Below are 53,439 nucleotides of genomic sequence, written 5' to 3' on the forward strand. Positions count from 1 at the left end.
AAACGCGCACTCTCGGCGTGGAGTTCGGGCGATCCGCTGCGGCTCGCCTCCGCACGCAGCAGCCGAGCGAGCGGGCCGGCGATGCGTAATCGCAGCATGGCAGACCAGCCGTACAGCTCGGTGGCGACCTCGGATCGGGTCGCTTGCCGCTCGGGTGCGCGGGCCGCACGCTTGGCCGCGGCCGTGGCTCGTGCCGCGGGAATGGACGCTTCGACCAGGGTCCGGAAGGGATTGGTCCGGCTCAGCAGGTCGCCCGTCCGCGCGAGCACATCGGTTGCGGTGTCGGCGATTTCCTGGGCTGATGCCGCGCACGCATCATTCAATTCGGCCACGGACATCTCGGAGGCGGTGTGGTCGGCCAGGCGTGGGTTGGTCCATAGCGGCAATTCGCTGACCAGGTAGGCGCCACCGTACTGTCTGGCGTAGTGGCCGCTGCTGCCACCGGACAGGGCCCGCGGATCCTCACCACCGGCCTCGATCGCGCCACACATCCGTTCGAAGCTCGGCATCCGAAAGATACCCTCGGCCAGCGACTCCGCACCGGGGGCATCGGGTTCGCCGCGGTACAACGGCAATCCGTTGCCGGTGATGTGCCCGGTGAGCGCGCCCCAGTAGTCACCGTCGCCGCCGGTGACGTAGGCGAATCCGCCGCTGAATTCCGCGTTGTGCAGCGAAGCCACCAGCGCGGGGCGAGTGATGTCGATCAGTGTCATCAGTGCCTGGGTCTCCGGCAACGGCCGGCCGATCGCGGTGCCCCGCGTCGGATCAGGCTGCGGACGGTGATGATCGTGTCCGCGAGGTCGAAGAAGGCGTCGATCACGACGGCGCGGCGCTCGTAGCAGCGGGAGAGGCGGCTGAAGGCGTTCTGCCAGGCGTGGGTGCGCTCGACGTGCCAGCGCCGGCTTGCCGGGATCGGAGCTTTCTCGCCCTTGTGCGCTATCCGGCCGTGCAGCCCGCGTTCGTCGAGGAAGGCGCGGGTCTTGTTCGAGTCGTAGCCAGCGTCCAGGGCACCGTAATGTCATCGGGCAGCGGCCCGAGGTCCGTGAGGCGGTCCAGGGTCGGGGCCAGCAGCGGAGAGTCGTGGCAGTTCGCCCCCGCCAGAACACGGCCGAGCGGGATTCCGTAGCCGTCAGTCATGCCGGAGCGATTCAGGCCCTGTTTTCCCCGGTCGACCGGAGAGCGCCCGGCAACCTCGCCGCCGCCGGGTGCCTTGGTGATCGAGCCATCGATGGCGATCTGATCCAGCATCAGGCCGACGACGCGGTCGTAGGAGTCGAGTGCGATCTGCTTCAACTGGCTGAAGATGCCCAGGCGGATCCACTCGTCGCGACGACTGCGGATGGTGCTGGCCGAGCAGTTGGTGTCAGCGATCGCCTCGTAGGAGCAGCCGAACCGTAGCAACTGCAGGAGCTTGTCGAACACGATCCGGTCACTGATGCGCGGACGGTGACAGCGCAGAGGATGGTCCGGGTGGTAGAGCGGCCGTTCGGGCAGCAACGCCGAGAACTGGCCCCACAGTGGTTCGGTCAGCCATGACGGAAGAACAGGCACAGGTCCTCCCCGGTGATTCGCAGAGCGTCGCGCTGGGGCTGGCAGCGGCGATCGTCTCGACGGCCTGCGTCGACTGAGGCCCTTCCTGAACGTCGCCGCATCATGGTCGCACTCCAGAGTTGACCATCCCACCCCAGCATTGTCATCATTGATGACAGCACTGATGATTTCGAGCGTGGGGCGGACATGGTTGTGAGCAAGGGCCGGGCGGTGCGGTTGTCGCCGGAGCTGATCGTGGAGGCCGCCGTGCGGATCGCGGCGCGGGCGGAACCGGACGGGCTGACCGGACGGGCTCTCGGCGAAGAACTGGGCGTGGATCGGTCGGCAGTGTGGCGGCATTTCGCGGACCGGGACGCGCTGCTGCTGGCTGTGGGTGACCGGCTGCTGGCCATGGCCGTGGAGCGAGTGCCCGACGCTCTCGGGCCGCGAGAGGTGCTGCAGGGGCTGGCACGCTCCCTCGTGGAGGTCTTCGAGGTCCACCCTTACGTTGGTGCGGCCGTCGCGTGCCGGACCACCCGCGGTCCGGGGGAGTTCGCCGCGATGGAGACGATGCTCGGGGCGCTGAAGGAGATCGGTCTGGACGAGGGCAATGTGGCCCGGTACCAACGGATGCTCGCCGACACCGTGCTGGCGTACGCGGGCATGCGTGCCGGGTACGCCGCGCTCCCGCAGGAGGTGCGCGCCGCCGACGAGCATGCCTGGGCCGGGGCGTACGCCACTATCTCCCCCGAGCGCTATCCCGCCATCGCCACACACCTGCCCCACCTGGCCGCGCAGGACGATGAGGCCGTCTTCCAGACACTGATGGAAGCATTCTGGCTGGCCGTCGACGCAACCGCCCGCAGCACCTCCAAGGACGACGCCGGTGCCTGACCACCACCCCACCGAGGAAGCCGCCGACGCGGCTGTCGACACAGGCCAGAAGGCCCCGCAGGGCAACGTCACCGAGCCGTCGGCAGCGAACCACCGGCCCGCACCCGCCGCCGATCCGACCACCCGGGCAGCCGCGCCGACCGACCACACCCCGGCCGCCTCGCGGTCTGCGACACCGCGGGCACGGCGCGCGCTACGGCGCACCCTCATCGCGCTGCCGGTGGCGCTTGGCCTGATGGTGGCCGGCTCCTACACGGCCACCGCGCTGCTCGACATCCCCTCCCCGCCCACGCTGGTCCAACTGCTGACCACCGAGCCCTCGCGGCAGGGCGACCTGTTCGCCACCCGCACGATCCCCGCCTGGGCCACACCGGCGCCCCTGCCAGTCCACGACGAGCCGCTTCCTGCCACCGTGCCATGGAAGGGCGAGCGGGTGCCCGTCGACAAGTTCCTGGCCGCCACCCGCACCAAAGCGTTCCTGGTCCTCAGAGACGGCCGGCTGACCCACGAGTGGTACGGCGACGGGGTGGGCCCCACCACTCGGCTGTCTTCCTGGTCGGCCGCCAAGTCGGTAGTGTCCCTTCTCGCCGGGCAGGCCATCGAGCAGGGCAGACTCCGGGAGGGCGACCAACTGGTCGACATCCTGCCCCAGCTGAAGACCGGCGGGGCCTACGACGCCATTACCGTGCGCGACCTGCTGGACATGACCTCGGGCGTGGACGTCCCGGAGAACTACAACGAGTACTACCCGCTGACCGGCACCGCCCGGATGTACCTCACCCGTGACCTGCCCGCCTTCGCGCAGGACCATCGCGACCTGCAGTTCCCGCCGGGCAGCCAAGGCGCCTACCGAAGCATCAACACCGAACTCCTCGGCCAAGTCCTGACCAAAGTTCAAGGACGATCGCTGGCCGACCTCTTGGCGGACAACATCTGGGCACCGATGGGAGCACAAGACAGCGCCACCTGGAACCTTGACCACGACAACGGCGACGAGAAGGCGTTCTGCTGCATCAACGCCACCCCCCGCGACTACGCCAAGCTCGGCCAGCTCGTCCTGGACAACGGCCGGGCCCAGGGCAAACAGATCATCCCCCTCGCATGGATCAAACGCATCGCCACCCCAGCGCCCCACGAAGTCGACGGCTGGGGCTACTCCGCGCAGTGGTGGCATCCCTTCGGCGGCAACGGCAAGGACTACTCCGCCCTCGGCGTATACGGGCAGTACATCTATGTCGACCCCGTAAGCAGGACCGTCGTGGTGAAACTCAGCGACTACGGAGACCAGCAGGACGAACAAGAGACCTTCGACGCTCTGCGCGCCATCGCCCAGTCCGGTTGACCTGCGCCTGCCTTGCTGCCACGGGTACCCCCACGCCTATCTGCGCGAGTTCTTAATCGCGGAGTCCGGGGTCGCGGAGTTACGGACTAGCACTCCGTTCGGGATGGCGGCAACTTCCACGCAGTTGCCATTGCCGCACGCGCTGGAGCGCCGCCATTGCAAATCAGTCATCATCTCGACCTCTTTCTGATGCTTGTGCTCGTGCCGCCAGTCATTCGGCCGCTTCACCTATCGCTTTCAGGATCAGCGTGCGGGCGTCGTCTCCCGACACCGACTGATCGGTGAGTACCTTGAACGCGCGTTCGTAGAGGACCAGTTCGCGTGGCTGCCGGATGGACAGTTCGGCGCTGATCGTCTCGACTTGGACTAGCTTCGTGTCGTAGAACAGGAAGTTCGTCGTCTCGTAGAAGAATTCGGCCGTGTTGGGAACCACACCGATGCGGAGCTGGGGCAGGCTCATCGCATCCAGGATGTGGTGAAGTTGCGCGCGTCGGATCTCATCGTCACCGATGGACGTGTAGAGCGCTGATTCGCCGATGAGGAAGTGGAATCGGTGTCCGGGTTCGCGGAGGACTCGTTGGCGCTCCATGCGCGCGTCCAGGGCCTCGCTGATGTCGTCGGGGCCGCCCAGGAACCGGATGCATCGGCCGAGTACCGCTTCGGCATAGTCGCGGGTCTGCAGGAGTCCTGGGGGGACCAGACAGTCATAGCCGCGTACGAGTCCGGCCGCTCCCTCGGTCTTGATGTTTTGCCGTTGGCGGCGTGCGTGTCCGGTTGCCGCGATCCGTCGCCATTCCATGTATGCGGCGTTGACGTTGCGTAAGGTGGCTTCCAGATCCGGCAAGGCCAGGTTGTTGTCCGTGAGCCGACACCAGATGGCCAAATCGTCTTCGGACGGCAGTTGCTTGCCGTGCTCGATCTTAGAGACTTTGGACGGCTCCCACCCCGCAGCGGCAGCCAGCCCACGTCCACTCATACGGGCTGACACCCGGAGTTCGCGTAGGCGAACTCCGAGTGCTTGCCGCGCATCGTCAATCTTGGCCACGAAGATAGGTTTCGAACTGAATGCCCAACGGCCACAACCGGTCGCGGACCTCGACGCAGCGTGACACGAACACCGGATCCTCGGTGATCGCGCCGCCCGCCCATTCCCCTTCGGGGGTGAACACCGAGAACGCGAGCACGGTGTCGTCGAACAACCACCAGTCATCGAGGGTGTAGGCGTCGGGGCGCACTTGGTGGCGGGGCAGATATCGGACGTGTTCTCCGGCCGCGACATTGCGGTCGGTGTGGTGCAGCAGGAACCGTGTGTAATCGGTGTGCGGTTCGGTCACCACTCGTAGCCGTTGGATACTGGTGCCTGTGTCAGTCACCTCCTTCACGAACGCATCCCATTGCTGCCAGTCCTCCGGATAGCTGGTCGGCTCACCGTTTACGAAGCGTTGCAATTGCTCGTTCTCGGAGGCCACGCCGTAGGAGTCCTGGACCTCTAGATGAAAGGCTCGCGTGTGGGTGCGGTAGAGGTCATCGAACTTGGGCCGATAGAGCATGCGGGTAGCTCGCTTTCTCGACATCGACTTCGATCGCTGTCTCGTGTGCGGGGATTGCCATGGTGGCCAACACGTCCGGATCGGTGACGGGTCGGCCGATAAGAGTGAAGGTGCCTCGCCCGGTGTCGTGCAACTCCGCTCGCAGGAACGTGCCGAGCTCCAGATAGCCGAGCAGTTGGTGTGGAATCTCGATACGTCCGGGTTCATTGGTGGGCCATCCCTGGATGAGGTCTGAGCCCTGGTCGGTTGCCCATACTCGGGGTGAGCCGTTGCCCCCTGTAGGTCCGCCAAGTAGACGAGTCTGCATGTGAGTTCGTTCCTTGCTTAGTGTAGCTGTCGGACGCACCAATCGTCGCAGGAAATCGGCTATCCCAAAGACGAATTCGAGCAATTTGAAGCAACATCGTTGTGAGCGGAGCTATCTGAGCTCTAGCGTCGGAGTCGGCGCTCAGGCCCTTCAACCGTCTCGCCGTACCGGCCGATCCGGCGGGGCTTGAGCTGCCTTCCATTCAGCACTGACCGGGGCCGATCGACATGGACGACGAGTACGAGGCGACGCGCTGACCTCGGCTCGATGAGCCGATCGCTGGTGAAAGCTGTTCATTAGCAACGCTTTCCGCAGATCGAAAGACAATGGCAGGAGATTCGTTATGAACGACTTATTGCCGCAACGCATTCCAGGTTCGTTATTGCCAGCACACATCGATCTGCTAGGCGACCTCATGAGGACTGTCCCGGCAACGGTGAGGCAGCAGAGGCATGAACTGTACAAGTGTTCAGCCGGTGAGGTCACGGTGCGGCGGGTGTTCGCCCCGCGCCCGGCAACCGCCATACCATTACCACCTTCCGCCCCTGTGTAACACCCAAGCTCAGCGGGGGCAATGCCTCTTTCGCTCATTAGTGCACAGCGGGTGCTCTGGCCGGTGACCGCTGCGGACGGTTGGCCACAGGTGACGGCCCGCACGCGCCGAATGCTCTATCAACTCCCGGCAGCGGGCCGACGTCGATGTCCTCGCTGCCGGGAGGAACCACTCGCCACAAGATTTCGAGGGTTTCGCTCATGGCCGCTATGGCCCCGCCAGCGCCCACGCGCCATGTCACATCGTCTGCCTCGCTGCGATGCCCGGTCAGACAACGATCCGGACCGAGCGGCCTGAACGGACCTGTAGTCGCGCTGTACTCGCCGAAGCTCGAGCAGGAGGCGATAGTGCCGCATCCGACCTCGTCCACGCGCCGAAGCCTCCGGCCTCCCCTGACCGCCGCCAGGAGTGTGTCCTGATGAACCACGATCAACCGGAAACCCAGTGTCCGCTGCGGTACCCGTTCGGGCAGACCCACACGCTGGATCTGGAACCGGACTACCGCGATTGCGGCCCGATCACAGCGATCGAGTTACCCAGCAGCGCGCGAGCATGGTTGGTGACCGACCATGCGTTGGTGCGGCGGGTGCTGGCCGATCCTCTGTTCTCGCGGGAACAGGCGAACGAGCCGCAGGTAGCGCGCCTTTCGACCGAAGTGCTTCCGCCGTCGGCGATTTTGGCAACGGATCCACCCCAGCACACCGAACTGCGCGTCCGGATCGCGGGCATGTTCGCCCCACGCCAGGTCGCGTCGATGGCTCCGGCCGTTACCGCGCTGGCGGCCGACCTAATCGATGAGCTGGAGACGGCCGGGGAACCGGCCGATATCGTCTCTGGCTTCACTGAGCCGTTCGCGGCTGCGGTGGTATGCGAAATGTTTGGTGTACCAATGCGTTTTCGTGATGAGGTGTTCGCGCTCGGTGATGCGCTCACCGCGCGTGACGCCACCACCGAAACCCTGGCGGCTGCGCGGGGCGAGTGCGAGGCGCTGGCACGCGCGATCGGTGTCGAGAGCCCGAACGGGTTGTTCAGCATGCTCGGACAGTCCGCGCGCAGCGATGATGAAGTGCTGAACCTGATCATCGCCTGCTTGATCGGCGGCCGAGGATCACCCACTGTGTTCTTGTCGAGCGCGCTGTTCGCGTTGCTGCGCGAGCCGCGCCACTATCAGTGGCTCGTCGAACATTCGGACGCGATCTCAGCGGCAGTAGAGGAGTTGCTGCGGTTCGTGCCGGTCGGGGTAGGCGGCGGCTTCACTCGGGTCGCGACCGCCGATGTGCAGCTGGGGCCGGTGCTGGTGCGGGCCGGGGACGCGGTAATTCCGGCGATGCACGCCGCCGGGCGCGACCCGAAGGTGTTCGAGCACCCGGACGACCTCATGCTCGATCGCGGCCCGAAGACCGCGCATCTGGCGTTCGGGCACGGCACCCATTACTGCGTCGGCGCGGGCCTGGCCCGTCTGGAAGCCCGCGCCGCCCTGGAAATCCTCACCACCCGGCTGCCGGGGCTGCGCCTGGCCGATCCCGCCGACGGCGGGATCTGGCGGCAGGGGCGCGTGGGGCGTTCCCTCGAACGATTGGACGTGGCATGGACGCGAGACTGATCATCGACCGCGACCGCTGTGCGGGTACCGGAGTGTGCTTGCCGATCGCCAGCCCTCATCTACAGCTCGCTGATGGCGCCGCCCGCGTCGTCGATGGCACCACGATAGGGATCGAACAGGCGCGTGCGGTTGCTGCGTGCTGCCCGAACGAGGCAATCACGGTGTGCGAGCAGCCACCAGCGGTGTTTCGTGTGGATGCACCGATCGTCACGTTGGGTCCTTCTGGCACCGATGCTCAAGCCGAGGCCGACAAGCACACCGGACAGGTGCGCTTGGTCGATTCCTTCCCCGATGCGATGCGCGCCGCTGCCGAGAACCCGGGGCTGCGGGCGCTGGTCGCGGCGGGATATCTGGCACTGGATGCGGAGGTCCGCACGGTGGATTCGTGGGTGGACCAAGATCGCGCTCTATACCGCGATGAACGTCCAGATCAGTTACGACCATCAACGGCAAATCGCCAGAGTGTCAGCCAACCCGTGTGTGGTTAGCACTGGTGTCCGGAGGGGGACTTGACCACTACGCACACGCCCTTCACCAGCAGAAGTTGCTGGTCCTGGACTGATGACAGGCCGGCATCGCGACCTATCGTTCGCCTCGCGGCACGGTTCCAAACCTCGGAAGGGGTTCGGTTGGTCGGGGTTCGCCTGGGCGAGTTCCGGATGAGCGTGTGCATGATGCGGTCGGCGAATGGAGTGGAATTTCGGGCAGCAGCACCCGGTTATGTCGATAGTCTGATCGGCGTGACCGCTCCAGGGAGTTCGATGCGCTCGAATTCGCACGCGCTCAGCTACATTTGGCTGCGCGTGACCTGGAAGGAAGCGATATCGTGCCCGAACTGCGATATACGACTGCTCCAACGGAGCGGTCTGCTACCACTTCATCGGGAATCTGCGAGGCAACCAGGTGAACAACCTGAGCTGGTTCAACTAGCCGTGAGCCAGGGGTCCCGGACTGACCGGGCCCCCTGGTGCGGCCGGTCGCCAGCAGGCACCTGCGGCCGTATCCACGGCGCGTGGGGTCCACGTCCGCTGGATCCGGCGGTAAGACGCCACCGCAGATAGTTTCCCGAGTCGGTACCACCTGCCGGGTGCATATGCGCAGATCGCTGTTCGAGTTACCGCACATAGCTGCGGCTATATGCGGTAACTCCTTCTCGTCAATGTTCCCGGACCCCCAGGTCCGTCACGACGCTGGAGTGTTGAGAAGCGTTCGGTTTTCGAACACCCCGCCACCCTGGGGCGGTGTGTGTGACTCGCAGCCGTAGGTGGCGGTGTTTTCGCAGTGTCAGGTGGCGCCGATGACGAGGGTGCTGCGGGCGGTTTCGACGACGTCGGCGGTGATGCGATGACGCCGTGGATCTGGGCGACCAGTCGTCGCAGGAGGCAGCAGTTGCCGCCGGTGGTGTCCGGGTTCTGGGTTGCCCGGCCAGGGCCTCGTGGTTCACCAGGTCGGACGGGCTCGGAGGAGGAGTGAATCCCTGAGGCCACACGGTATTCGCGTTGTAGAAGATGTCGTCCAGTTTGACGTCGGTGAGGTCGGCGGCGGTGAGGTTCGCGTCTGCGAGATTTGCCCCGGACATGTTTGCACCCTGGAGCAGGGCATGACCGAGATTCGCGTAGTCGAAATTGGCGTTCAGCAATATCGCCCTACGCATGGTGGCAGCAGACAGGTTCGCGTATTGGAAGTTGGCTCGGGAAGCGATCACCCCTGACAAATTGGCAACAGAAAGCCATGCCCCGGAGAGATTGCTGCCCGCGACCGTGGCGAGCTCCAGCACCGCACCCTGCATCGACGCTCCAGCGACACTCGGTTACGCCGTCCAGCTTCGCGATTCGTGCGACGGATGCTTCGAAGAAGTGCCCACTGCCGAATGCGATGTAGCCAACTTGCCTGCAACGTCCGGCAAGCAATGTGCGGATGGTTTCGAAGGTGTCGCTGTTCTCGATCACCAGAATGATGCCGCCGTCCCCCAGACGTTCGTGGGCCAGTGGTGGCGGGATCCGCTCGGCGAACAGCATGTCGAGGGTCAACCGGCCGGGTGCGAAGAGAGTGGTGGCGGTGAGGACGAGGGACGTTTCTTCAACGCGGAGGTCGTGGGGCTGTCCGGAGGCGGGGTTGGGCGGCCAACGCTGGGCTCATGACCAAGAGGCCGCAGGTTCAAATCCTGTCCCCGTTACTAACCGGCGGACCTGGCCGGTAGGTTCCAGGGCCGCCCTCAATCTTTTGTCGAAGTCTTCGGCGACGATTCGACACTTTCCCGATTCCGTCGTCGAAAACGGTGGTCAGGGCAGTGACTTGAACAGGGTGGCGCCGACTCGGTTCGCGTCGGCGCAGGGGTCTCCCACGTCGGTCTGGACGCGCGTGTTGTGCACCAGGAACTCGATGCTGCCGAACGCGGCCGCTGTTCCGACATAGCAGCCCTGCTTGTGGGTGTCCTGCGCGGCTCGATACTGGACCACTGCGCGGCCGTAGTATTGGGTCCTGCGGATATCCTGGTATCGCGCGGGTTCGAGCTCGACTTCCAGCGGCCTGTCGTAGGAAGTGATGAACAATTCGTAAGTTCGGTCGGCGGATTGCCACTTGCAACCGCGCCACGCTGGAAACGTGGCATTGGAGATACGCTCGCGGGTCGCCGTGTCCAGTTCGGCCGCGGAGAGCGCGGATTCCGACAGCGAGCACGCGTCCCAAACCGCGACGGTCGTGGAAACCGAAGTAGTAGGGGTATTTTCAGCTGTGCCGGGAGCAGGCGCGCGCGTTTCTCGTGCGGTGGTCGTGGGTGTCGTGGCGGCACCGTCACCCGGAACCTGTTGAGGCGCAGTCGATGCCCCACCGGTGCGGGTCGTGGTGGTCCCGCAGCCCGCGAGCAGCACGGCCGCACCACACGCCAAGGCGGCGAACTGGTTCCCGCTGAGCTTGTTTCTCATCTCGGATTCCTTCACTGTCAGAGGTTTCGGCGCCCTGGCCCAACCGGGGACTACCTGGCCGGGACTTGAAGCGGGGAACGATTTTCAGAGGCTGCGCTGCGAATGCCGCGCAGGAGCAGGATGGCGGCGGCCACTACCAGCGGTGCCGGGGTCGGCTCGACGCTGACGGCGCACACGATGCTCCATGCGAGAACCGTCCAGGCGAGGAACTCCGGCGGAACGATGTCCCGCCGATTCATCCATACCGCGAGCACGCCGACGAGCACGAGGGGCAGGCCGAAACCGGCCGGGTTCGCCCAGAAAGCGTTGGCCGCCTTGGTGTCTTCCCACCAGTGACCCCAGAGCCGCAATGACACCCAGTCCCCGAAGTACGCCGAACTCAGCAGGAGCCCGACGGCGAGGTGTCCGGCACCGATGACCGCGATGATGCCGCTCGCCCAGGTGATCATTCGATTGCCGTGTTGTTGTTCCATGTCAACCCTCCAAGGGGAGTTGTACGGTACCGTACAACTCGAAGTCTAGGCTCGGATATACGCCTCCGTATAGACGCTGGAGGTGTGGCAAACGGCACCTTGGCGGCGTATCAAGTTGCCTGTGCCGCTAGGGCTTTGGGTGGCCAGCCGGTCGTGGGCGGACCGCCGACCACCGTCGACCGGGTCCGGTGTCAGGCCGGGTGTCGCGCTGCGGCGAGGGTGAGGGCGATGTCCACGAGCATGTCCTCCTGGCCGCCGACCAGTCCCCGTCGACCGGCTTCCATGAGCAGGGTGCGCGCGTCGATGCCGTATCGCGCGCTGGCGGCTTCGGCGTGCCGCAGGAAGCTCGAGTACACGCCCGCGTAGCCGAGGGTCAGTGTTTCGCGGTCGACGCGGACCGGCCGGTCCTGGAGCGGGCGGACGAGGTCGTCGGCCGCGTCCTGGAGAGCGAAGACATCGCAGCCGTGCCGCCATTCCAGCAGGTTCGCGACGGCGATGAATGCCTCGATCGGCGTGTTTCCGGCACCGGCGCCGTGTCCGGCGAGCGAGGCGTCGACGCGTATGGCGCCGTGCTCGACGGCGGTGACGGAGTTGGCCACCGACAGTGAAAGGTTCTCGTGGGCGTGAATGCCGATCTCGGTGTCGGGGTCGAGAACGTCACGGTAGGCCCGAATGCGTGCGCCCACATCGTCCATAGTGAGCCGACCGCCGGAATCGGTGACGTAGACGCAGTGCGCGCCATAGCTTTCCATGAGTTTGGCTTGTGCGGCCAGCTGCGGGGCGGGCGCCAGGTGGCTCATCATCAGGAAGCCCGCGACGTCCATGCCCATGGCGCGCGCCGTCGAAATGTGCTGGGCGGCAACGTCAGCCTCGGTGCAATGGGTGGCGACGCGCACCGACCGGACGCCCAGATCGTAGGCGCGGCGCAGGTCGTCGACCGTGCCGACGCCGGGCAGCAGCAGCGTGGTCAGGCGGGCGCGCCCGATGTTGGCGGCCGCCGCCTCGAGCCAGGACCGGTCCCTGTGGGAACCGGGACCGTAGTTGACCGAGCCGCCCGCGAGACCATCCCCGTGCGCGACCTCGATGGCATCCACACCCGCGGCGTCGAGCGCGGCCACGATCCGGCCGACGTCCGCCGGGGCGATCCGATGGCGGACCGCGTGCATGCCGTCGCGCAGGGTGACGTCCTGAATGTAGAGGCTCGTCCGGCTCATCGGGCATGCTCCTTCTGCGACTGCGCGATTCGCTCCGCGACCTGGACGGCCGCCGAGGTCATGATGTCGAGGTTCCCGGCGTAGGCGGGCAGGTAGTCCGCGGCGCCCTCGACCTCGAGGAAGACCGAGACCCGGTGTGTTGGCACGCGGCGCTCGCCGTCGGCCAGCAGGGTGTGCACCGGTTCGTCGGCGGGGATCGGGTCGATCTGGATCCGGTGTTTGAGGCGGTAGCCGGGCACGTAGGCCGCGACCTCGCCGACCATCTTCTCGATCGACTCCCGGATCCGCTTCTGACCGCCGATGTCCGCGGCCTCCACCAGGCAGTAGACCGTATCGCGCATGATCAGCGGCGGCTCGGCGGGATTGAGAATGATCACCGCCTTGCCGCGTTCGGCGCCGCCCACCATTTCGATTGCATGCGAAGTGGTTTCGGTGAACTCATCGATATTGGCCCGCGTTCCCGGCCCCGCGGACAGGGACGCGATCGAGGCGACGATCTCGGCGTAGGCGACACGCGTCACGCGCGAGACGGCGGCCACGATCGGAATGGTGGCCTGGCCACCACAGGTCACCATGTTCACATTCGGGGCGTCGAGGTGATGGCCGAGGTTGACCGCGGGCACGACGAACGGCCCGATCGCGGCCGGAGTCAGATCGATCAGGCGTTTGCCCAGCGGTGCGAGCCGCGCGTGGTTGTGCTCGTGCGCCTTCGCCGACGTCGCGTCGAAGACGATGTCGATCTCGTCGAAGCCCGGCATGTGCAGCAGTCCTTCGACGCCTTTGTGTGTCGTCGGAACACCCAGGGCCGCAGCGTGTTTGAGTCCGTCGGACTGTGGATCGATGCCGACCATGGCGGCGAGTTCGAGGTGCCGGGAGCGCCGCAGCAGTTTCAACATCAGATCGGTGCCGATGTTCCCGGACCCGATGATCGCGACTTTGGTGCGAACAGTGTTGTCGCTCAAGGGATTGCCTTTCATGAGAAGGATGCCGACACCGAGCCGAGTCCGTGGATCCGCACGTCGACGACCGCGCCCGGATGGACGGGACGCATCGGACCCAGTGCGCCCGACAGAATCACCTGCCCGGCCCGCAGCGGATCGCCGAAGTCGCGCGCTGTCAGTGCCAGCCACGACAGTGCGTGCAAAGGGTCGCCAAGGCAGGCCGCCCCGGTGCCGGTCGATACCACCTCGCCGTCGATCTCCATGCGCATGGTCACCGCGGCCGGTTCCAGTTCCTCGAGACTGCGGTGCTCGGTGCCGAGGACGAACACGCCGCTGGACGCGTTGTCGGCGACGGTGTCGGCGAACGAGATGTCCCAGTCGGTGATTCGGCTGTCGACGATCTCCAGTGCGGCGACCGCCGCACCGACGGCCCGGCGGCACTGGGCATTGTCGAGCGGCCCATCGGCGAGGTCGTCGGCGAGCAGGAAGGCGATCTCGGCCTCCGCGCGCGGCTGCAGTAGTCGCGCGGTCGGGATCTCGTCGCGATGTCCGAAGGTCATGTCGGAGAACAGGACTCCGAAATCGGGCTTATCGACGCCGAGTTGCCGCTGTACCGCCTCGGAGGTCGCGCCGATCTTGCGCCCGACCACCGTCGCGCCGGTGGCGATGCGCACGGCGTTGAATCGCTCCTGGATTCGATAGGCGGTGTGCACGTCGTCCGGGTCGATGAGATCGCGCAGCGGTGCGCACGGGCGGCGGGTGGCCGCGGCCTCCGCCAGGCGTTGCGCCGCGCGGGCCACGGTCGCCTCGTCGGCAGATGACATGACAACCTCCTTTCTGTCGTACTGTGAAGGCGCGATCAGTCCACCTCGGCCCTCGGGGCCCGCGCAGTAAATCCGGTCCGGTGAGTGGACCGGTGGCAGGAAATGAGGCTCTCCCATGACTTCCGGCTTGGATTCGCGCTCGGTATTGGGACGGATCGTGTTGATCCTGGACGCATTCGCGGTCGACGATCAGGCGGTCGGCCTGTCGGAGCTGGCCCGGCGCACCGGGCTTCCGAAGGCGACCGTGCACCGAATGTGTCAGGACCTGGTCTCCGCGCGCTTGCTCAGCCCGTCTCCGGCGGGCTACCGCCTGGGGCGGGGATTGTTCGAGCTGGGTCTGCGCGCGTCCGTCGAGCGCACGCTGTTGGAGGTCGCGGTTCCCTTCATGCAGGACCTGTATGCCCGCACCCGCGAGACCGTCCACCTCGGTGTGCTCGACGGTGACGAGGTCGTCTACATCAGCAAGATCGGCGGCCACCGGCAGGTGTCCGCGCCCTCCCGGGTCGGTGGTCGAATGCCGCTGTACTGCACGGCAATCGGGAGGGTGCTGCTCGCGCATTGTGACGCGGCGACCGTCGACCGCATCCTGTCGGGCCGTCTGATTCGGCGCACTCCGCGCACGATTGTGGGACCGGGCCTGCTGCGCGCGCAGTTGGACCGGGTGCGCGACGGGGGAGTCGCCTTCGAATATGAGGAATCCTCGGCCGGAATTGCCTGCGTTGCCGCCCCCATCCTCGGCGCCGACGGCCGCCCCCTCGCCGCGATCTCGGTCACCGGTCCGACCTCGCGTTTTCGCCCCGTCGACCACGTCGTTGCGGTGCGCGCCGCAGCGATCGGCACGGAATCCATCCTCGCTCGCCGGTCGCGGTCGAACTCCCGCTAACCCCCTTCCGCCCCTTGACTCCCGGCGACGGCTGGTCTTATCGTTCGATCAATCAATTGATCAATTGATTGATCGAACGTCTGGAAGGGGTTGCGTCCATGTCGCACAGCGTTACCGACCTCGAGGGCACGCGGACGCGTGTCGTCGAGGCCGGAGGAATTCCGACCAAGGTGCTGATCGCGGGATCGGGTCGGCCGATCGTGCTGCTGCACGGTTCCGCTCCGGGGGTCTCCGCGGAGGCGAACTGGTCCGGCGTGATCGCGGAACTTGCCCGGGACTTCCTGGTCATCGCACCCGATATCGCGGGTTTCGGAGGTTCGGTCGGGCCCGCGGGCACCGAGTACGGGATCAAGCTGTGGGTGCGGCAGCTCATCGAGCTGCTCGACGCGCTCGGGCTGGCGTCGGCGACCTTACTGGGCAACAGTTTCGGCGGGGGCCTCGCGCTCGCCGCCACGCTCAAACATCCCGAACGGGTCGACGGACTCGTCCTGCTCGGCACACCGGTGGGCACTTTCGAGATGACCGAGGGGCTGCGGTCGGGCTGGCATTACGAGCCGGATGAGGCGGAAATGCGCCGGATCCTGGAGACATTCGCCTACGACCCGGCCCTGGTGACAGACGAGATGGTCCGTGAGCGGTACGAGGCCAGCGCCCGTCCCGGCGCGCAGGACGCCTACCGGCGGCTCATTCCCGAGCCGGGTCCGGCGGGTACACCGATCAAGGGCGTGCCGGAGGAGTCGCTTCGCACGATCACTCAGCCGACGCTCATTCTGCACGGCAGAGAAGACAGCGTCATCCCGGCCGAGCTGGCCTGGCGGGCCGCGCATCACATCCCGAACGCCGATCTGAAGCTGTTCGCGCGGTGCGGCCACTGGGTGCAGTTGGAGCGCACCGGCGAATTCCTTTGTGAGGTACGGGAGTTCCTGGCCAGGTTGCGATGAGCCGATCGGGATTGGACAAGGCGCTCTACGACATCGTCGCGGGCAAGCAGGCGCGCGACGGCTTCGTCTCGGACACGGCCGGATTCCTCGCTCGCTATCGGCTCGACGCGGACGAACGCGCGGCCGTCGGCGGCATCGACCTGCCGGCGCTGCGGGATCGGGGTGCGAATCCCATGTTGCTGTGGGGGCTGTGGATGACCTTCGGCGATCGCAGCCTGCCCGGCTATCTGGCCGAACTCCAAGGCGGCCGTACCCTCTCGATCCGGAAGGACCCCAACAATGGCTGAGCTCGTGGGCGGTTTCCTGATGCCGCACGACCCCATGGTCCTCACCGATCCGCAGGCGCCTTCGGAGGCGATCCGGGAGCGGATCGGCGATGCATACGCCGAAGTGGCGAGGCGGGTGGCCGAACTCGACGCCACTACGTTGATCATTATCGGCACCGACCACTATCTGTTGTTCGGGCCCGGTTGCCTGCCGCAGGCGCTGATCGGCAGCGGGGATGTCGACGGGCCGCTGGAGCGTCTGCCCGGTATGCGCAGACGGCCGTTCCCTGACAACAAGGCGCTGGCACGGCACCTGGTGAGCCACGGGCATCACACCGGAATCGATTGGGCGGTAGCCGATTCCTTGACGGTCGACCATTCGATCGCCATTCCATACTTCCGGGTAGGGGTCGACGCGAACATTCCGGTGATTCCGATCTACTTGGCCTGCGGCGTCGAACCCCTGCTGCCGTTGCGGCGGGCCGCGCAGATCGGCCGGAACCTGAAGGCGGCCGTGGAGAGCTGGGACGGCGACGAGCGGGTGGTCGTCATCGGCAGCGGGGGCATCAGCCACTGGGTCGGCACCGACGACATGGGCCGCGTGAACGAGCAATTCGATCGCAGGGTGCTGGATCTCGTGACCGCCGGGGATGTGGAGAAACTCGCCTCGTTCTCCGATGACTACATTCTCGCCAACGGCGGCAACGGCGGTCTGGAGATCCGGAACTTCGTCGCCGCCATGTCGGCGATCGGTCCATGCACCGGCAATGTCATCGCGTATGAGCCGGTGCCGGAATGGATTACCGGCCTCGGTTTCGCCGAGCTCATTCCGAACCGGGTGACGGAAGCGATCCCGTCATGACCACTGAAACCTCGCAGAGCTGTCATCTCGGGCCGATGGGTGTTCTCGATGGTCGGGACATGGTGCGCATGACGCCGGATGGATGGCCGCCGCTGCTGATCTACCGCGTCGACGGCCAGATCTACGCGACCGCCGACATCTGCACCCACGCGACCGCCTCGTTGTCGGAAGGCGAACTGGAAGGCCACACGATCGTGTGCCCGGTGCACTGGGCCGAATTCGATATCCGCACAGGCCATCCGCTGTGCTTCCCCGCGACGCGCGCCCTGGAGACCTTCGCGGTGACAGTCGTTGGCGACCAGATCTACGTCCATCGAAAAAGCGGTAATGGAGACAAGGATTATGAGTGAATCGGCATCGGCGGTCATCGACCCCGGTCTGCTGGACCAGGGCCGGTTACCGCGCGAGATCTTCTGGTCGGAGCGGATCTATCAGCTCGAGCTGGAGCGGATCTTCGCCCGCGCCTGGGTGTTCATCGCGCACGAAAGTCAACTCCCGCAGGCGGGTTCGTTCCTGACCACCCGCATCGGTGAGGACGAGGTGATCGTGGTCCGCAACCGCGACGGCCGGGTGGGGGCGTTCCTGAACAGCTGCCCGCACCGCGGCAACCGGGTCTGCTCGGCCGAGGTCGGCCACGCACGCGGATTCGTCTGCAACTACCACGGCTGGTCGTTCGGTCTGGACGGGTCGCTGCGCGGGATGCACGAATCCGGTTCCTACGACCGCGAACCCGGCTTCGACCGGTCCGCGCTGGGACTGACCCCGGTCGCCCAGCTCGACGGCTACAAGGGCCTGCTGTTCGCGACGTTCGACCCGAGCGCGCCGCCGCTCACCGAATTCCTCGGCGACTTCACCTTCTATCTGGATGTCATGCTCGACAACGATCCAGGCGGAACCGAATTCGCGGGCGGCTGCATCTCCTCGATACTGGGCTGCAATTGGAAGATCGCCGCCGAGAACTTCGCCGGTGACGCGCTGCACGCGGGGTGGACGCATGCCTCGGGGGCCGAGGCCATGCTGGGCGGGCCCGTGGCCTCGCTCGGCGATGAAGCCAACGAGAGCTACCACGTCAATATCAACGGCCACTGCTGGGAATTCAACCTCGACGGTCTCGGCAACGCGGCCACGCTCGGCGACAAACGCATCCTGAACTATCTGCGCGAGCAGCGCGGCGCGTTCGAGGCCCGCCTGGGAGCGACCCGGGCGAAGATGGTGGGGTCGGTGAGTTCGGCCAATGTCTTCCCCAACTTTTCGTTCCTGCCCGGGCAGAACACCTTCCGCACGTGGCAGCCGCTGGGCCCGCACAAAACCGAGCTGCGCACCTGGGTCCTGGTGAATCGCAATGCGCCGCAAGAGGTCAAGGACGCCTGGCGCAAGGGCGCGATGCTGACCTTCTCCCCGTCGGGTGTGTTCGAAATGGACGACGGCGAGAACTGGGAAGGGTCCACGCACAGCAATCGCGGATTCGTGACCAGGCAGCAGCCGCTGCACTACGGCCTCGGCCTGGACAGCCGGATCGAGCACCCCGAACTGCCCGGCAACGTCTATCGCGGGCAGATCAACGACGCCAATCAACGCGCGTTCTACCGCCAATGGTCGAAGATGATGAACTCGACCGGCTGGGACGGCATCCTGGATCGGGAGGGGTCGCGATGACACCGACCACCGATCCGCGCACGGCCGAAACCGTGGACACGGCAGTGCATCTCGAGGTCGACACGGCAGTGCATCTCGAGGTTATGGCCTTCGCGGCGCGGGAAGCGCGGCTGCTCGACGAGGAACGCTATCCCGAATGGCTGGCGCTGTTCACCGAGGACGCGACCTACTGGGTGCCCGGCATCGAGAACCGCGGCCGCCACGACCCTTCCGGCACCCACGCACCACACCGCATGGCGTACTTCGACGACACCATCGCCGATCTGCGGCACCGGGTGGACCGCTTCACCGCGCCGACCGCCTGGGCGGAAGATCCCGCGACCCGGCATCTGCATGTCATCTCCAATATCGAAGTCGAATCCTGCGACGTCCCAGGCGAACTGACGGTGCGCTCGGTCTTCGTGAACTACCGCGGCCAAGGCAGCAACGACTCGGCGGTCCTCTACGGGCGGCGGATCGACCGTTTGCGTCGCGTGGACGGCCACTTGCGCATCGCGGCACGCAAGGTCGTGCTCGGCCACGCCACCTTGCCCGCCAAGAACATCAACACCTTCTTCTGAGGACGCATCCGAATGGGACGAATGCAAGGACAGGTCGCCCTCGTCACCGGCGGCGGCGACGGCATCGGTCGCGCCGTGGTCGGGCGGTACGTGCGCGAAGGCGCGAAAGTCATTGTACTGGAACGAGACAAGCGGCTCGCCGAAGAGGTCGAGGAGCGCTACCCGGAACGGGTCGCCGCCGTGATCGGCGACGCCCGTGACCCGGCCACGCACGTCGCGGCCACCGAATGCGCGCTCACGGTGTTCGGACGGCTGGACACCTATGTCGGAAACGTCGGCGTGTACGACTACGGCGCAAAGCTCGACGATCTCGAACTCGCCGAGCTGCCGGGCAATTTCCACGAGCTCTTCGCCACCAACGTGCTCGGCTATCTGTTGGGGGTGCGGGCGGCGAGCTCGGCGCTGCGCGCCAACCGGGGCTCGGTCATCCTCACCGGCTCCTCGAGCGGATCGTACGCGGGCGGTGGCGGTGCATTGTATGTGGCGTCCAAGCACGCGGTGGTCGGGCTGGTCCGCCAACTCGCCTACGAATTCGCACCGGACGTGCGCGTCAACGGCATCGCGCCCGGGGCCACCCGCACCGGTCTGACCGGGGTGGCCGCCCTCGGCGGCGACCGCCGCCTGCGCGAGGAGACCGGGCTGCTCGACGGCATCGCCAAGACGATCCCGCTCGGATTCGTCAGCGAGCCCGAACACCACACCGGTCTCTACGTCGCACTGGCCTGCCCCGCCGACACCGGATTCGTCACCGGCGCGGTCCTGCCCAGCGACGGCGGGCTGGAAGTGCGCGGGCGGCGGGCCGCGCGCCCGACCGCCCTGGAGCAGCCGTGATGACGCGCCCGGACCGCGTGGTCGTGGTGGGTGGCGGCCTGGCCGGGCACACCGCGGCGGTGACCTTGCGCTCGTACGGCTTCCAGGGACGGCTCACGGTGATCACACAGGAGCCGACCGGCCCCTACGATCGTCCGCCGCTGTCGAAGGAGCTGCTGGCGGGACGGCCGATTCAGCCCGCACTGAGCCCCGGCCTCCGCGATCTCGACATCGAACTGCACACCGAGACCGTGGCGGTCGGCATCTGCCCGGGCGAAATCCTCACCACCGCAGGCGGATTCCCCTTCGACGCCGCCGTGCTCGCCCCCGGGCTCCGGCCGCGCCGACTGCCGAGCGGACCCGGCGCGCCATCGGCTCGCGTCCTGCGGAACGTCGAAGACGCCGTGGGGCTGCGTGCCGAACTGGTCGCGGGCCGCAGGGTGCTGATCGTCGGCGCGGGGCTGATCGGGGCCGAGGTGGCCACGGCCGCCGCGACCGCAGGCTGCCGGGTCTCGGTGATCGGCCCCGACCTCGGCCCGGCCCTGGCCGGAGTACCCGATTCGGCGCTCGATGAGATCCGAGGCTGGTACGACGAGTGCGGTATCCGGCTCACCACCGGGGTCACGGTCCTCGAAACCACCCCCGCCGGAGTGCTACTCGGCGATTCCAGCCGTCGCGCCGCTGACCTGGTGGTCGCCGCGATCGGCGGAGCACCGGCGACGGCATGGCTGGACCGGTCACCGATCGGCCTGGATCCGGCGGGGTTCATCACCGCGGACGAACGGCTGCGCACCGGCCTGCACGGCGTCTACGCGGCGGGCGACGCGATCGCCTGGCCCTCGGCCCGCTACGGCTGCGTGATGCGTCTCGAACACTGGCACCACGCGGCCGACTCCGCGCAGATCGCCGCCCGAAACATACTCGGCGCCAACGAATCCTACGATCCGCTGCCCTACTTCTGGTCGCATCAGCTCGGCCACAGCCTGCACTACATCGGCCGCCACGGCCCGGCGGACAAGGCCGAGATCCGTCCGGACCCGCGCTCCGGCCGGGCGGTGACGTGGACCCGCGGCGGGCGGCCGGTGGCCGTTCTGGCCCTCGACGCGCCGCATGTGGTGCGACGCGCCCGCAAGGCGCTGGACCTGGCGGATCGACCGGAAATCGGTGTGGCGCAATGACGAATCGAAAGCGGGAGATTGAATCCGGTAATCGTCGTTTCGCCGACCTCGTCGAGTCGCTGCGCATCCCGGTGCTGGCGGCCCCGATGTTTCTGGTGTCGGGCACCGAGATGGTCACCGCCGCGGCGCGTTCCGGCGTCATCGGCACCTTCCCTGTCGCCAACGCACGCACCCTCGGGGATCTGGGCGGCATGGTCGCGGACATCACCGCGGGCGTCGGCGGGGGAGCGTGGGGTGTCAATCTCATCGTGCACCGCACCTATGACCGGCTCGACGCCGAGCTGGCCCTGTTGCACGAGGCCGCGCCGACGCTGGTGATCACCGCGCTCGGAACTCCCCGGCGCGCCCTCGAAGCCGTACATCGCTGGGGTGGAATGGTTTTCGCCGACATCAGCACTCCGGAGCAGGCTCGCCGAGCCATCGCCGCGGGCGCCGACGGCCTGTCCGCCGTGTGCTCGGGAGCCGGGGGCCATACCGGAAAATACAGCCCCTTCTCCCTGATCGCCGCCATCCGAGAATTCTGGGACGGACCGTTGCTCGCCGGCGGCGCGGTGTCCTCCGGCGCGGGCGTGCTGGCCATGCGCGTGCTCGGCGCCGACATCGTCACCGTCGGCACCCGGCTGCTCGCGACCGCGGAAAGCCTTGCCGCCGAGGGGCATCGGCGCATGGTGATCGACGCGACGATCGCCGACATCACCACCTCCGACAGCGTGACCGGGGTACCCGCGAACTGGCTCGCCGCGAGCCTGGACCGGCATCGGGCGGTGTCCGGCGGCCCGACCGGCATCGACTTCTCCGGGGCGATCGCCGATTCCAAGGCCTGGCGGGATGTGTGGTCGGCGGGGCAAGGAGTCGGCGCGGTCCGGCGCCGGGAATCGGTCGCCGAGGTCGTCTCCGCACTCAGCGCCGAATACGACGCGGCGCTGGCGGGCTTGCGAGCGGACTTCGCGTCTTCCACCGCTCCCATCGTCCATTGATCGACCCGCAAGAACTCGACAAGATCTATCTTTGCTCTACTGGAGGTTGTGGTGGCCGCTGTGACTACCGAGGAGATGACGGCTCGCCCGGAACGCGCGCCGTCCGCCAGCGTGGTCGAATGCCTGCGCCGGGCAATGACCGAGGCGCCCGATCGCACCGCGATCGTCTGCGGTGACCGGACGCTGACCTACTCCGAACTGGGCCGCTCGGCGGTGGGTCTGGCGCGGCGGCTGTCCGGCTCCGTGGTGGCCGGACGCCCCATAGCGGTCATCATGCCCAACGGGCCCGAGCTGTCGGCGGCGGTCTTCGCCGCCTGGCTGGCGGGCGCCCAGGTGGCCCTGATGAACCCCGGCTTCACCGATCGGGAACTGCGCCTGCTGCTCGAACGATCCGGGGCGAGTGCGGTGCTCACCGCGCCCGGCGTCGCCGATCAGGTTTCCCGTGCCGCGCGGTCGCTCGGGCTCGGGCTCATGGTGGTCGGCCTCGGCGAGCTGGCCCTCGAATCCTGGTACGGGGACGAGACTCTCCTCATTGCCGATGACCAGCTGCCCCCACCCGATCGGTTGGCGACCATGATGTTCACCGGCGGCACCACCGGAGTGCCCAAGGGCGTCGATCACACCCACCGCACCCTGATGCTCACCGTTCTCGGCATGGAGGATTGCTGGCCGACTCGGCCCGGCGCCGAGGTCTGGCTGAATGTGGCGCCCTCGTTTCATATTTGGGGGTTGCTGATGGGCGTCCTCAACCCGGTCTTCGGTCGGGCCACGGTGGTGATCTGCCAGGGATTCAAACCTGATGTGGTGGCCACCGCCATCCGTGATCACCGAGTCACCGTATTCGGCGGCGGCCCCGCCGAGATCTACGCCGGTCTATTGTCGAGCGAGCACACCAATCGCGAGAATCTGTCCACCGTGCGTGTCTGCCCGGGCGGCGGGTCACGGTTCTCGGCCGCCCTGCACGATCGCTGGCTGCGCCGCACCGGTGTGCAGATCCGCGAGGCCTACGGCATGACCGAACTCGCGCCGATCACCTGCAATCGCTCGGACACGCCCGTGCGGCCGGGTTCGGTCGGTCGGTCCGCCGCCGCGGTCGAGATTCGGGTGACGGATCCGGATGCGCCGGATCGGTTCAGGAATGCCCGGGAAGTCGGTGAGTTACAGGTCCGGGCACCGCATATGACCATCGGCTACCACGATCCGGCACACAATGACGGTGCTTTCACCGGTGGCTGGCTCAATACCGGGGATATCGGGTATCTCGACGAGGACGGCTTCCTGTTCATCGTCGACCGTAAGAAGGACATGCTCATAGTCGGCGGGTTCAACGTCTACCCGCGCGAGATCGACGAAACCCTCTGCGATTTCCCGGGGATCCTCGACGCCGCCACCGTGGGCGTTGCTGACGAGCGGCGTGGCGAGCGTCCCATCTCGTTCGTCGTCGTCGACAGCGGCGTGGTAATCGACCGAACGGAGCTGGCCGACTTCTGCGCGGCGAATCTGGCGCACTACAAACAACCCCGCGAGATCCGCATGCTGGGGCAGTTGCCGAAAACGGCTGCGAACAAGATAGATCGGGTCGCGTTGCGCAGGATGGCGTCGGAGATGTGAGGGTCGGCCGTCGCCCGTCGGGCCCTCGGCGCGCTTTCCGGATCGTTGTGCGGGCTAAGCTGACTGTTCGACTTCGAAGGAACTACTGGTGGGAGGCCCGCGCGTGGCTGCGTCAACGCCGGTCGAAGGGGAATCGGCCTGGGAGGACAAACGGCGGCGCATTCTCGACGGCGCCGCCGCCGTCTTCTCCGCGCGTGGGTACAGCAAGGGCACCACCAGGGAGATCGCTGCCCAGCTCGACCTGAGCCAGCCATCCATCTATCACTACGTCGGATCGAAGGCTGACCTGTTGCGCGAGATCGCGTTACAGGTCGATCGGGATATGACGACCGCGCTGCGCGACGGCCTGTCGGCGGGCAGCGATCCGGTCATCCAGCTGCGTGCGATCATCACCCGATTCACCTCCGCGGTGATCACCAACCATCTGACCTTCGCCGTCTACCGCAGCGAGCAGCGCTGGCTGGAGCCGACGGTGGCCGAGCAGGTGCAGCGCGATGAGCGCGAATTCGTCGCCACCGTCCGCGGTGTCGTCGAAAAGGTGCAGGCGCTGGGGCAGCTTCCGGACGCACCGTCCTCGGTGATCACCTTCGCGATTCTCAATATGGTCAGCGAAAGCCATCGCTGGTATCACCAGGATGGCTCGCTGGATCCCGCATCGATCGCCGACGCCTACTGCAAACTCATCGGGCTGCCGCCGCAGGAGTAACGGCAGCCCTACGCGACGGCGAACGCATCGAATTCGGCTGCACCGCAACCGGTTACTGTCAGTTGCTGTCCAGCTCGGTGAGTTCCCGTTCGATGGCTCGAACCGTACCCTGCGCCGTCGCGCACAGCACCGGTCCGCCCTCGGCGGGTACCGCGAAGATCCGGCATTCGCACACCGCCTGATGGCGGGTGGCATCGATCACGCGGGCGACCGCGCGCAGGCGGACGCCGTCGGCGGGGCGGAGCTAGGTGATGGAGAACCCGCCGGTCAGCACATTCGGGCCCAGGGCGGCACCGGGATAGGTGATGGTGTTGTCGGCGAGATAGGCCAGCACCCCGCCGTGGACGTAGCCGAACTGCTGGCGCAGATCATCGCGGAGGGGGATCTCCAAGGTGGCGCCGCCGGGCGTCGAAGGCGGTCAGTTCCGCGCCGAGCAGCGCGCTGAACGGCTGGACGGCCAGCACGGTGCGAGCCGACTCGGGGAGGGGACGGTGGTGGTCATGGGGCGGCTCCGGATGTGTCGGTGTGGTTGGGGCGCAGGGGGTTTGCCGGGGCAATCACTGGTGCACTTTGCTCTTGCGGACCTGGTCGCTGTGGATTCGCGCGCGAAGGAAGCGGACGTAGCGGCTGTGCTGGCTGCGGGGCGTGGTGCCCGGAACCAGTGCGGTCTCGGCGCGGTCGAGGGAGTCCTCGAGTGCGGCGTCATGCAGCCAGCGCCAGGCGAGGGCCCAGGTGAATCGATCCTTACCGTGGGTTCGCATGATCAACTCGTGTGTCAGGCGGGTGTGCCCGGAATCCAGCTCCTCCACGATGAATCCGTGCGTCCCGTCGAAACCGGCCGGGCGGTGGAAGCGGAACTTCACCTCGCGCCCGGGCACGTATTTGACACAGGTGTAGCGGATCGGTCCGTGACCGCCGGCGGCGTCGACTCCCAACGGTCGATCGAATCGCATCGCGGGCCAATGCTGGATCGGCCACAGCCGGTCGTCGTCGCTGGACAGGGTGTCGAGCAGGCGACCCACCGCCTCGGCATCGGCTGCGATCACCCGGCTGTGGATATTGCTCACCATCATCAGGACCTTTCATTTAGCGATTGCTCTCTAATTTCAATTAGAGGGTAATCTCCAATAGGTGTCAAGGAAACCCACGCACACCCTGGACTCGCTGCTGGACGCCGCCGCCGATCTGGCCGCCGCCCACGGCGCCGCGGCGGTCACCATGAGCGCGGTCGCGGCCGCGGTGGGCGCGCCCAGCGGCTCGGTCTACTACCGCTTTCCCGACCGGGCGGCGCTGCTGGCGGGTCTGTGGCTGCGCACGATCGACCGATTTCAGAACGGGTTTCTCGAGGCCCTGCGTATCGATCCCCCGCGGGAGGCCGCGATCAGGGCCGCCCATCACGTGATCGACTGGTCGCGCCGCCATCCGGCGGAGGTCGCGGTCCTGCTCTCGGGCCCGGAAGCTTTCGGGTTCGGGCAGTGGAACGCGGAATCCCGGGACGCGGCCGCCGCGCAGCAGGCTCGAATCGACGACGCGGTAGAAGAACTCGGCGATCGGCTGGGTTATCGCAGTCGCGCCGATCGGGAACGGTTGGCGCTGTTGATCATCGAGCTGCCCTATGCCGCCGTGCGGCGCTGCGCGCGCAAGTCCGACGCCGACCCGGCCGCGGCCGCGGTGGCCGTCGACCGGATCGTGCGTGACGCGCTCGGCGGCGAGATCTCGGATGTCGTCGTGGAGTCCGCGCACTTGCGCTGACGAGGTCGTCGAGCATCCGGTCGTGGCCGCTCCGGCAGGGGCGGGCCGTCAGCGACGGCTGTCGAAACCCCCTGCGGGGTCCAGGTATCGGGCGTCGTCCACCTGGTACAGCAGTTCGGTCATCGCGCGCAGGGCCAGGCCCAGGGTTTCGATCGCGGTGTTCTCGGCATGGTCAGGGGACCAGGTCGTCGGCTCGGTCATGGTCGGCTCCGAATCGGTGTCAGCGGATGGTGGGGGCGGCCAGGTGGTGGGTGGTGCGGCGCTGGTAGGCGTCGCCGGCGCGCAGCACGGTCGCCTCGTCGAAGTGCTTGCCGCTGATCGACATCGACAGCGGCACGCCGTCCGCCGACAGCCCGATCGGCAGGGCGAGGGTGGGGTTGCCGAGCGGGTTCCAGTAGGGGGTGTGCAGGGAGGCCAGCACATTCAGCGGCTGCAATTGGTCGATGGCGTCGAGTCGCGGTGCGCCGAGATGTCCGGTCGGAGTGGCGATGAGATCCACGTCGCCGAGCAGTTCGCTCATCCGCGCCGCCGCGATTCGCCGGACACGTTGTGCCTGTAGGTAATCCGAGGCGGAGACGGCCGATCCGGACGCCAGGATGACGCGGGTGGCCTGTCCGTAGTCCGCCCAACGGTCCCGCAGGGCCGAACGATGGTAGGTATGGGCCTCGGCCAGCATGACGACCACATCGACGGCCACCACCTCGGGATACATCGGCACGTCGACCGGGACGATGCGCGCTCCGGCTGCGGCGAGGACGTCCAGGGCGGCGGTGAACCGTTCCGGTTGGGCCGGATCGATGCCCGCGTTCGCGTAGCGGTCGAGGTTGTCGACTCCGATGGTGAGGCCGTCGAGATCGCCGGTGAGCGCGCCCAGGTAATCGTCGACCGAGGCGGTCGCGCTGTAGGAATCGGCGGGGTCGTGTCCAGCGATGACCGACAGCAGCAGGGCGCAATCGGCCGCGCTGCGGGCCATCGGCCCCACATGGTCCAGGGTGTAGCCCAGCGGCACCACGCCGGACTTGGGCACCCGGCCGAAAGTCGGCTTGAGACCGGTGATTGCGTTGAACGCGGCCGGGATTCGAATGCTCCCGGCGGTGTCGGTGCCGATCGCGGCCAGGAACATGCCGGTCGCGACGCCGCTGGCCGAACCGGAACTCGACCCGCCCGCCCAGCGCCGGGTGTCCCAGGCGTTGCGCGGGATCGGGAAGGGCTTGTCCGGATCCGGCACGCCCACGGCGAATTCCATGGTCGTGGTCTTCCCGGTGATGATCGCACCGGCGCGCTCGAGACGTCGCACCACCTCGGCATCGCCCGCGGCCGCGCCCCAGGCGGGGTCGAGCACCAGGCTCTGGGCGGTGGTCGATCCGTGTGCGCTGGCGAGAATGTCCTTGATGCCCAACGGTATTCCGTCCAGCGACGCCAGCGGCTGCCCGGCCGCGAGTTTGGCGTCGACGCGGGCGGCGCGGTCGCGGGCGTGATCATCGAATCGGGCCAGATACACGCCGACGCGGTCGTCGAGGGCGTCGGCGGCGGCCAGGCACTGTTCGAGGAGTTCGCCAGCGCTGATCTCGCCGCGGCGCAGTGCCGCCGCGGCCTTGGTGAGGGTGGCTATTCGGGTGGTCGTGGTCATGGGCGTCCTCCTCGGCGGGGGTTACGGGGTCAGGGATCGGGTCAGATCGATGCGGGGAATGTCACTGAACTTCATGACGACGTCACCCCGGAGAGCGCCGAGGGCATAGTCGACCGCCTGACCGTCCGAATTGCGAATCATCTGTTCCCACAGCAGGATCGGCTCGCCGCGCGCAGCGTCCAGCAGGGTGGCGGTGTACCCGTCCGCCGCGGCGGCCTGCACGGACAGATCGAAGCCCGCGACGGCCACATCGCCCGCGTGCAGCAGTGAGTAGAAGTCGGTCTCGAAGCGCAGCTGATCGACTCTCGACGCCTCGGGGGACCGCAGGTAGTTGGTGAAGACCGCCATCGGCCGGTCATCGACGAGCAACACGTAATCGATGCACAGGCAGTCGTCCTCGACCGCGACGCCGTCGAGGTGAGCGGCGACCGCGGTCGGCGCGGGCATCCAGGCCCAACGCAAGACACGCGGCGTGATGTGACCGTCCGCCAGATAGCTCTCGAACGGATTGCCCTGCGGCGGTACGACACCCGGCACCACGTACTCCTCGCGGACGGTCATGGTGCCGACGCCTCGCCGTCGTTCCACGAGGCCGTCACCGCGCAACAGGTCGAGCGCTTCGCGCACCACCTCCCGCGGCACCCGGTAGTGCGCCATCAGCTCGGGTTCGGCCGGGAGCCGACCGTCGGCGAAGGCGCCGCGGCGCATCTCGGCCCGCAGCAGGTCGCGCACCCGCCGCGCCGCCAATGGTGTGGCCCCGGACGTCATCCGGTCGGCGCGGTGACGCGGGGCCGATCGACCGGACCGGTCGCCCAGACCCGCGCCGTGCGCTCGATGCTGTCGATGATCGTGCATGAGGCCAGGCTGCGTGCTCGCGCCGTTACGCGGCGAATTATTGAGTTAACGCTGAGTTACGCCGGGATCTCCGCTGTGCGCGCTACTGATTATCTGCGGAAATGCCTGTCCGGCAACGATGTTTCGCCGACGGCTCCGCGGTCGCGTCGAGTACTCACCGCCACCGCGAAGACGGCGTCCGCGCGATTTCCAGAGGGTTCGACGACTTGCCGCCGAACCCTTTCGCAACGGCGATTACACGGCTTCGACGGTGTCCGGAACCCGGGCGGCTCGTCGGCTGCCCGCGATCAGCAAGCCAGTTGCGACCGCCATGATCGGCCACGGTGTGAGCAGCAGGACTACCGCGCCGAAGAGAGTCCACAGTCCGAGCGTCCACACGATGAACCGGGGGTGGGGTGATGCCGCGACGGTCCAGCCACAGCACGGTCATTCCGACCAGGACGAGCGGGACGCCGAAGCTGTCCAGCGACAACCACAGTGCGCTGTTGGCGGCGCTCATCGCGGCCAGGTCGTCGTGCCACAGCGCGCCCCTGAACCAGTCCCCGGCGTACCGCGCGGCCCGCATCAAGGTCAAGGCCAGAATCGTGTGCGCGGCGCCGAAGATGACGATCAACCGGCCCGCCCACGCGATCATCGGACGCCCCCGGTGACGTGCACGGCGCCGAGGCGTCCGGCCGAATCACGATGGCGCCATGCGCGATTCCAGCGCCGCAGCATCGCGGGGTAGACGATCAGGAGCCGGAACGGTTCGATACCCGCCAGGTACAGGCGGCCGAAGAGCCCATTCGGTTCGACCAGGACCGTCATGCGCAGCTCGTATCCGTCGGAGGTCGGCACCCAGCCGAAATGCGCCACACCGTGCACGGTTTCGTTCGCCAGTTCCAGCGCTGCCTCATCGTGGAGCTCGTACAACCGGGTGAACGGGCCGTCGTTCGACACGGTGGACCCCGTCGAATCCTGGAGATCGTCAGGCAGCCGCTCCCGTAACGACCGGACCCGGCCTCCGAGTCCCGCGCCGGGCCGGTCCCAGCCCAGCAGTGCCCCGAGCCGCCATCGCACCGCGAACAGGAACCGGCTCGCCGTGGAACCCGCCGATGGGCCGTCGCCCCCGCGCAGGGTGGCGAGGGCGAGCGGGAAATCATCCGGTCCGGCGCCCGGCGCGCGAAAGGTCCAGACGTCCTGCACGTGGAAGTCGGCCGCGATTTGATGGATCCGCCAAGGCATTTCGGTATATGCCGTGCGGGGGAGTCGATTGGACATGACACGGTCCTCCCGTGGGTTATACGGTTGCGTATAATCGAAGGCTAGATCTGTTATACGGTTCCGTACAACGCTGGAGTGAGGTGGATCACGGCATGGGCGCACTGCGCACGCCACGCGAAACATGGATCGACGCAGGGCTTTCGGCGTTGGCGTCCGGAGGCGTCGACGCCGTGCGCGTCGAAACCCTCGCCAAGGCCCTCGGTGTCACCAAGGGTGGGTTCTACGGCTACTTCGCCGACCGCGACGCGCTGCTGACGGCGATGCTCGACACCTGGGAGCGCGAAGCCGTCGACAATGTGCTCGACGAGATCGCGAGATCCGACGGCAGCGTGCTCGACAAGGCTCGGCTGGCGGGCCATCTCACCTTCTCCGGTGACCGGCTGCTACCCATCGATTTGGCCATCCGTGACTGGGCGCGCCGTGACGCCGCCGTCGCCGAACGCCTGCGCCGGGTGGACAACCGGCGCATGGACCTGCTGCGCGACGCGATCGGCACCATCTGCTCGGACCCCGACGAGGTCGAGGCCCGCAGCATGCTCGCCTTCTGCGCGGCTATCGGCAGCCATTTCCTGGCCGCTGATCACCCCGACCGTACCCGGGAAGAGGTCATCGCGCGAGCGGGCGACCTGATCCTGAATCGTCCGGCGGGTGCGTGAGATGGCCGGCGGTGGCACGACATCCGGCAAAAGCGTTGAGGTACACGGGATCTTCCAGAAGATCGCGGGCTACTACGACCTGATGAACCGACTCATGACCCTTGGCCGTCATCGCCGGTGGTGTCGTGAGGTTGCCGAGCGCGCGGTCCCGCCCGAGAACGGGCAGGTGCTCGATCTCGCCACCGGTACGGGTGCGATCGCGTTGGAGGTGGCCCGTAGGTATCCCGCGGCGACCGTCGTCGGCGCCGACTTCTCCGAGCGAATGCTGGCGCACGCGAAGGTGAAACCGGGAGCCGACGCCATCCAGTGGCGACACGCCGACGCCGCCGACCTGCCGTTCGGCGACGAATCCTTCGATGCGATCACCGAGGGGTACCTGCTGCGCAATGTCGACGACCTCGAAGGGGTGCTGCGCGAACAACATCGGGTGCTCCGGCCCGGGGCCCGCCTCGTCGTTCTCGAGACCTGCCCGCCCAGCGGGCCGGTCCGGCCGATCGTGGAGTGGGGGATGCGCATCATCGTCCCGCTGCTGGGGCAGGTGGTGTCCGGCGACCGCTCGTCCTACGCCTATCTCGAATCCAGCACGCGCGCTTTCGAATCGCCGAGCCAGGTCGCTGATCTGTTGGGCCGCATGGGTTTCCGTGATATCGGCTGGCGCAGGAGGTTCTTCGGGACGAACGTCGTCCTGTGGGCCACCAAGGTGGGGTGAGACAGTCCCGGTCGCGTGATCACTGTGCCCCACCTCACCGGCCGAACCGGTTGTACGCACCCGTATAACTGACCTAACCTAGATGTTATACGCAGCCGTATAACATGTCAGGAGGGCGACTTCACCCTGATCGGGATCTCCAGCATAGCCAGCAGAAATCGCTGCTCATTCCGCTCTACGGTCCGGCCGTCGAAACCGGCAAGCGGAGACCGATCCTGCGTGATCCCAAGGCCGCGGAGATGGTCGAGGCCATCGACTACGACTTTGCCAGGTTAGACGGCGGGCGCAGCCTGTGGTGGCGACGCCCGCGCAGTGAATCCATGTAAATGCATTGTCGGGCTGTGTGTTTGCGCTCGATGCTCCGACGTCCGCGCCTATTGCTGCCGTGCCGCAGCTTCTTGGATGAGGTGCAGCAGGGCTCTAGCAGCGGCCGGCGTGAGGTCGGGGCGATCCTTGGGGACGATGACTTCGAGTTCGGTTGAGCTCACGTTGTCGTGCGATAGGTGCGAGTAGGTCGACTGGGCGGTCTCGATCGAGGAGCCGAGCGGGTAAGCGTTGTACATGAAGCCATCTTCCAATTGGTGTGGCGAGCGGGGCAGTATACAAGGAAGGCCCTTGACGATATCGGTAGGCTGGCACGATATTCGTGATCTGGCGGTCTACGATCCATCGGGCCGACTGCCGGTTCTCAGGATTCTCTCAGCTGAACCCGTATTGAACCCCCACAGGACACCACCTGCGGTTTTGCAATGATTCGGCTCGAAAAAACACCCACGCTCCTGCATAACCGCAGGTAAAGCGGGTGACGTGGTGTAATGGTTGTGTCCGGAGGGGGACTTGAACCCCCACGCCCGATAAAGGGCACTAGCACCTCAAGCTAGCGCGTCTGCCATTCCGCCACCCGGACCGGTGTGCTCAGCAAGGTTATCGGATGTGGCCTCGTTGACCAAATCGCGGGTTTAGCTGGTGATTTCCGGGGCCGTGCGCTCGGGGAGCGCACGGCGCGCGGAGGGGGTCAGGCCAGTTCCTCGACGGTGCGTTCGAAGGCGAGGCGGCCGTGGCCGTCGGCGATCTGGCGGTCGAGCAGGTTCTTGATAGGGGCGATGATGTCGAGGGCGACTCCGGCGTCGCGGCTGGCGCGCACGATGGCGTCGACGGCGGGTTTGTGGAAGTCGAGGGGCTGGAAGGGGGCGGTGTAGTCGCCGGAGTCGATGACGCGGGCGTATTCGGGGATGAGCTGGGCCATGGCGGTGACCCACGGGACCGCCCGTTCGGCGAATGTGGCGGCCGGGACGCCGCTCGTGCGCAACATCGCGGCGCCGTGTAGGAAGCCGGTGAACATGGCGTACATATTCGACAGCAACGCGAAGTCGTACATCGATGCGAGTCCGGCATCGGTGCCGAAATAGTCTGCGGCGGCGAGCAATTCGAGGGTTTCGCGGTGTTCGTCGAAGAGCGCGGCCGAACCGCTGTAAAGGATGGAAGCGCCGGGCCGGCCGATCATGGCGGGAACGGCCATGATGCCGCCGTCGAGGTAGTCGATGTCGTGGGCGGCGGCCCAGGTGGCGAGTTCGCGGGCCTCTTCGGGGGCGGTGCTGGTCAGGTTGATCACCTGGCGGCCGGAGAGTTGGTCGGCGACCGGGTCGAGGGTGGCGTGCACGGAGGCGTGGTCGAGCAGGACGGCGATGATCGGACCGTGCTGGCCGATGGCGTCGGCAACCGTGGCCGCGCCATCGGCCCCTGCGGCGACCAGCGCGGCGTCCTTGCCGGGCGTCCGATTCCACACCGTGGTGGCCCTGCCGCCCTGCACCAGGGTCGCGGCCAGTGCCTGGCCCATCGCGCCGAGTCCGAGCACCGTCACCGGGGTGTGCTGAGTGTCCGACATCGCGGGTGTCATCTCCTTGAGGTTTGAGAACGTGGTGGTCAGCGCGCTGGGACCAAGGTTGCTCTTTGCCCGATATGTCGACAAGTACCTACTATTTGGTCGGGTACTTACCGCCACGTTTGTGAACAGGTAGCGAGGTCAGGCAATGGGCACAAAGAGATCCGGACCATACTTCTGCGGCATCGACGCGGCGATGGATGTGGTCGGCGGCAAGTGGAAGGCGTTGATCCTCTGGGAACTGGAGAACCACGGCGTGCGCCGATTCGGCGAACTGCGCCGCGGTCTGCCGGGAATCTCGGAGAAGATGCTGATCCAGCAGCTGCGCGAACTGGAGGAGGACGGCATCGTGGACCGCGAGATCTATCGCGAGGTGCCCCCGAAGGTCGAATATCGGCTGACCGAGTTGGGCAGCGCGCTCAATGTCGCACTGGAACCGCTGGGCGCGTGGGGTCGCGGCCGCATCGACCGCATCGGCGCCGATCGCGTCCACTTGCCCGCCTGAACGCTCACCCGAGAATCGGCAGCGTCCGTTCCTCGGCCAGCCGCGACAACGCCCGCTGCATGATCGCGGTGACGTAGTCGTAAGCGCGATCCAGATCCAGCTCCGACCCCAGCACTTCGCGCAGGTCGATCGGCGGCAGGAATTCGACAGTAACCTTCGCTGGCAACGGAATGTGCCCAGCGAGGTCGCTGATGTTCAGCCCCCACGGCAACGCCAGCGATATCGGGAAGACCTTCAGCCGCAGTGCCCGATCCAGCCGCAGCAGCCGGGCCAGTCGGTCGCCGCGGGTGAGCATCAGCGCGTTCTGCTGGGCGCCGTAGTTCACGAATGGCACGATCGGCACCCGCTCGTCCCAGGCCAGCCGCAGAAATCCGGTGCGTCCGGCGAAGTCGAGTCTGTCCTCCTCCCAGGTCGGGCGATGCACTTCCCAGTCGCCGCCGGGATACACCAGCACCGCCGCGCCACTGCGCAACGCGGCCTTGGCGCTGTCGGGATCGGCCGCCACCGTGCCGAAGTGGGCCAGGAACGAGCCGAGGACGGGCACGGCCATCACCAGATTGTGGGCGAGTTGGTAGAACGGTCGCTCCGGTCCGAAATAGCGCGCGAATGCGAGGGTGGTCACCAGCGCCTCCGGTGAAACGTTGCCACCGGAGTGGTTGCCTACCAGCAGTATCGGTCCGTCTTCGGGGATCCGCTCCATCCCGCGCACCTCCGCACGGAAATACGCGCGGGCCAGCCGCCACAACGGTCCGACCGTGCGGGCGATGAACGCGGGATCCCGGTTGCTCATATCCGCCTTGGGAATCCGCGCTCGCACCTGCCCGGCGACCCAGTCGGTCGCGAGGTCGATCGGCGGGGACGGCGGGTGCGGGAACTTCATGGGGACGGCTTTCCGATCAGGGTTTGGCCGAGAGATACCCAGCGAAGTCGCGACCACACCGCGTGGGCGATTGCGATCACCGTGAATCGACACGAACCCATGGGCGATTGCGCACCTCGCGACGACCACGAGTGCGTGGCGAGCACAGCCGTGGCGCCGCGCGCGCGGTATCAAGTGGTAGGAAAGGTTACGTGTCTGCAACTGGCGAAGTATCCGGTCCGAACACCACATCTCGTGCCGTGTCCGAGGTGGTCGAGTTGGTCAGTACGCTGATCCGCTTCGACACTTCCAACACCGGGGATCTGGCCACCACCAAGGGCGAGCGCGAATGCGCGCAGTGGGTAGCCGATCAGCTGCATCAGGCCGGTTATACGACCGAGTATGTGGAGTCGGGAGCGCCGGGGCGCGGAAATGTGTTCGCGCGGTTGAAGGGGGCCGATTCGAGTCGCGGTGCGCTGCTGATCCACGGACATCTGGATGTGGTGCCCGCCGAGGCCGCCGACTGGAGTGTGCACCCGTTCTCCGGTGCGGTGCGCGATGGCTACGTGTGGGGGCGCGGCGCGATCGATATGAAGGATATGGTCGGCATGATGCTGGCCATCGCCCGGCAGTTCAAGATCGAGGGCACGGTGCCGCCGCGCGATATCGTCTTCGCCTTCCTCGCCGATGAGGAGAACGGCGGCAAATGGGGGTCGCACTGGCTGGTCGAGAACCGACCCGATCTGTTCGCGGGGATCACCGAGGCGGTGGGGGAGGTCGGCGGCTTCTCGCTGACGGTTCCGCGCCCGGACGGCACCGAACGTCGGCTGTATCTGGTGGAGACCGCCGAGAAGGGGCTGGGCTGGATGCGGTTGCGCGCCAAGGCCCGTGCCGGCCACGGCTCGTTCCTGCACGAGGACAATGCGGTCACGATTCTGGCCGCGGCGGTGGCGCGACTTGGCAAACACACCTTCCCCCTGGTGCTTTCGGATTCGGTGGCCGAATTCCTGGCCTCGGTCGCCGAGGAGACCGGGTTGGAGTTCGACCCGTCCAGCCCCGATATCGAGGGTCAGCTCGCGAAGCTGGGCACCATTTCCCGCATCATCGGCGCCACGCTGCGCGATACCGCGAATCCGACCATGCTGCAGGCGGGTTACAAGGCGAATGTGATTCCGCAGACCGCGGAGGCGGTGGTGGACTGCCGGGTGGTGCCGGGACGGCAGGCCGCGTTCGAACGTGAGGTGGACGAGTTGATCGGCCCCGACGTCGAGCGCGAGTGGATCACCAAACTCGACTCCTACGAAACGACATTCGACGGGCATCTCGTCGATGCGATGAACGAGGCCATCCTCGCCCACGACCCGCAGGGCCGCACCGTGCCCTATATGCTCTCCGGCGGTACCGACGCGAAGGCCTTTGCCCGCTTGGGCATTCGCTGCTTCGGCTTCGCACCGCTGCAGCTGCCACCGGAATTGGACTTCACCGCGCTGTTCCACGGTGTCGACGAACGCGTTCCGGTGCGGGCGCTCGAATTCGGCACCCGGGTGCTGGAACACTTCCTGTTGAACAGCTGACGACCGAAAGGACACCATCGTGCCGGACTACTCCTACAACCCGTACGACGCACTGCCCCAAGTGCCAAGCTTCACGGTGACCTCGGAGGATGTCGCCGATGGCCAAACCTTCGCCAACGATCAGGTCAGCGGCGTCTTCGGCGCGGGCGGCAAGGATATCTCGCCGCAGCTGTCCTGGTCCGGATTCCCCGCGGAGACAAAGAGTTTCGCGATTACCGTCTACGATCCGGACGCGCCCACCGCCGCCGGTTTCTGGCACTGGGCGGTGGCCAATATTCCGGTGGGCACCACCTCGCTGCCGCGCGGCGCGGGTAGCGAGGGCGGTGTGCTGCCCGAGGGTTCGGTCACGCTGCGCAATGACGGCGCGTTCCCGGGATTCGTCGGCGCGGCGCCCCCGGCCGGGCACGGGTACCACCGCTACTTCATCGTCGTGCACGCGGTCGATGTGGAGCGGTTGGAGATCGACGAGAACGGCACGCCCGCCTATCTCGGCTTCAATCTGTTCTTCCACACCCTCGGGCGCGCCACCATCGTCGCCAAGTACGAGGTCGCGTAGAGCACCTGCCGCGCGAAATGATTGTGGCCCTGAGCGAAAAGCTCAGGGCCACAATCATTTCAACAGATTACGAGACGTTCACCACCGACTCGGGCAGCGGCGTGGTGTACAGCGTGCCGATCTCCTCGGCGTACTTGGCCGCGATCGGGTTGCGCTTGAGCTTCATCGTCGGGGTCAGCTCGTCGCCACCGGGCTCCCACGGCTTGCCGACCACGGTGAACCGCTTGATCTGCTCGACCCGCGACAGCTTGCGATTGCCCGCGACGACCGCGGCCAATACCTCGTCGAGGATTTCCTTGCGGGTGGCCAGCACGGCGAGATCGTCGGCGGGTGCGTCGATCTCCTTGGCGCGGATGGCGGCGGTGTCCGGATCGAGCACGATCAGCGCGGAGATGAACGGTTTGGCCTCACCGATCGCGACCACCTGACCGATCAGTGAGGACGCCGCCTTGACCGCGTTCTCGATATTGGTCGGGGAGATGTTCTTACCCGACTCGTTGATGATCAGTTCCTTCTTGCGGTCCACGATGCGCACGTATCCGTCGGCATCGATGGTGGCGACGTCGCCGGTGGCCAGCCAGCCGTCGCCATCGAGGGCCTCCTTGGTCTTCTCGGGCTGTTTGCGGTAGCCCGGCGTGACGATCGCACCGCGCACCAGCAGCTCTCCGTCCTCGCCCAACCGCAGTTCGACGCCCTCGACGGCGCGCCCGACCGAACCCGGTCGCGGCTTGGCCAATTCGGTGTAGGTGGCCACGCCGGTGGTCTCCGACATGCCCCACACCTCGCTGACCGTGAACCCGAGTCCGAGGAAGTATTCGAGGGTTTCCGCCGGAATCGCGGCCGCGCCGGAGGCGGCGACCTTCAGATTGTCCAGACCGAGCGCGGCCCGCAGCTTCGAGAGCACGAGCGCGTCGGCGACCTTGTACTGCGCGGCGAGCACCGGGCCGCGCCCCTTGCCCGCCAGATCGGCGCACGCGGCCGCGATGCCGGTGCCGATGGCCCAGTTCGCGAGCGCCCTCTTCACCGGGCTCGGTTCGGTGGCCAGCTTGCCGTCGATACCCGCCTTGATCTTCTGCCACACCCGCGGCACGCCGAAGAAGATGGTGGGACGCGCGTCCGGCAATGCGGCGGCGATCTCGCGCGGATCCGGCACGCAGGTGATGAGAATGCCGGTTAGCAGGCTGATGGCGTGCCCGGAGATGCGGTCGGCGACGTGCGCGGCGGGCAGGTAGGAGATGGCGCGGTCGTCGAAACCGACCCGCAGCGGGCCGTTGACCAGTGCGATGATCTGGGCCATCACATTGCGGTGGGTGATCTCCACCCCCTTGGACGGGCCGGTGGTGCCCGAGGTGTAGATCAGCGTGGCGAGATCGTCGGGGGTGACCGCCTGCCAGGCCGCGTCGAAATCGAAGTCGGCGGCCGGATCGGCCTCGAGGTCGGCGAGGCTGACCGTATCGGCGGCCGGACCGTCGACCACGACGATGTGCTCGAGCGCGACGCCCGCGCCCTTGATCACATCGAGGAAGGCGCGCTCGGTGATCACCACCTTGTTCTCGGCATTGGTGAACAGGTGGGCGATCTGCTCGGGCGAGCTGGTGTTGTAGACGGAGAACGGGGTGGCCCCCAGATGCAGTGCGGCCGTGTCGATCAGGTTGAATTCGGGCCGGTTGGTGAGCATGATGCCGACGGTGTCGCCGTGGCCGACCCCGAGTCCGGCCAGCCCCGCAGCCAGCGCCTTCACCCGCTCGCCGTACTCGCGCCAGCTGATCTCTGTGGTGCCGCCGACCGTCCGCAACGCGACCTGATCCGGCCGTAGCTTCACGGTCTCCTGGAACGCCTCGGGCACCGTATAAACCGTCTTGCCGGACTCGTGTGCGAAACCGATTTCTGTTGTCGTCATCTTCCCGTTTCCCGATATCTCTGGCGTGAACCGCGCCCAGCGCGCAACCGTGCGGTTCCCACACGGCCCGAGACCCGCTGCTACTGATAGATTGCAGGCGACTCTATCTCATCGTGTCACGCGGTGAGATAGTACCGAGTGGCGCGGCTCACTCATGGTAGCCAGATCCGGCGCGGGTGACGGTTGTTACTGCGGACTCGGCCTGGTGTCGAGATCAGGGCCGGGAATCTCGAATCCCGCCTCGCGTAGCACGACGACATCGGGATCGCGCGGCAGCGCCAAGTGCGGAATCGGCAGCATCTGGGGCGACGGCGGCGCGGCCGGACCCTTCAATTCGGCGGCGGGCATCGGAACCGAACCATCGCCTGCGCGCCAGATGTCTCCCACGCCCACTATCGCGCGCGAAAGCGCATCGTGCTCCACCCTCGAGGTGAGCAGATCCTCCGGGATCGCATGACCACGAAGACGTTTGGCCTCGAGATAGGCGCGCGCTCGAGGGCTACGCGGCGGCACCACGACGGGAACGCACGTCACGACAATGCCCGCACACGCCACATCACGTACCTTGTCCGGGTTGTTGGTGAGCAGCCGCACCCGCGTGAGACCGAGGCCCGCCAGTGCTGTGGCGGCGCTCGCATAGGACCGCAGATCGGCTGGGCGACCGAGATTCTCATAGCTGGTGTACGAATCGGCGCCGGTGCGCTCGCTTTCGCGATACCCCTCGGCCTTGCCGACGAGACCCGCGCCGCGCCCCTCTTGTTCGAGATACAGCAGCACACCCGAGCCCTCGTCTTGCATTCTGTCCATCGATATCTCGAGCTGACCACCACAGTCGCAATCCTCGGATCCCAGTGCGTCGCCATATAGGCACCGAGAATGGATGCGCACCAAGGGATCCTCGACGAGTCGACCCAGCACCAGCAGGTAGCCCTCGGTCCGGCCGCCGGGCAACTCCACGACTTGGACCCGTAGCCTGCCGCCCTTTCGGGTCAGCCAGTGTTGGACCCCGATGTCATTCCGCGATGCCGTGGTCAAGTCGCCTCCAGTGCGGGGGGAGATATTCGAATGCCGTGACGTGACAACCAAACCGCGCCGGTGAAACCGCATACGCCCGCGGTCGCAAGGTACTTCGAGATCAATTGAAGCGATCTCCGCGTGTGCGCGCCACAAATACTCGACACGTCGGACCGCCCCATCGACAGGACTCGCCGACCCGGCAACCGATAGCTGTCCGCAGTCCGCATCTCCCATTTCGCTTGTCCCCGTGAGACTTCAGTGAGTCTGAGGCAGCTAGCTGAGACGAATGCTGCCATGTCATCTATCAGTCAGAAAGTGACTCATGTCACAGTCATTCGCGAGCGCTGATGATTTGCGAATGCCGTTATGCGCCAGCGACGGAAGTCGGATGCGTCGGTGCCCGCAGCAACGCCCGAACACATTTCAGCAGGGGAAAGCGAACATCGACCGCACGTCGACGCGGCCGGTAGCTCGACGTTCGTCCAGCAGACGATGCCGGTGCAGCGACAGAAACGCCGACCGTTAGCGGATCCGGTTGCCGCGCCGCTTCGGAACCCAACGCCACCGGCGCTCACGCACGAGTTGCGCACCGACTGCCCCCACCGCCATCATCGTTTCGATCGGGATCATGTGCCCGCGGCGGATCCGCTTTGCCTCGAGGTACTTTCGCGCGCGCTCACTGCGCGGCAAGGTGTGCAGCGGTTCGACCTCGACCTCGATGTCGGCTTGGCGCAGAGCGCGCACTTTGTCGGGATTGTTGGTGAGCAGGCGAACCGAGGTCAGTCCGAGTTGAGCGAGGGTGTCGGCAGCCCGTTTATACGATCTGGAATCCGGGCTTACGCCAAGTTTCACATAGCTGTCGAAGGTGTCGAGATCGCAGAGCTCGCTGGTCCGTAGTCCGCGCGCCTTGTTGATCAGCCCGGCGCCGCGTCCTTCCTGCTCCAGATAGACCAGGATCCCGGCGCCCTCGGCTTGTATGAGATCCATGGCCCGTTCCAGCTCTGGTCCGCAATCGCAGTCCTCGGACTGCAGCGCATCGCCGTAGAGGCAGCGGGAGTGGATCCGAACCAGGCAGCCGTTGGATACCTCGCCGATGAGCAGAGCGTGCCCGCCGTCGACGTCGTCCGGAATACGCAGCACTCGAACCTGCATTTCGCGCCCCTTGCGGGTCAGCCGATGTCCGGTCTCAGCGAGGCTCGACGCCGCAGTAGTCATGCTCCTCCGATGCATACGATCGACAGCCTTGCAGGTGATGTGACACGGCAACGCGAGAGAGCGAGAAACTGAACTGGGCACCATCGCGCCGGTCGCTCGACAAGATCGTCTCCCGACCCGATGGAACGTGACATTATATCAGTCGAGACAACTTTGCGACTCCTGCGACAAGCTCCGCCAAACATGCTGATGACCTGGTCAGGAACTGCCCCCGGTTGTCCCGTCCAGGGGAAGTTGCACGATGCGATCGACCTCGCTGGCGCGCGGCATCGCGGCCGCGACATCGCGGAACGATTGGGTCGTCGTGGCCGCCGCCGTCGCCCACTCGAAATCGTCCCGATCGGCCTGACGACGCTTGGTCACCACGCGATAGGCCAGCGCCGCGGCGAAGGCGGCCCGCGCACCCGCGGAGTCCTCCAGCATGGCGGCAGGCGGCCGGGGGATATCCAGATCTAGCGCCGCGGAACGGACGCGACATTCGAAACCCTCGACCGCGCATACATTGTGCACACCCAGAGCGCGCAGCCGCGGCGCGATGACCCCGTCGAAGTCCGGTTCGGTCTCGGCCGAATCGTCGACACCAGGGGTCCGGTAGATGTCGGGCACCAACTCGGCCAGTTCCCGCAGGGTTCCGATCAGGTAGTCGGTGATGCGCAGGTATTCGTAGATGTATTGCGGCGTCTTCACCCGCGGGGTGGGCTGAACCAGCAGTTTCGGCCGGTCGGGTGCGGCACGAATCATCGCCATCACCCGCTCGATCACCGCGGGCGGCGGTTCGAAGGTGAGCAGCACCGCCTCGGATCCGGTGATCGCCGTCTGCACCTCTGGTCGGCGCAGATCCTCTTGATTGAGTTTGACCTCGTCATCTTCCTCGCGCCCGATTGTGCATGCCATGCCGCTGGGAGTGGTGATGACGGCGGCGACCGGAGTCGAGGCGTAGGGAACCACCTTCACCAGTTCGGTGTCGACGTTCTCGCGGCGCAAGAACTGGATGATGCGTCGGCCCGCGGCGTCATCGCCGACCGCGGTGACGAAGCGGACTTGCAGGCCGAGCCGAGCCGCTGCGATCGCACGATTGAGTCCCTTGCCGCCGAGGCTCTCTTCGAATCGGCCGCGCGCCGATACACCGGGTCCCGGCATTTGGTCCACACGGTAGGTGTGATCGATCAGGGCATCACCGATGACCGTGATCACACCGGAGCGTGACTGCGAATGCGGCAGCACCACAAGTGGTTTCGATGTCGACATGCCGGCATGGATGGTGCCGGACGGGAGTGCGGAACCAGCGGTCAGATTTTCCGCCAGCGCGGTGAAGGCACGATGTTCGGGGGCGGCTCGCAGTGATCGCACGGTGGGAGCGGGAGGAATCCGGTCGGTCCACAGCGCCTCGTGCAGCGATTGCCAATGCTCTGTCAGATATTCGCGCCGCTCACCGAGATCGGATGCGTAGAAGCTGCCGAGATCCATACCGGTGGGCGGCTTTTCGCGCAACAGCCCCAGCGACAGCGCGGCGTCGACAATGAGCCGATTGGTCGGATCGAGCTGTCGTGCCATATCCCGGACCACGGGCAGCACGGCCTCCTCCGGCGATACCCTGGTGCGGTGCGCGTGTTGCTGCACGATGAGTAGTTCCAGCAGGGGGGAGACGTCGATCTCGGTGGTGCGCAATCGATCCGAGCTCAGGCCCGAGCGCTTGCACAGTCGCATCAGAATGCCGCGTATGGCGACCGTGCGCTCATCTTGCCGCGCCATGGCGAAATCCACCCCTCCGCATGTGTGTTGCCGATTCGTTGTGCCGATGTCGCGATTGCCCGGGTCGGCGGGTTTAGCGAGAGCGAGAACCGGCAATTACCAACGTACATCGGCAATTGACCCGAATGAAGGGCAAATGCCACACTAGGTTTGGCGATTCGACTCGCCCCACCAGATGACTCGGGAGGGCCCTGGTGATGAGAGTGATTCTTCTGATACGACATGCCCGGCGACGCAGACAGCATAGGCCTGGGGAGTCGGATACCGAACTGGAACCGAACTGGGTGACCGTCTAGGCGAACTCCTTCGCGACCAGCAACCGCACACCCGAATGGGCGTGGCGGACGGTGGGCGACGAGGAACCAGCATGGCGGCTGGGCTGGCTGCCCAACCAGCTCGGCCGTGAACAGGCACGGCCCGGGATGGCGTTGCAGGAGTTGCCGACTCACCCGGACCCGGCATCGGCCGATACCGCGCAGGCGCTGGCGGCCGAACTCGGTATCACCGTGACGCAGGCGCTGAGCCTGCTGCATCGACGGATGCTGGACAGGAGGCATTCGTGACCATTCACATCACTCGCTGGTCGATGACCAGCGATATCACCGCCGAATCCGCCCACCGGCTGGCGGAGAGGTGGTCCAAGTCGTGGCGGCTGAGCTGGCTGCCCGACCGCCTGCTCACTCGTGAACAGGCACTCGCGGGTATGGATCTCGCCGAGATCTTCAGCACCCAGGACTTCCGGCACGACGAAACGGTTCGATCCAGAGCCTGCAGCTGCGCCGGCCAACTCGGAATACCCCTCGAGCACATCGGACTCGAACTGTTGCAGCGGAGGCAGCAATGACCATTCACGCCACAGAATGGACGATCATCAGCGATCTATCACCTGAATCGGCGTACCGCGAGATCGGCCCCGGTACCAGGGTCTGGCGGCTGAGCTGGCTGCCCGACCGTCGTTTGACCTGGGAACAAGCCATGGCCGGGATGGAACTCGACGAGATCCTCAGCGACCCGGATGTAGTGCACGACCGCCGCGCCCATGCCGACGCCAGCGCTCGTGCCGACACGTTGGGCATCATCTGGGAGCACGCGGTGATCCTGTTGTCCAAGCGAATGATGGCTCGGCTCGGGCAGCAGGAGGGGAGCTGCTCAGGGCCCATCGGTGATGATCCGGGCGATAGCGTCGACGTCGGAGATGCGCGGCATGGCGCGAGGGACCTCCCCGAACGATTGTGTCGCGACCATCGCAGCACAGGCCCAGGTGTAGTCCTGCGCGTCGGCCGGGCGGCGCGATGACAGCACTCGGGTAACCAGAGCCGCGGCGAATGCCGCGTGTGCGCCAGGGGAGCCCTCGAGCACCACCGGGAACGGCGGTGTCTCGATGTAGACCGGATCCGACCACACACGGCAGCGAAAGTTCTCGACCGCGCACACTGTCCGCACGCCCAGTACCCGCAGCCGCTGGGCGATGTCCTCGGTCGAGTCCGAGCTGTCGGGCATCATCGCACGTAGGTTGATGGTCGAGCCCATCAGATAGTCGACGACTCCGAGACTGTTGTAGAGATATTGCGGCCGAACGAGTTCAGGCGCCGGATGCACGATCAAGAGCGGTTGGTCGCGTAGGCGCCGCAAGGTGGTCAGTACCTGTTCGATGACCGCGACCGGTGGTTCGAAAGTGAGCAGCACGGCGTCGGATTCGACGATGGCGGCATGTACGCGTGGACGACGCAGGTCGTGCGCGGTGAGCCGAATGCGATCGTGCTGGCACCCGATATTGGCCGAGGCGCCGGTGCTCGTGATCATCACCGCGGTCGCCTCGGTCCGGGCCCCCGCAATGACCTTCACCAGATCGATGTCGACGTTTTCGGTGCGCAGATAGTCCAGAATCATTCGGCCGCTGTCGTCGTCACCGACCGCCGAGATCAGCCGGACGGCGAGCCCGAGCCGCGCAGCGGCGACGGCGCGATTGAGTCCCTTCCCGCCCGGATGGCTCTCGAAGACCCCCGGGACGGACTCACCCGGTCCAGGAATGCGCTCCACCCGGTAGATGTGGTCGACAACGGCGGCACCGATGACCGTGACCACTCCCCGCGCGGCTCGCCGATCCGACGCGGCGGCACCGTCATCCGGCGGCATCGAGTGGACCATGCGCCGCCCCCTCTGGGTGCTGCAATTGATTTGTCTTGCCGCACACCAGCTTAGGCCGCGTGGACGCGAAATGGCATGTCCCGCAACATAACATCGGCCGCGCGAAACGACCGGTCGGGATCAGGTGTGTGCGACGTGCTCCGCACCGACCGCCTCGGCGATCGAGTGGTAACCGCCCGCGCGCAGCCGCTGTGCCAGGCCGCGGTGGATGTGGCGCATCCAGAACGGGCCGCCGTAGATGAATCCGGTGTAGCCCTGCAGCAGGGTGGCTCCGGCCAGAATGCGTTCCCAGGCCTGGTCGGCGGTTTCGATGCCGCCGACGGAGATCAGCACCAGGCGATCGCCCACGCGGCGGTAGAGCCGGCGCAGGACCTCGAGGGAGCGCTCGGCCACGGGCGGACCGGACAGACCGCCCGCGCCCATGGCCGCGACCTCGGCGGGATCGGTGCGCAGGCCGTCGCGGCGGATGGTGGTGTTGGTGGCGACGATGCCCGCCAGGCCCAGTTCGACGGCGAGATCGGCAACCGCGTCGACGTCCTCGTCGGACAGATCGGGGGCGATCTTCACCAGCACCGGGACCTCGACGCTGTCGAGCACGGCCTGCAGGACCGGGCGCAGGGATTCCACGGCCTGCAGGTCACGCAGACCGGGGGTGTTGGGGGAGCTGACGTTGACCACGACGAAGTCGGCGAGCGGGCCGAGCAGGGAGGCGCTGACCGCGTAATCGGCCGCGGCGTCGGCGGGTTCGACGATCTTCGTCTTACCGATATTCGCACCGATCGGGACCCCGCCGCGACGGGTGCGCAGCTGTTCGGCCGCTGCGGCGGCGCCGCGGTTGTTGAAGCCCATCCGGTTGATCAGGCCACGGTCGGCGGACAGCCGGAACAGTCGCGGCGCCGGATTGCCGGGCTGGGCCTGTGCGGTGACGGTGCCGATCTCGGCGAAACCGAATCCCAGTGGCGCCCAGGCGTCGACACCGTCGGCGTTCTTGTCGAATCCGGCGGCCAGGCCCAGCGGCGCGGGAAAGTCGATACCGAAGGCGTGGTTGCGCAGGATCGGATCGTCGGTGGTCAAGACCCTCGTCATCGCCCAGCGCGACGGCGCGAACCGGGCGGCCAGCCGCATGGCCGTGAACGCCAGGTGATGGATGCGCTCGGGCGGCAGCAGGAACATCAGGCGCAGCAGCAGTGAATACATGGCCTCACATTCCCGGTTCGGGCTGGGGTAGTAGTGCGGTTTTTCGCCTGCGCAGCAGCACCCGCCGGCTGCCGTCGGTGTAGGCCCGCACCCGCGACAGTTCCCAGCCGCCGAATTCGGCCTGGATGGCCAGTCGCATCGACGCCGTCACCCGGGTCACCTCCGGTGGTAGCCGCAGCGGCACGTATTCGTAGTCGTCGCTGCTGGTTTCCCAGCTCGCCGGTAACGCTGCGCGTGATTGTGGCGCCATCACTGCCCTTCCTTCCGCTGGTCCGCGCGGATCCGTTGCAGACCGTCTCCGGTCGCGGAACCGACGAACAGGTCACCGGTGCGCTCGTCGATGGTCACCGAGTTCGGCTGCCGCACCGTCGGGTAACGGCCCACTTCTTTCGGTATACCCGTCGACAGGTCGAATCCGGCGACTTCATTGCTCTGGGTGCACGTCACCCACACGGTGTCGGACCGCTGATCGTAGGCAAGCGCGTAAGGCGAAGATCCTACCGGGAATCGCTGACGCAGTACGAGCGGTCCGGCCGTGTAGACCAGCAGTTCGTTACCTGCGGTGTCGGTGACGGTGATGCGGCCGAAGGGGTCGGTGATCAAATTGGTGGCGCCCTCGCCCGCGCGCAGCGCCAGGCCGAGGCGGTCTTTGCCGAGGTCGAGCTGGGTCAGTGAGGTCTGGCGGCGGTCCAGGACCGAGACGTGGTCGCCGGTCAGGGCGAGTGCGTCGGCGGAGGCGAGGCCGGAGATGGTTTCGGTGACCTTGCCGTCGGGGGCGAACTCGCGCACCTTGCCGTCGGCGGTGCCGACGAACAACGTGCCGTCGTCGCGGTAGCGCACCGATCTGACGTCGCCGTCGACGGACACCTCGGTGACGACACCGGAGGCGATGTCGACGCGCATGATCCGGTGATCGGCGGGGATCAGCAGTTCACCCGGTTTGCCCTGGGCCAGGCCGACACCGCGCGCGGGGAGCATGAGGGTGCGCACGTCGCGCGCGAGGGTCGCGGGATCGATGACGAACAGCGTGGCGCCCGCGTCGCGGCCGGTATCGAGCGCTACCAACGCTCCGGTGCCCGTCTCCGCGAGCAACCCGCCGATCGGATTCGCCAGGCGCAAGACGTCCCCGGTGGGTGGGGCCGTCTGTGTGGGGGCGACCGCCGCGGTGGCCGCGGGTCGCGTCTGCAGCTTGTCGCTATCGGATTCGGTGGAACATCCGGCGATCAGCACCAGCGCCGCCACGCTCGCCAGCGCTGAGGGGAGCCAGCCACGAGGGCGCATCCACCGAACTCCTTTACTACGACGAATCCTCGGCTACATCACCATCTGACCATGATGGCGCACCTTCCCGACCTACCGGGGTGGTCGCTACCGGTGAATGTCGGTGATCGGGGTTACCGTTGAGTTGAAACAGTTCCAATTCAGGGAGATCCGGTTGAAAGCCGACCATCCATCGGGATTTGCCATCGATGACATAACCGTTGGTCCGTTTGCTCACGGATTCGGCACCACGGCCGATGGCAGGCCCTATGCCTTCCGCACGGTCCGATCCACCGTGGTGCTCGAGATCTATCGCGCCGACCTCGACAATGACGTGCCGGGACCGGAGGATGTCGTCGCTATCGCGCAGGCGCGGGTCACCGATATCGATCTCGACGACGAACGCAGTGTGGTGGCGCTGGTGCGGGACATGATCCCGGATGCCGAACCGGTCGAAACGGCGCCGGATCGTGACGTGACAACCGTGCGGACCCTGCTGGGGCGGATCAGCGCCGTGATTGATGGTATGTAGATGGGGATGCCAACCACACGATTCGCCCGTTCCGTGCTGACCGCGACCGCCCTGGTCGCGGTGGCCGCCGCATGCAGCACGGGACCGGACGAGGCCTCGGTCGACGCCGCGCGGTCCTCGGCCATCGCGTCCCTGTCCTCCTCGATCGCGACCTCCTCCAGCGCCGCACACCGCCCGCTGCCCACGGCCGCCGAACTGGACGCGCAGATCAAGCGCGCGCTGGATCCGGCGCTGCCCGACTCCGAACGCACCGACCTCATCGAGGACGGCGACGCCTTTCGCGACGCCATCCCGGACATGTACCGGGCGCTGCGGGACAATCCGCGCGCCATCTACGGCGTCACCGATCCGGTATTCGACAATCGCGACGGCACCCTGACCGCGACCATGCGGCTGGACAAGGACGGCACCGGCACCGCGGTGCGCACCACCGTCGTGCACTTCGTGTTGATCGACGGCAAGTGGAAGATCTCGCGCACCGACCTGTGCGGCATCCTGCGCTCCGCCGATTACCGCACCCCGGCCTGTGGCTAGATGATCGAATCCGGGTCGCTGCGGTGGGGACGGTTCATCCACCGCCACCGCTACCTCGTGCTGGGCATCGCCGTCGTGGTAGTGCTGCTCTCGGGCTGGTATGGCCGTGACCTCGCGGGCAGGCTCACCCAGGAGGGCTGGTTCGACGAGAGCAGCGAATCGGTCAAGGCGTCCAAGCTCGCCGACGCCACCTTCGGCCGCGATACCGACAGCGACATCATCCTGCTCTACACCGCACCCGACGGGATGACCGTCGACGACCCGAACGTGCGCGGCGCGGTGACCACCGCGTTGAAACAACTGCTGGCCCGCCACCCCGACCGGGTCCAGAAGATCGACAGCTATTGGGACAGCCCCTTCGCCGCGCAGGCCACCGACGCCTCGCACACCCACGCCTTCGCCAGCGTCGGACTGCGTGGAGAGGGCACCGCGACCGTCGAGAACTACACCGCGATCAAGGGTGAGCTCGGCGCCGGACGCGCGGGCGGCGGACCGGGCGGCACCACGGTGCAACTGGCCGGGCTGCAGCCGATCGTCGAGGGCATCAATCAGGGCATGCAGGACGATATCCACCGCGCCGAGATCATCGCGCTGCCGATCGTGGCGATCCTGCTGTACTTCGTCTTCGGCGGGGTGATCGGGGCGCTGCTGCCGGTGCTGATCGGCGCGATGACGGTGCTGGGCACCCAGGGCACCATCCGGGTGCTCACCGAGCACATCGATGTGAACGTATTCGCCAGTGCGGTGGTCACTTTGGTGAGTCTGGGGTTGGCGATCGACTACGGGCTGTTCACGGTGACCCGGTTCCGGGAGGAGCTGGCCGCCGGCCACACGGTGGAGGAAGCGACGGCGCGCACCGTCGCCACCGCCGGGCGCACCGTGCTGTTCTCGGCCGCGATCATCGCGATCAGCCTGGCCGCGTTGTTCATCTTCCCGAACGGGGTGCTGCGGTCGGTGCCCTATGGCGGCATCAGTTCGGTGCTGCTGGCCGCGGTGCTGTCGGTGACGGCGCTGCCCGCGGTGCTGAGCATCGTCGGGCGCCGGATCGACCTGTGGGGCTGGCATCGCTTCTCGCGCACCAAGTCCGAGGCGCAGATCGACGCCGGATTCTTCTCGCGGCTGGCGCAGCGGGCGATGCGGCGGCCGTGGGCGGTGGTGGTGCCGATCGTGCTCGGACTGCTCGCGTTGATCATCCCGATTCGCAATATCGAGTTCGGCGGGATCAGTGAACGGTATCTGTCCAAGGACAATGCGGCGCGGGTCGCGCAGGAACGGTTCGATCAGCTGTTCCCGAGCTTCCGCACCGAACCGATCAAACTCGTCGTGGTGGGCGCGAATCCGCAGCAACTCAGCGATATTCGTTTCGAGGCCAGCCGAGTTCCTGGTCTGACGGGGCGTTTCGAACCGGGCGCGCCGACCAAGGACGGGATCAATGTGCTCAATGCCGGTCTCGCCGATAAGGGGGACGCGGACGCGGTGATCGACGCGCTGCGGGCGATTCCGGAACCGTCCGGGGTCGAGATCATGGTGGCCGGGGTGCCCGCACTAGAGCGCGACAGCATCAACGGCTTGCTGGTGCGGCTTCCGCTGCTGGTCGCGATCCTGGCGGCGGCCGCATTGGGGATGCTGTATCTGGCGTTTCGTTCGATTGTGCTGGCGCTCAAGGCCGTTGTGATGAGCGCGTTGAGCCTCGCCTCCACCCTGGGCGTGCTCACCTGGGTCTTTGTCGAGGGACACGGGGCCGGGATCTTCGACTTCACGCCCGGACCGCTGATGTTCGCGGTGCTGGCGCTCATCGTGACGGTGGTATTCGGGCTGTCCACCGACTATGAGGTATTCCTGCTGTCGCGGATGGCCGAGGCCCGCGCCGACGGCGCGTCCGCGCCGGAGGCCATCCGCTACGGCATCGCCCACACCGGTGCCGTGATCACCTCGGCGGCAGCGATTCTCATCGTGGTGACCGGCGCGTTCGGCTTCTCCGATCTGGTGTTGATGAAGTACATCGCCTACGGGATGATCGCGGCGCTGGTGCTGGACGCGTCGGTGGTCCGCATGCTGTTGACACCCGCGGTGTTGAAGCTGATCTGGCGTTGAGGGCTGCGGCGAGAGGATCGGATGAACGTGGTCAAGGGCGCGAATCTGGCCCTGATGTTTCTGTTGGAGTTGGGGGTGCTCGCCGGAGCGGCGGTCTGGGGCTGCACCCTCGATGCGAACCCGATCGTGCGGGTCATCGCCGGAATCGGTGCACCCGCGGTATTCATCCTGGTGTGGGCACTGTTCGCGGCGGGCGGCGGCAAGAACGCACGGTACCCGCTCGCCGGCCCGTGGCGGGCCTTGCTGGAGATCGCGTGGTTCGGCGGCGCGGCGGTGTTGATCGGCCTGGCCTGCACGGCGGTGGCCGGGATCGTGTTCTTCGCGCTGTGGGCGGCGAACGGCGCGCTGCGATTGCTGTGGCGGCAGGCCTGAGCGAGGTCAGCGGCGGATCGGGAGGACCAGTTGGGCGCCGGTTATCGGGTGGTCGAGGACTTCGACCGGATGTTGGTAGACGCGAGTGAGCAATTCGGTGGTCAGGACCTTGCGGGGCGGGCCGTCGGCGGCGATGCGGCCGGATTCCAGGACGGCGACGCGGTCGGCGTAGGCGGCGGCGATGCCGAGGTCGTGCAGGACCACGACCACGGCCGTGCCCGCGGCCGCGCGGGCGGTGGCCAGGCGCAGGACCGCTTCCTGATGGCCGAGGTCGAGGGCGGCGGTGGGTTCGTCCAGGAGCAGGGTCGCGGTGTCCTGGGCGAGCACGCGGGCCAGTGCGACGCGGGCGCGTTCGCCACCTGAGAGCGTCGGAAACGCCCGGGCGGCAAGGTGTTCCACGTCGGCCGCGGCCATGGCGGCGCTGATCCGCTCGTCGTCGAGCTCGCGCCGCTCGGTGCGCACCCAGGGCGCTCGGCCCATTGCCACCACCTCGCGGGCGGTGAACGGAAACCCGACGGTGTGGCTCTGCGGCAGCACCGCGCGACGACGCGCCATATCCAGATGGGACCAGTGCGCCAGCGTCCGCCCGTCGAGCTCGATCACCCCCTCGCTCGGTTCGAGCTCGCCCGCGAGCGCCGCCAGCAACGTCGACTTGCCGGCACCGTTCGGACCGACCAGCGCCACGATCTCACCAGCCACGACATCGAAATCGACCGCCTCGAGCACCCGCCGCGTATGCGCCCCCGAAGCCCCACGCCGATCCACGCTCACACCGGTCGCGCGCAACGTCACCGCGCCGCGCTGCGGTGGCGCCGGCAATTCATGTGTCCGCGCGAACACCGAACTCAACCCCTGCAGCACCCCGCTCACTCCTCCACCTCGCCACTCTCGGGCTCGGGCGCGCGTCCTCGGCGTTCCACCTGGCGCTGACGCTCCGCGTGTCCTCGGCCGGCCGTGACCGGCGGCGCTTCAGTGGGTCGAGCGCAATTCAGGCTCCATAACGGGTGCGGATCACCGCAAAGGGGGCGGCTGATCGGTCGATCGACACAGGTTCCAGGCGCAACTGCTGCGCAGTCGCGCCCGCACGTGGGGTGTGGATGGAAATCCGTTGTGCCCGAGAGTGATTCGTGCCCCAGTCGCTGGTGCGGGTCCGTCGTCGGTGTGTGTATCAATCCGAACGGCGTGTTCGGACCGTGCGCATCTGCGAGGGCAGCTCTCGTGCGGCCTTGTCCGCGCTCGCGGCATGCGCGACGTGCACGGGAAGCCGTTGCGCCGCAAGCGGATCGGTGGCTCATGCCCAACCTCCGGCGCGGGCGCGGGTGCGGCGCAGGAGCCAGAAGAAGAAGGGGCCGCCGATGAGCGAGGTGAGCATGCCGAGGGGGAGATCGGCGTTGTGGACCAGGGAGCGGGCGGCGACGTCGGCGGCGAGCAGGACGACGGCGCCGACGATGGCGCTCAATGGGATCAGGATGCGGTGGGCGGGGCCGACGAGCATGCGGCCCAGATGCGGCACGATCAGGCCGACGAACAGCACGATGCCGGTGAAGGCCACACCCGCGGTCGCGAGCACGGCGACCACCACGATGACGTTGCGCCGCAACCGTTCCACGTCGACACCCAAGTGGCGGGCGGCGGATTCACCCAGGGCGAGCAGGTCGAGGCGGGGTGCGATGAGCACCGCGGCGAAAATGCCGAGCGCGGTCAGCGGGGCGACGACGCGCACCGCCTCCCAGGTGGCTCCATTCAGACTGCCCAACTGCCAGAACACGATCTGGTCCCGGGCGGCGGGGGAGGCGATGAACAGCAGGAACGCGATCAACCCGCCCGCGAAGGCATTGATCGCGACGCCGGTGAGCACGAGCGTGACCACCTCGGTGCGCCCGTTCGACCGCGACAGCAGATACACCAGCAGTGTCGTCAGCAGCCCCGCAACGAACGCGGCCCCCGCCACCGACCACGCCGCCACGAACGCCCCGCCCACCACGATCACCGTGCCCGCACCGACCGCGGCCCCCGCCGACACACCGATCACTCCCGGTTCGGCGAGCGGATTCGCGAACACCCCCTGCAACAATGCACCCGCTGTCGCCAACGCCGCCCCGACCAGCATCGCGAGCACCACCCGCGGGAATCGCACCTGCCACAGCGTCACCTCACCTGCCGGATGCGCGGGCATCGGCCCCCAATCCAGCCCGATCCGATGCAGCACACTGCCCGCCACCTCGGCAGGCGTCGTCGGCACCTGCCCGATCGCCGCCGACGCCAACGCCAGCACCACCAGAGCGGTCACCGCCACCGCGAACACGATCGTCGTCCGCGATCGTCCCCGCGACTTCGGCGCGACCGGGTGCGGACTGTGCGGCATGGCCGAATCGGTCACCGTTGCCCGCGTCTCGGTCACACCACGCCGTGCTGCGCCGCTCATGCCTGCGCCTCGCTGGCGCTGGGCTCCGGCATGCGCGATGCGCGCTGCCACATGATTCGCTCACTGCGTTCGCTCATGCGGGCTTGGTGCCGTACACGGCCTCGCTGAGGGCGGCGATCACCCGGCCGGTATTCGGGCCGAAGCTCA

The 53,439-nt window shown here is 66.8% G+C and carries 60 protein-coding genes, 2 tRNA genes and 2 pseudogenes (2 of these 64 running past the window's edge); 30 read left to right on the plus strand and 34 right to left on the minus strand.

Features of this window, described 5'->3' with window-relative positions; translation table 11 throughout:
- Positions 1-713: the 5' portion of a hypothetical protein gene (locus tag ACHQ4I_RS20960; RefSeq protein WP_420773493.1), read on the minus strand. Its footprint begins 142 nt before the window's first position; the window shows 713 of its 855 coding nt (coding positions 1-713); the start codon lies at positions 711-713; its stop codon lies off the left edge, out of view.
- Positions 713-1,551: pseudogene (locus tag ACHQ4I_RS20965) on the minus strand (IS5 family transposase). The gene ACHQ4I_RS20960 and the pseudogene ACHQ4I_RS20965 overlap by 1 nt, the downstream one beginning before the upstream one ends.
- Before the next feature lie 186 nt (positions 1,552-1,737).
- Between ACHQ4I_RS20965 and ACHQ4I_RS20970 the strand changes: the two are divergent.
- Both ACHQ4I_RS20970 and ACHQ4I_RS20975 read left to right on the plus strand, forming a co-directional pair.
- Positions 1,738-2,424 (plus strand): TetR/AcrR family transcriptional regulator, encoded by a 687-nt coding sequence (locus tag ACHQ4I_RS20970; protein WP_420773494.1) that lies wholly within the window; start codon positions 1,738-1,740, stop codon positions 2,422-2,424.
- Complete coding sequence (locus ACHQ4I_RS20975; protein WP_420773495.1) at positions 2,417-3,766, plus strand: serine hydrolase domain-containing protein; 1,350 nt, start codon at positions 2,417-2,419, stop codon at positions 3,764-3,766. The genes ACHQ4I_RS20970 and ACHQ4I_RS20975 overlap by 8 nt, the downstream gene beginning before the upstream one ends.
- 36 nt (positions 3,767-3,802) lie before the next feature.
- Here the strand turns inward: ACHQ4I_RS20975 and ACHQ4I_RS20980 are convergent, their stop codons facing one another.
- From ACHQ4I_RS20980 to ACHQ4I_RS20995, 4 genes are read right to left on the minus strand one after another with little or no spacing between them, the layout of a single operon-like run.
- On the minus strand, positions 3,803-3,940 hold the full coding sequence (locus ACHQ4I_RS20980; RefSeq protein WP_420773496.1) for a DUF397 domain-containing protein: 138 nt from the start codon (positions 3,938-3,940) through the stop codon (positions 3,803-3,805).
- A 37-nt stretch (positions 3,941-3,977) separates the two neighbouring features.
- Complete coding sequence (locus tag ACHQ4I_RS20985) at positions 3,978-4,811, minus strand: helix-turn-helix domain-containing protein (RefSeq protein ID WP_420773497.1); 834 nt, start codon at positions 4,809-4,811, stop codon at positions 3,978-3,980.
- Positions 4,798-5,316, minus strand: coding sequence for a DUF6879 family protein (locus tag ACHQ4I_RS20990; RefSeq protein ID WP_420773498.1), 519 nt, complete (start codon positions 5,314-5,316; stop codon positions 4,798-4,800). Before ACHQ4I_RS20990 ends, ACHQ4I_RS20985 begins: the two co-directional genes overlap by 14 nt.
- Positions 5,291-5,623: a hypothetical protein gene (locus ACHQ4I_RS20995; protein WP_420773499.1), complete on the minus strand. Its 333-nt coding sequence runs from the start codon at positions 5,621-5,623 to the stop codon at positions 5,291-5,293. The genes ACHQ4I_RS20990 and ACHQ4I_RS20995 overlap by 26 nt, the downstream gene beginning before the upstream one ends.
- Positions 5,624-6,594: 971 nt before the next feature.
- Here ACHQ4I_RS20995 and ACHQ4I_RS21000 point away from each other — a divergent pair.
- Positions 6,595-7,779, plus strand: coding sequence for a cytochrome P450 (locus ACHQ4I_RS21000; protein ID WP_420773500.1), 1,185 nt, complete (start codon positions 6,595-6,597; stop codon positions 7,777-7,779).
- Positions 7,764-8,267, plus strand: coding sequence for a ferredoxin (locus tag ACHQ4I_RS21005; RefSeq protein WP_420773501.1), 504 nt, complete (start codon positions 7,764-7,766; stop codon positions 8,265-8,267). Before ACHQ4I_RS21000 ends, ACHQ4I_RS21005 begins: the two co-directional genes overlap by 16 nt.
- A 668-nt stretch (positions 8,268-8,935) precedes the next feature.
- Here ACHQ4I_RS21005 and ACHQ4I_RS21010 read toward each other — a convergent pair.
- Entirely contained in the window at positions 8,936-9,568 is a 633-nt protein-coding gene (locus ACHQ4I_RS21010) for a pentapeptide repeat-containing protein (RefSeq protein ID WP_420773502.1), read from the minus strand.
- A gap of 319 nt (positions 9,569-9,887) precedes the next feature.
- On the opposite strand from ACHQ4I_RS21010, the gene ACHQ4I_RS21015 reads away from it, so the two are divergent.
- Positions 9,888-9,955: transfer RNA gene (locus tag ACHQ4I_RS21015), tRNA-Met, on the plus strand.
- 106 nt (positions 9,956-10,061) lie between these two features.
- On the opposite strand, the gene ACHQ4I_RS21020 is transcribed toward ACHQ4I_RS21015, so the two are convergent.
- The 5 genes from ACHQ4I_RS21020 to ACHQ4I_RS21040 form a co-directional block, all read right to left on the minus strand.
- Positions 10,062-10,703 (minus strand): DUF3558 family protein, encoded by a 642-nt coding sequence (locus ACHQ4I_RS21020; RefSeq protein WP_420773503.1) that lies wholly within the window; start codon positions 10,701-10,703, stop codon positions 10,062-10,064.
- Positions 10,704-10,753: 50 nt separating this feature from the next.
- Entirely contained in the window at positions 10,754-11,176 is a 423-nt protein-coding gene (locus tag ACHQ4I_RS21025) for a DUF6463 family protein (protein ID WP_420773504.1), read from the minus strand.
- Between the two features lie 191 nt (positions 11,177-11,367).
- A complete protein-coding gene (dmpG, locus tag ACHQ4I_RS21030; protein ID WP_420773505.1) occupies positions 11,368-12,390 on the minus strand; it encodes a 4-hydroxy-2-oxovalerate aldolase in 1,023 nt (340 codons plus the stop codon).
- Positions 12,387-13,352, minus strand: a complete 966-nt coding sequence (locus tag ACHQ4I_RS21035; protein WP_420773506.1) for an acetaldehyde dehydrogenase (acetylating) — start codon at positions 13,350-13,352, stop codon at positions 12,387-12,389. Before ACHQ4I_RS21035 ends, dmpG begins: the two co-directional genes overlap by 4 nt.
- A gap of 11 nt (positions 13,353-13,363) precedes the next feature.
- Positions 13,364-14,155: a 2-keto-4-pentenoate hydratase gene (locus ACHQ4I_RS21040; protein ID WP_420773507.1), complete on the minus strand. Its 792-nt coding sequence runs from the start codon at positions 14,153-14,155 to the stop codon at positions 13,364-13,366.
- A gap of 115 nt (positions 14,156-14,270) precedes the next feature.
- On the opposite strand from ACHQ4I_RS21040, the gene ACHQ4I_RS21045 reads away from it, so the two are divergent.
- The 12 genes from ACHQ4I_RS21045 (at position 14,271) to ACHQ4I_RS21100 (ending at position 24,605) form a co-directional block, all read left to right on the plus strand.
- Positions 14,271-15,038 carry an IclR family transcriptional regulator gene (locus ACHQ4I_RS21045; protein ID WP_420773508.1) on the plus strand — a complete coding sequence of 256 codons (768 nt, stop codon included), beginning with the start codon at positions 14,271-14,273 and terminating at the stop codon, positions 15,036-15,038.
- 98 nt (positions 15,039-15,136) lie between these two features.
- Positions 15,137-15,979, plus strand: coding sequence for an alpha/beta fold hydrolase (locus tag ACHQ4I_RS21050; protein ID WP_420773509.1), 843 nt, complete (start codon positions 15,137-15,139; stop codon positions 15,977-15,979).
- On the plus strand, positions 15,976-16,266 hold the full coding sequence (locus ACHQ4I_RS21055; RefSeq protein ID WP_420773510.1) for a hypothetical protein: 291 nt from the start codon (positions 15,976-15,978) through the stop codon (positions 16,264-16,266). Before ACHQ4I_RS21050 ends, ACHQ4I_RS21055 begins: the two co-directional genes overlap by 4 nt.
- Entirely contained in the window at positions 16,259-17,107 is an 849-nt protein-coding gene (locus ACHQ4I_RS21060; RefSeq protein WP_420773511.1) for a DODA-type extradiol aromatic ring-opening family dioxygenase, read from the plus strand. The genes ACHQ4I_RS21055 and ACHQ4I_RS21060 overlap by 8 nt, the downstream gene beginning before the upstream one ends.
- 59 nt (positions 17,108-17,166) lie before the next feature.
- Complete coding sequence (locus tag ACHQ4I_RS21065) at positions 17,167-17,457, plus strand: non-heme iron oxygenase ferredoxin subunit (protein WP_420773512.1); 291 nt, start codon at positions 17,167-17,169, stop codon at positions 17,455-17,457.
- Entirely contained in the window at positions 17,450-18,763 is a 1,314-nt protein-coding gene (locus ACHQ4I_RS21070; RefSeq protein WP_420773513.1) for an aromatic ring-hydroxylating oxygenase subunit alpha, read from the plus strand. The genes ACHQ4I_RS21065 and ACHQ4I_RS21070 overlap by 8 nt, the downstream gene beginning before the upstream one ends.
- Positions 18,760-19,323 carry a 3-phenylpropionate/cinnamic acid dioxygenase subunit beta gene (locus ACHQ4I_RS21075; RefSeq protein WP_420773514.1) on the plus strand — a complete coding sequence of 188 codons (564 nt, stop codon included), beginning with the start codon at positions 18,760-18,762 and terminating at the stop codon, positions 19,321-19,323. Before ACHQ4I_RS21070 ends, ACHQ4I_RS21075 begins: the two co-directional genes overlap by 4 nt.
- A gap of 12 nt (positions 19,324-19,335) precedes the next feature.
- Complete coding sequence (locus ACHQ4I_RS21080; protein WP_420773515.1) at positions 19,336-20,154, plus strand: SDR family NAD(P)-dependent oxidoreductase; 819 nt, start codon at positions 19,336-19,338, stop codon at positions 20,152-20,154.
- Entirely contained in the window at positions 20,154-21,311 is a 1,158-nt protein-coding gene (locus tag ACHQ4I_RS21085; RefSeq protein WP_420773516.1) for an NAD(P)/FAD-dependent oxidoreductase, read from the plus strand. The genes ACHQ4I_RS21080 and ACHQ4I_RS21085 overlap by 1 nt, the downstream gene beginning before the upstream one ends.
- Positions 21,308-22,288 (plus strand): NAD(P)H-dependent flavin oxidoreductase, encoded by a 981-nt coding sequence (locus tag ACHQ4I_RS21090; RefSeq protein WP_420773517.1) that lies wholly within the window; start codon positions 21,308-21,310, stop codon positions 22,286-22,288. Before ACHQ4I_RS21085 ends, ACHQ4I_RS21090 begins: the two co-directional genes overlap by 4 nt.
- Before the next feature lie 51 nt (positions 22,289-22,339).
- A complete protein-coding gene (locus ACHQ4I_RS21095) occupies positions 22,340-23,899 on the plus strand; it encodes a class I adenylate-forming enzyme family protein (protein WP_420773518.1) in 1,560 nt (519 codons plus the stop codon).
- A 103-nt stretch (positions 23,900-24,002) separates the two neighbouring features.
- Positions 24,003-24,605 carry a TetR/AcrR family transcriptional regulator gene (locus tag ACHQ4I_RS21100; RefSeq protein ID WP_420773519.1) on the plus strand — a complete coding sequence of 201 codons (603 nt, stop codon included), beginning with the start codon at positions 24,003-24,005 and terminating at the stop codon, positions 24,603-24,605.
- A gap of 58 nt (positions 24,606-24,663) precedes the next feature.
- Here the strand turns inward: ACHQ4I_RS21100 and ACHQ4I_RS21105 are convergent.
- Together ACHQ4I_RS21105 and ACHQ4I_RS21110 are read right to left on the minus strand one after the other, a co-directional pair.
- Positions 24,664-25,069 (minus strand): annotated as a pseudogene (locus ACHQ4I_RS21105) (PaaI family thioesterase).
- 93 nt (positions 25,070-25,162) lie between these two features.
- Positions 25,163-25,678 (minus strand): SRPBCC family protein, encoded by a 516-nt coding sequence (locus ACHQ4I_RS21110; RefSeq protein ID WP_420773520.1) that lies wholly within the window; start codon positions 25,676-25,678, stop codon positions 25,163-25,165.
- 58 nt (positions 25,679-25,736) lie between these two features.
- Between ACHQ4I_RS21110 and ACHQ4I_RS21115 the strand changes: the two genes are divergently transcribed.
- Entirely contained in the window at positions 25,737-26,357 is a 621-nt protein-coding gene (locus ACHQ4I_RS21115) for a TetR/AcrR family transcriptional regulator (RefSeq protein WP_420773521.1), read from the plus strand.
- Positions 26,358-26,405: 48 nt separating this feature from the next.
- On the opposite strand, the gene ACHQ4I_RS21120 is transcribed toward ACHQ4I_RS21115, so the two are convergent.
- The 5 genes from ACHQ4I_RS21120 to ACHQ4I_RS21140 all read right to left on the minus strand — a co-directional run bounded on the left by ACHQ4I_RS21120 (position 26,406) and on the right by ACHQ4I_RS21140 (position 30,102).
- Entirely contained in the window at positions 26,406-26,558 is a 153-nt protein-coding gene (locus ACHQ4I_RS21120) for a hypothetical protein (protein ID WP_420773522.1), read from the minus strand.
- A gap of 19 nt (positions 26,559-26,577) precedes the next feature.
- On the minus strand, positions 26,578-27,987 hold the full coding sequence (locus tag ACHQ4I_RS21125) for an amidase (protein ID WP_420773523.1): 1,410 nt from the start codon (positions 27,985-27,987) through the stop codon (positions 26,578-26,580).
- A gap of 21 nt (positions 27,988-28,008) precedes the next feature.
- Positions 28,009-28,842 (minus strand): GntR family transcriptional regulator, encoded by an 834-nt coding sequence (locus tag ACHQ4I_RS21130; RefSeq protein WP_420773524.1) that lies wholly within the window; start codon positions 28,840-28,842, stop codon positions 28,009-28,011.
- A gap of 154 nt (positions 28,843-28,996) precedes the next feature.
- Entirely contained in the window at positions 28,997-29,476 is a 480-nt protein-coding gene (locus tag ACHQ4I_RS21135; RefSeq protein WP_420773525.1) for a hypothetical protein, read from the minus strand.
- Positions 29,473-30,102, minus strand: a complete 630-nt coding sequence (locus ACHQ4I_RS21140; protein WP_420773526.1) for a DUF2867 domain-containing protein — start codon at positions 30,100-30,102, stop codon at positions 29,473-29,475. The genes ACHQ4I_RS21135 and ACHQ4I_RS21140 overlap by 4 nt, the downstream gene beginning before the upstream one ends.
- A gap of 95 nt (positions 30,103-30,197) precedes the next feature.
- Here ACHQ4I_RS21140 and ACHQ4I_RS21145 point away from each other — a divergent pair, with 95 nt between their 5' ends.
- From ACHQ4I_RS21145 to ACHQ4I_RS21155, 3 genes are all read left to right on the plus strand, one after another.
- Positions 30,198-30,761 (plus strand): TetR/AcrR family transcriptional regulator, encoded by a 564-nt coding sequence (locus ACHQ4I_RS21145; RefSeq protein ID WP_420773527.1) that lies wholly within the window; start codon positions 30,198-30,200, stop codon positions 30,759-30,761.
- A 1-nt stretch (position 30,762) separates the two neighbouring features.
- Complete coding sequence (locus tag ACHQ4I_RS21150; protein ID WP_420774162.1) at positions 30,763-31,470, plus strand: ubiquinone/menaquinone biosynthesis methyltransferase; 708 nt, start codon at positions 30,763-30,765, stop codon at positions 31,468-31,470.
- 104 nt (positions 31,471-31,574) lie between these two features.
- Positions 31,575-31,796 carry a hypothetical protein gene (locus ACHQ4I_RS21155; RefSeq protein ID WP_420773528.1) on the plus strand — a complete coding sequence of 74 codons (222 nt, stop codon included), beginning with the start codon at positions 31,575-31,577 and terminating at the stop codon, positions 31,794-31,796.
- Between the two features lie 48 nt (positions 31,797-31,844).
- Here the strand turns inward: ACHQ4I_RS21155 and ACHQ4I_RS21160 are convergent, their stop codons facing one another.
- From ACHQ4I_RS21160 to ACHQ4I_RS21170, 3 genes are all read right to left on the minus strand, one after another.
- The gene (locus ACHQ4I_RS21160; RefSeq protein ID WP_420773529.1) at positions 31,845-32,033 is read right to left on the minus strand and encodes a hypothetical protein; all 189 of its coding nucleotides are present in this window, start codon (positions 32,031-32,033) and stop codon (positions 31,845-31,847) included.
- A gap of 259 nt (positions 32,034-32,292) precedes the next feature.
- A tRNA-Leu gene (locus ACHQ4I_RS21165) sits at positions 32,293-32,377 on the minus strand.
- 108 nt (positions 32,378-32,485) lie between these two features.
- A complete protein-coding gene (locus tag ACHQ4I_RS21170) occupies positions 32,486-33,355 on the minus strand; it encodes an NAD(P)-dependent oxidoreductase (protein ID WP_420773530.1) in 870 nt (289 codons plus the stop codon).
- A 145-nt stretch (positions 33,356-33,500) separates the two neighbouring features.
- On the opposite strand from ACHQ4I_RS21170, the gene ACHQ4I_RS21175 reads away from it, so the two are divergent.
- Positions 33,501-33,857, plus strand: coding sequence for a winged helix-turn-helix transcriptional regulator (locus tag ACHQ4I_RS21175; RefSeq protein WP_420773531.1), 357 nt, complete (start codon positions 33,501-33,503; stop codon positions 33,855-33,857).
- 4 nt (positions 33,858-33,861) lie between these two features.
- On the opposite strand, the gene ACHQ4I_RS21180 is transcribed toward ACHQ4I_RS21175, so the two are convergent.
- Positions 33,862-34,737, minus strand: a complete 876-nt coding sequence (locus ACHQ4I_RS21180) for a lysophospholipid acyltransferase family protein (RefSeq protein WP_420773532.1) — start codon at positions 34,735-34,737, stop codon at positions 33,862-33,864.
- Between the two features lie 191 nt (positions 34,738-34,928).
- On the opposite strand from ACHQ4I_RS21180, the gene ACHQ4I_RS21185 reads away from it, so the two are divergent.
- Positions 34,929-36,290, plus strand: a complete 1,362-nt coding sequence (locus tag ACHQ4I_RS21185; RefSeq protein ID WP_420773533.1) for a M20/M25/M40 family metallo-hydrolase — start codon at positions 34,929-34,931, stop codon at positions 36,288-36,290.
- 19 nt (positions 36,291-36,309) lie between these two features.
- Positions 36,310-36,846: a YbhB/YbcL family Raf kinase inhibitor-like protein gene (locus ACHQ4I_RS21190; protein WP_420773534.1), complete on the plus strand. Its 537-nt coding sequence runs from the start codon at positions 36,310-36,312 to the stop codon at positions 36,844-36,846.
- A 67-nt stretch (positions 36,847-36,913) separates the two neighbouring features.
- Here ACHQ4I_RS21190 and ACHQ4I_RS21195 read toward each other — a convergent pair whose 3' ends face one another.
- From ACHQ4I_RS21195 to ACHQ4I_RS21210, 4 genes are all read right to left on the minus strand, one after another.
- Positions 36,914-38,746, minus strand: coding sequence for an AMP-dependent synthetase/ligase (locus tag ACHQ4I_RS21195; RefSeq protein ID WP_420773535.1), 1,833 nt, complete (start codon positions 38,744-38,746; stop codon positions 36,914-36,916).
- A 186-nt stretch (positions 38,747-38,932) separates the two neighbouring features.
- The gene (locus ACHQ4I_RS21200; RefSeq protein ID WP_420773536.1) at positions 38,933-39,781 is read right to left on the minus strand and encodes a GTP cyclohydrolase II; all 849 of its coding nucleotides are present in this window, start codon (positions 39,779-39,781) and stop codon (positions 38,933-38,935) included.
- A gap of 504 nt (positions 39,782-40,285) precedes the next feature.
- Complete coding sequence (locus ACHQ4I_RS21205; protein WP_420773537.1) at positions 40,286-40,978, minus strand: GTP cyclohydrolase II; 693 nt, start codon at positions 40,976-40,978, stop codon at positions 40,286-40,288.
- Between the two features lie 198 nt (positions 40,979-41,176).
- Positions 41,177-42,730, minus strand: a complete 1,554-nt coding sequence (locus tag ACHQ4I_RS21210; RefSeq protein WP_420773538.1) for a carbohydrate kinase family protein — start codon at positions 42,728-42,730, stop codon at positions 41,177-41,179.
- Positions 42,731-43,077: 347 nt separating this feature from the next.
- Here ACHQ4I_RS21210 and ACHQ4I_RS21215 point away from each other — a divergent pair, with 347 nt between their 5' ends.
- Together ACHQ4I_RS21215 and ACHQ4I_RS21220 are read left to right on the plus strand one after the other, a co-directional pair.
- The gene (locus ACHQ4I_RS21215) at positions 43,078-43,293 is read left to right on the plus strand and encodes a hypothetical protein (protein WP_420773539.1); all 216 of its coding nucleotides are present in this window, start codon (positions 43,078-43,080) and stop codon (positions 43,291-43,293) included.
- On the plus strand, positions 43,290-43,574 hold the full coding sequence (locus ACHQ4I_RS21220) for a hypothetical protein (protein ID WP_420773540.1): 285 nt from the start codon (positions 43,290-43,292) through the stop codon (positions 43,572-43,574). Before ACHQ4I_RS21215 ends, ACHQ4I_RS21220 begins: the two co-directional genes overlap by 4 nt.
- 305 nt (positions 43,575-43,879) lie before the next feature.
- Here ACHQ4I_RS21220 and ACHQ4I_RS21225 read toward each other — a convergent pair whose 3' ends face one another.
- From ACHQ4I_RS21225 to ACHQ4I_RS21240, 4 genes are all read right to left on the minus strand, one after another.
- On the minus strand, positions 43,880-44,866 hold the full coding sequence (locus ACHQ4I_RS21225; RefSeq protein WP_420773541.1) for a PfkB family carbohydrate kinase: 987 nt from the start codon (positions 44,864-44,866) through the stop codon (positions 43,880-43,882).
- Positions 44,867-44,998: 132 nt separating this feature from the next.
- Entirely contained in the window at positions 44,999-46,075 is a 1,077-nt protein-coding gene (locus ACHQ4I_RS21230) for a quinone-dependent dihydroorotate dehydrogenase (RefSeq protein ID WP_420773542.1), read from the minus strand.
- A 4-nt stretch (positions 46,076-46,079) separates the two neighbouring features.
- Positions 46,080-46,325 (minus strand): DUF5703 family protein, encoded by a 246-nt coding sequence (locus ACHQ4I_RS21235; RefSeq protein ID WP_420773543.1) that lies wholly within the window; start codon positions 46,323-46,325, stop codon positions 46,080-46,082.
- Complete coding sequence (locus tag ACHQ4I_RS21240) at positions 46,325-47,356, minus strand: YncE family protein (RefSeq protein ID WP_420773544.1); 1,032 nt, start codon at positions 47,354-47,356, stop codon at positions 46,325-46,327. The genes ACHQ4I_RS21235 and ACHQ4I_RS21240 overlap by 1 nt, the downstream gene beginning before the upstream one ends.
- A gap of 154 nt (positions 47,357-47,510) precedes the next feature.
- On the opposite strand from ACHQ4I_RS21240, the gene ACHQ4I_RS21245 reads away from it, so the two are divergent.
- From ACHQ4I_RS21245 to ACHQ4I_RS21260, 4 genes are read left to right on the plus strand one after another with little or no spacing between them, the layout of a single operon-like run.
- Positions 47,511-47,867, plus strand: a complete 357-nt coding sequence (locus ACHQ4I_RS21245; protein WP_420773545.1) for a hypothetical protein — start codon at positions 47,511-47,513, stop codon at positions 47,865-47,867.
- The gene (locus tag ACHQ4I_RS21250; RefSeq protein ID WP_420773546.1) at positions 47,868-48,401 is read left to right on the plus strand and encodes a WKL family lipoprotein; all 534 of its coding nucleotides are present in this window, start codon (positions 47,868-47,870) and stop codon (positions 48,399-48,401) included.
- Entirely contained in the window at positions 48,402-50,495 is a 2,094-nt protein-coding gene (locus ACHQ4I_RS21255) for an MMPL family transporter (protein ID WP_420773547.1), read from the plus strand.
- A 21-nt stretch (positions 50,496-50,516) separates the two neighbouring features.
- Entirely contained in the window at positions 50,517-50,867 is a 351-nt protein-coding gene (locus ACHQ4I_RS21260) for a YrdB family protein (RefSeq protein WP_420773548.1), read from the plus strand.
- A gap of 6 nt (positions 50,868-50,873) precedes the next feature.
- Here the strand turns inward: ACHQ4I_RS21260 and ACHQ4I_RS21265 are convergent, their stop codons facing one another.
- The 3 genes from ACHQ4I_RS21265 to ACHQ4I_RS21275 all read right to left on the minus strand — a co-directional run.
- Positions 50,874-51,737, minus strand: a complete 864-nt coding sequence (locus tag ACHQ4I_RS21265; protein WP_420773549.1) for a heme ABC transporter ATP-binding protein — start codon at positions 51,735-51,737, stop codon at positions 50,874-50,876.
- 421 nt (positions 51,738-52,158) lie between these two features.
- A complete protein-coding gene (locus tag ACHQ4I_RS21270) occupies positions 52,159-53,232 on the minus strand; it encodes a FecCD family ABC transporter permease (protein ID WP_420774163.1) in 1,074 nt (357 codons plus the stop codon).
- A gap of 133 nt (positions 53,233-53,365) precedes the next feature.
- Positions 53,366-53,439, minus strand: partial view of a heme/hemin ABC transporter substrate-binding protein gene (locus tag ACHQ4I_RS21275; RefSeq protein WP_420773550.1) — the final stretch only. Its footprint extends 967 nt past the window's final position; only the last 74 of its 1,041 coding nucleotides appear in the window; its start codon lies off the right edge, out of view; the stop codon is at positions 53,366-53,368.

Origin of the sequence: Nocardia nepalensis, assembly GCF_048910785.1 — a bacterium.
Classification (GTDB): domain Bacteria; phylum Actinomycetota; class Actinomycetes; order Mycobacteriales; family Mycobacteriaceae; genus Nocardia; species Nocardia nepalensis.

What these genes read in the sequence shown, in the direction of transcription:
- ACHQ4I_RS20995 (WP_420773499.1), bottom strand. Translation starts at nt 5,623, where the DNA reads ATGCAGACTCGTCTACTTGGCGGACCTACAGGGGGCAACGGCTCACCC.
- ACHQ4I_RS21025 (WP_420773504.1), bottom strand. Translation starts at nt 11,176, where the DNA reads ATGGAACAACAACACGGCAATCGAATGATCACCTGGGCGAGCGGCATC.
- ACHQ4I_RS21090 (WP_420773517.1), top strand. Translation starts at nt 21,308, where the DNA reads ATGACGAATCGAAAGCGGGAGATTGAATCCGGTAATCGTCGTTTCGCC.
- ACHQ4I_RS21210 (WP_420773538.1), bottom strand. Translation starts at nt 42,730, where the DNA reads ATGGCGCGGCAAGATGAGCGCACGGTCGCCATACGCGGCATTCTGATG.
- ACHQ4I_RS21170 (WP_420773530.1), bottom strand. Translation starts at nt 33,355, where the DNA reads ATGTCGGACACTCAGCACACCCCGGTGACGGTGCTCGGACTCGGCGCG.
- ACHQ4I_RS21250 (WP_420773546.1), top strand. Translation starts at nt 47,868, where the DNA reads ATGGGGATGCCAACCACACGATTCGCCCGTTCCGTGCTGACCGCGACC.
- ACHQ4I_RS21075 (WP_420773514.1), top strand. Translation starts at nt 18,760, where the DNA reads ATGACACCGACCACCGATCCGCGCACGGCCGAAACCGTGGACACGGCA.
- ACHQ4I_RS21140 (WP_420773526.1), bottom strand. Translation starts at nt 30,102, where the DNA reads ATGTCCAATCGACTCCCCCGCACGGCATATACCGAAATGCCTTGGCGG.
- ACHQ4I_RS21270 (WP_420774163.1), bottom strand. Translation starts at nt 53,232, where the DNA reads ATGCCGCACAGTCCGCACCCGGTCGCGCCGAAGTCGCGGGGACGATCG.
- ACHQ4I_RS21085 (WP_420773516.1), top strand. Translation starts at nt 20,154, where the DNA reads ATGACGCGCCCGGACCGCGTGGTCGTGGTGGGTGGCGGCCTGGCCGGG.
- ACHQ4I_RS20990 (WP_420773498.1), bottom strand. Translation starts at nt 5,316, where the DNA reads ATGCTCTATCGGCCCAAGTTCGATGACCTCTACCGCACCCACACGCGA.
- dmpG (WP_420773505.1), bottom strand. Translation starts at nt 12,390, where the DNA reads ATGAGCCGGACGAGCCTCTACATTCAGGACGTCACCCTGCGCGACGGC.
- ACHQ4I_RS21195 (WP_420773535.1), bottom strand. Translation starts at nt 38,746, where the DNA reads ATGACGACAACAGAAATCGGTTTCGCACACGAGTCCGGCAAGACGGTT.
- ACHQ4I_RS21055 (WP_420773510.1), top strand. Translation starts at nt 15,976, where the DNA reads ATGAGCCGATCGGGATTGGACAAGGCGCTCTACGACATCGTCGCGGGC.
- ACHQ4I_RS20980 (WP_420773496.1), bottom strand. Translation starts at nt 3,940, where the DNA reads ATGATGACTGATTTGCAATGGCGGCGCTCCAGCGCGTGCGGCAATGGC.
- ACHQ4I_RS21050 (WP_420773509.1), top strand. Translation starts at nt 15,137, where the DNA reads ATGTCGCACAGCGTTACCGACCTCGAGGGCACGCGGACGCGTGTCGTC.
- ACHQ4I_RS21225 (WP_420773541.1), bottom strand. Translation starts at nt 44,866, where the DNA reads ATGCCGCCGGATGACGGTGCCGCCGCGTCGGATCGGCGAGCCGCGCGG.
- ACHQ4I_RS21175 (WP_420773531.1), top strand. Translation starts at nt 33,501, where the DNA reads ATGGGCACAAAGAGATCCGGACCATACTTCTGCGGCATCGACGCGGCG.
- ACHQ4I_RS20970 (WP_420773494.1), top strand. Translation starts at nt 1,738, where the DNA reads ATGGTTGTGAGCAAGGGCCGGGCGGTGCGGTTGTCGCCGGAGCTGATC.
- ACHQ4I_RS21135 (WP_420773525.1), bottom strand. Translation starts at nt 29,476, where the DNA reads ATGATCGCGTGGGCGGGCCGGTTGATCGTCATCTTCGGCGCCGCGCAC.
- ACHQ4I_RS21160 (WP_420773529.1), bottom strand. Translation starts at nt 32,033, where the DNA reads ATGTACAACGCTTACCCGCTCGGCTCCTCGATCGAGACCGCCCAGTCG.
- ACHQ4I_RS21110 (WP_420773520.1), bottom strand. Translation starts at nt 25,678, where the DNA reads ATGATGGTGAGCAATATCCACAGCCGGGTGATCGCAGCCGATGCCGAG.
- ACHQ4I_RS21000 (WP_420773500.1), top strand. Translation starts at nt 6,595, where the DNA reads ATGAACCACGATCAACCGGAAACCCAGTGTCCGCTGCGGTACCCGTTC.
- ACHQ4I_RS21120 (WP_420773522.1), bottom strand. Translation starts at nt 26,558, where the DNA reads ATGACCGAGCCGACGACCTGGTCCCCTGACCATGCCGAGAACACCGCG.
- ACHQ4I_RS21125 (WP_420773523.1), bottom strand. Translation starts at nt 27,987, where the DNA reads ATGACCACGACCACCCGAATAGCCACCCTCACCAAGGCCGCGGCGGCA.
- ACHQ4I_RS21150 (WP_420774162.1), top strand. Translation starts at nt 30,763, where the DNA reads ATGGCCGGCGGTGGCACGACATCCGGCAAAAGCGTTGAGGTACACGGG.
- ACHQ4I_RS21065 (WP_420773512.1), top strand. Translation starts at nt 17,167, where the DNA reads ATGGTGCGCATGACGCCGGATGGATGGCCGCCGCTGCTGATCTACCGC.
- ACHQ4I_RS21045 (WP_420773508.1), top strand. Translation starts at nt 14,271, where the DNA reads ATGACTTCCGGCTTGGATTCGCGCTCGGTATTGGGACGGATCGTGTTG.
- ACHQ4I_RS21145 (WP_420773527.1), top strand. Translation starts at nt 30,198, where the DNA reads ATGGGCGCACTGCGCACGCCACGCGAAACATGGATCGACGCAGGGCTT.
- ACHQ4I_RS21060 (WP_420773511.1), top strand. Translation starts at nt 16,259, where the DNA reads ATGGCTGAGCTCGTGGGCGGTTTCCTGATGCCGCACGACCCCATGGTC.
- ACHQ4I_RS21020 (WP_420773503.1), bottom strand. Translation starts at nt 10,703, where the DNA reads ATGAGAAACAAGCTCAGCGGGAACCAGTTCGCCGCCTTGGCGTGTGGT.
- ACHQ4I_RS21180 (WP_420773532.1), bottom strand. Translation starts at nt 34,737, where the DNA reads ATGAAGTTCCCGCACCCGCCGTCCCCGCCGATCGACCTCGCGACCGAC.
- ACHQ4I_RS21005 (WP_420773501.1), top strand. Translation starts at nt 7,764, where the DNA reads ATGGACGCGAGACTGATCATCGACCGCGACCGCTGTGCGGGTACCGGA.
- ACHQ4I_RS21010 (WP_420773502.1), bottom strand. Translation starts at nt 9,568, where the DNA reads ATGCAGGGTGCGGTGCTGGAGCTCGCCACGGTCGCGGGCAGCAATCTC.
- ACHQ4I_RS21080 (WP_420773515.1), top strand. Translation starts at nt 19,336, where the DNA reads ATGGGACGAATGCAAGGACAGGTCGCCCTCGTCACCGGCGGCGGCGAC.
- ACHQ4I_RS21260 (WP_420773548.1), top strand. Translation starts at nt 50,517, where the DNA reads ATGAACGTGGTCAAGGGCGCGAATCTGGCCCTGATGTTTCTGTTGGAG.
- ACHQ4I_RS21240 (WP_420773544.1), bottom strand. Translation starts at nt 47,356, where the DNA reads ATGCGCCCTCGTGGCTGGCTCCCCTCAGCGCTGGCGAGCGTGGCGGCG.
- ACHQ4I_RS21040 (WP_420773507.1), bottom strand. Translation starts at nt 14,155, where the DNA reads ATGTCATCTGCCGACGAGGCGACCGTGGCCCGCGCGGCGCAACGCCTG.
- ACHQ4I_RS21130 (WP_420773524.1), bottom strand. Translation starts at nt 28,842, where the DNA reads ATGCACGATCATCGACAGCATCGAGCGCACGGCGCGGGTCTGGGCGAC.
- ACHQ4I_RS21205 (WP_420773537.1), bottom strand. Translation starts at nt 40,978, where the DNA reads ATGACTACTGCGGCGTCGAGCCTCGCTGAGACCGGACATCGGCTGACC.
- ACHQ4I_RS21235 (WP_420773543.1), bottom strand. Translation starts at nt 46,325, where the DNA reads ATGGCGCCACAATCACGCGCAGCGTTACCGGCGAGCTGGGAAACCAGC.
- ACHQ4I_RS21070 (WP_420773513.1), top strand. Translation starts at nt 17,450, where the DNA reads ATGAGTGAATCGGCATCGGCGGTCATCGACCCCGGTCTGCTGGACCAG.
- ACHQ4I_RS21155 (WP_420773528.1), top strand. Translation starts at nt 31,575, where the DNA reads ATGTCAGGAGGGCGACTTCACCCTGATCGGGATCTCCAGCATAGCCAG.
- ACHQ4I_RS21255 (WP_420773547.1), top strand. Translation starts at nt 48,402, where the DNA reads ATGATCGAATCCGGGTCGCTGCGGTGGGGACGGTTCATCCACCGCCAC.
- ACHQ4I_RS21230 (WP_420773542.1), bottom strand. Translation starts at nt 46,075, where the DNA reads ATGTATTCACTGCTGCTGCGCCTGATGTTCCTGCTGCCGCCCGAGCGC.